The organism is Pseudomonas sp. 22082, from assembly GCF_052046055.1.
GTDB classification, from domain to species: Bacteria; Pseudomonadota; Gammaproteobacteria; order Pseudomonadales; family Pseudomonadaceae; genus Aquipseudomonas; species Aquipseudomonas pharyngis.
On sequence record NZ_JBQEQB010000018.1, the window covers coordinates 1 to 55677 of the forward strand.

Genomic DNA, 55677 nt, shown 5'->3' on the forward strand with positions numbered 1-55677 from the left:
GGGCGACAACCTGGAAAATCTGGTACTCACCGGCACGGCCAACCTCAACGGCACTGGCAATGGTCTGAACAACGTACTGACCGGCAATGCCGGCAACAACCTGCTCAATGGGGGGGCCGGCAACGACACACTTATCGGCGGGCTGGGCACTGACACCTTGACCGGTGGCAGCGGTGCAGACGTGTTCACGTTCAATGACTGGAACGAGAGTGGAGTGGGCAATCTGCGCGATGTCATCACTGACTTCAACAGCGCACAGGGGGACAAAATCGATCTGACGAAGTTTGATGCCAACCTGCTGACCGCCGGTTTCAACGGCTTCACCTTCATCGGTGCGGGCGACTTCACTGGCGCGGGCCAACTGCGGTTCATCGATCACGTGCTCTCAGGCAACGTGAGCGGTAACACCGGTGCGGACTTCGAAATCCAGCTGGTGGGTGTGAACAGCTTCAGTGCCAACGATCTGGTGGCCTGATACAACCCGACACCCGACCTGTTTTCACAGGTCGGGAGCCAAACAGAAACGCCCCGATGATTCGGGGCGTTTCTGTTTACGTCAATAACGCCGAATGTCTAGTTCAAAACCCCGAGTTCCTTGGCTCGCGCCACCGCCTGTGTCCGCCGCTCCACGCCCAGCTTGCTATTGATATGACTGGCATGGGTTTTCACGGTATGCAGCGAGATGAACAACTGCTCGCTGATTTCCTGATTCGAGCAGCCCTGGGCAATCAGCCGCAGGACTGCCAGCTCCCGGCTACTCAATTGTTCGGTGATAGAAGTGTCCTGTGCCATGCGCGACGCTGGAGTCGGAAAATGCTCGAGCAACTGCTGACCGACAGGATTCACAGTGGTCAGCGACAATTGCGCTCGCAACCAGTCAGCGTGATCCTTGATCAGCACATCGAATGGCTGCAACACCCCGCCACTGGCAGCATCGATGGCCTGGGCCAATGCTTTGCGGGCCTCGGCTTCTCGACCGCTCACCAGCAGCAACGCCACCTTCTGTGTCAACGCCATCACACTCAACAACTGCCGCCCGGTTTGCTGACCGTTCTCCAGCAATGCGTTCAATCGGCCTTCGGCGAGCATCGGTTGCCCCTGAATCATGTCAAGCAACGCCCGCTGCAATTCGACATGCAACGGCAACTGCGGATGAAACTCCGGTGGCGCCGCCGCGCGTTCACCGGTGTAGGTCTGGCCCAGTCGAGCCAGCCAGGCTTCAGCCAGATCGATGCGCCCTTGGGCCAGCCACAGCTCACATTTGACCAGAGTGATCATCGCCAGATAATAGATCGGCGGAACGTCCCAGATGTGCATCAGACGTTCGGCCTCGGCCAGCTCGGCGAAGGCCTTGGCGAAATCGCCGCTGCTGCCGTCGAGTCGTGCAATCACACAGTGGCCGATCAACACACTGATGTCACGGCAGGCCCGCGCTTCCGTCAGGCCTGCCTGCAATCGCGCCCTTGCCGCCTGCGGCTGCAACCGCATGGCCAGCAGAAACCCCTCATACAGCGTCAGGCGCGCACGCACGGCGTACAAACGCTGTGCGGACAATCCGCGCAAGCGCTCCAGCCCCTGGTGCACTTCATCGAGCGCGCGCAGGATTTCGCCGCGCGCCTGCAGGACCCGGGCACGATCGTAATGCGCCAACGCCTCGAACAAGGGATTGCCGACGCGCTGCGCCAGTTCAAGCGACTCGCGGTTCAGGCCCCGTGCACGCCATAGATCGCCGTCGGCAATCGCCAGATTGGATAAGGTTGAGAGGCACATAAGGCGCTGGCCGTAACGCTTGGCCGGCAGGCTTTCCAGTGCCTCGCTGCAATACTCGATGGTCTGCTCGCGATGGCCCCGTCCACGGGCGATGATGCCCTTGAGCGCCAGCCATTGGGCCAGCATGGATTTCTGCGCAGTGGCCGAGGGTGCCGGCAGAAACCGGCTCAGATGACTGGCGAGTTCTTCGGCAGCATCGAGCTGGCACGCCAATCCCAACGCCCAGCTGTACAAAACGATCAACCGTGGCGTGCTGATCAACAGGCTGTCGGGCAAGTCCATTTTCCAGCGCAGCAGCATGCCGACGTTCTGTTCGGCCAGCAACTGTTCCTCGGACAGGTTCTGTACCAGATTGGCTGCGACATCCAGATGTCCTGCGCGCAGGGCCTGCTCCACCGCTTCATCCAGCAGGCCCTGGGCATTGAACCAGCGGCAGGCGCGCAAGTGCAGCGTGGCGGCCGGGACTATCGCCCGGGTGATCGGCCGACTGCGCAACAGATCGGAAAACAGATGGTGATAGCGATACCAGTGACCGTGCTCGTCCAGCGGCACCAGGAACACCTGATGCGCCAGCAGGAAACGCAGGATTTCGGCACTGTCGTGGGCTTCGCGCACAGCATCGCAAAGCTCGCTGCAAAAGCGCTCCTGCGGTGCGGTGTCATAAAGGAACGCCTGCACCTCGGCGGGCAGGCAGTCGATGACTTCCTCCAGCAGGTATTCACGGATCAGCCCTTCCCCGCCGTTCAAAGCCTGCGGCAACGCCGATTCGGTACCTGCTTCAGAAATCGCCAGCAACCAGAATCGCAACCCCGCCACCCAGCCTTCACTGCGCTGGATCAGGCTTTCCAGCGCTTCACCGCGCAAAGAGCTGCTGTGGCGATCGAGTAACGTGAGGGCTTCGTCATGGGTCAGGCGCAGATCCTGCTCATGCAACTCCAGCAACTGCCGCGACAGACGCAAGCGCGCCAGATGCCAGTCCGGGCGCTGCCGACTAGTGACCATGACCAGCAGACCATCGGGCAAATGGTTGAGGAAAAATTGCAGGCAACGATCGAGCACCGGCCCTTGGGCGAGGTGGTAATCGTCGAGTACCAGCAGCAGCGGCGAGGTCGGTAGCAGGTGCAGTGCCAGCTCATCGAGCAAGCCGTCGAGCCATTCTTCGAAGGCGAACGGCTGATGACGCTGGCGCATTTTCAACAAACCGAGTGCGCGGCTGCCGAGTTCGGGAAAGTAGTCCTGCAGGCCCTCGAGCAAGCGCTCGAGGAAGCGTCCCGGATCACTGTCGCGAGCGCTAAGTCCCAGCCACAGGCTTTGCCAATGACCCGGCAGGCTTTGACAGAACTCCACGGCCAGCGAGCTTTTGCCAAACCCGGCCGGGGCGCTGACCAGCAACAGACGTCCACCGAGCCCGGCTTGCAGGCGCTCGCAAAGTCGTGGTCGCAATACGTACCCATCAGGCAGCGGAGGACGGAAAAAACGTCCGTCCAGTGCCGCGACGGCAACGCTTGCGAGACCCGGAAGTGGGGACAGATCAGTCATGGCCGGCTCTTGTTCGTATGGCTGTTGGCGGCGTAGCAGATGCCCGCAGACTAGCCTTAAACGGAGCGGTTATGAAGGTCGTTGCTACAAATGGCTACAAAAAGCCTACGGAAAAACTGCAAGCAAAAAAAACGCCCCGAACCTGTCGGGGCGTTTTCACGAGGATGCGGCCTCGATTTACAGGAGCTTAGCGAACACCATCCTGACGCAGGGCGGCCGGGGTGAAGTCGCTGGTGGTGGCAGTGAAGCCGAAGTCATACGCCGACTTCTCTTCGTTCTTCATGCCCAGTGCCAGGTAACGACCGGATTGCAGGTCGTAGAGGGTTTCCAGGGTGTACCAAGGCACCTGCACGTTGTAGTAGTCCTGGGAGTGGGCTTCCGCCACGCGCCACAGTTGATTGCGACCGTCGTAGTGATCGATCACCGCCGCTTGCCAGGTGTCTTCGTCGATGAAGAAGTCACGCTTGGCGTAGATGTGGCGCTGACCTTCCTTCAGGGTCGCGGTCACGTGCCATACACGACGCAGTTCATAGCGCGCCAGATCCTGGTTGATGTGCCCGGCCTTGATGATGTCGGCGTACTTGAGCTTCGGATCGTCGAGCTTGTAACTATCGGAGGCGATGTACATCTCTTGTTTGCCGACCAGTTTCCAGTCGTAACGGTCCGGTGCGCCGTTGAACATGTCCAGGTTATCGGAAGTACGCAGGCCATCCGCCGCTGTACCCGGTCCGTCGTAGGACACTTGCGGAGCGCGACGTACACGACGCTGACCGGCGTTGTAGACCCACGCCGAACGCGGCTCCTTCACCTGGTCGAGAGTTTCGTGTACCAGCAGCACGCCACCGGCCAGACGTGCCGGCGCGGTCACTTTCTGCTTGAAGTAGAACAGGATATTGCCAGGGTTCGCCGGATCGTAGTCCTTCATCTTGTCGCGGAACACGAACTGGTCCTGGAAGTACACCAGGCTGAACGAGCCGTTCGGTTGCGGCGTGGCCTGGGTCACCAGACGGGTCACGCTGCCGCCGCGATAGCGGGTGATATGGTTCCAGATCACTTCCACACCGGTTTTCGGAATCGGGAATGGCACGGCGGTATCGAAGTTTTCCAGGCCGTTGCCGCCCGACACCAGGGTCGTGGTGGTGGCGTTCTTCTTGATGGCTGCGAACACCGCATCCGGCACGGTGGCACCGCGATGGGACGGATAGACCGGCATCTTGAAGGTGTCAGGATAGCGCTGGAACATCGCGTACTGGCCCGGCGCGAGCTTGGCCTTGTACTGATCGACGTTCTGCTTGGTGATGGTGAACAGCGGTTTCTCACTGGCGTACGGATCGGACAGGAAACCTTTGCTGTCAACGGTGCCGGCATTTTTCGACATCGGTTTCCAGGCCGGGATCGAGCCGTCGGCGTTGCCGGCCATTTCGGCGCCCATCGGGGTCAGGCTCTTGCCCAGCTTGTCCGCTTCGGCGGCAGGCACCGCCGCCATGACACCGGTCGCCAGCAGCGACAGGCCCAGAACACCGGCGTGGAACAGACTCTTTGTTATTTTCATAAATTCGTTCGTCCTGAAATGCAGTGCTTAGAAGTTCACGCCGAGGCTGAGCGCCACAAAATCGCGGTCATCCACGGTGGTGTACTTGCCGTCGAAGAAGTTGGTGTAAGCCAGGCTCGCGGTGTAGGTGTTCTGGTACTCGGCATCGACGCCCAGGCTGACGGCCTTGCGACCTTCCTCGAAGTTGCCGCCAGGGCCCGGCGAGTAGCCGCTGACGTCGTGGGACCAGGCCACGTTCGGCTTGAGGTTCACGCCGGCGAAGACATCGTTGTATTCCCAGATTGCACGGCCGCGGTAGCCCCAGGACATCGACGTGGTGAAACCGTCGTTGTCGCAATTGCGGCTGCGGTTGTTCTGCGGCGAACCTGGTCCGGCGCCGTTGATGGTGCCGTTGTTGAGGATGTTGACGCAGGTGTTGGTGGTACCGGTGGCTGGCAGCTCGCCCGGGCCATAGACCGGATCGCGGCCATAGCGCTTGTCGGATCGGCTTTCCAGACCGCCCACGTAAGTCATGCCCACTTCACCCACCAGGGTCAGACGGCTGGCGCCCATGACCTGATCGAAGAAGTGCGTGAAGGTGGTTTGCAGTTGAGTGATTTCCTTGCGCTCGTAGCCATGCAGATCCTGACCCGGCACGCCATTGAGCAGCGATGCGTTGGCGTAAGGGCCACCCAGTGGACGCACACCGGCGAACAGGATGTCGGTGGAGTTCAGTTGCACCGGTGCATTCGGGCGATAGCTGATCTCACCGCTCCACGCCGTACCGGTAGGCAAGGTGGTGGAGAAGCTCAGACCGTAGAGGCGGATGTCTTCAGGGTATTCGACGAAGTACTTCGAATTGCCGGCAACCAACAGAGGCCCGAGTGCCTGAAACGGACCTGGCAATGCAGCTACGCCGTTGTAGACCGATTGCGGCGCGCCGGTGGCACTGAAGATCGGCGCACGACTGTGGTAATTCATGAAGTAGGCACCGAATTCGGTGTCCAGCGGTTCGAACATGTACTTGAGGGACGCGCCCCACTGGCCGCTGTCCCGCGCATCGCGATCGGCGCCGCGCGGCACCAGCACACCTTCTTCATTGACGTTGACGCCGTTGGCCGCCAATGGCCCCAGGGCAATGGCCGGGATCTGCGAGCGCTTGTTCAGTACGCGCAGGTTGTCGGTGCAACCGTCGGCAATGATGTCCGGCTGGGAGAAGAACGTGCCGCAGTTGTCGACGACGGTCTGGTCCCACTCCAGCTGATAGAAGGCTTCGGCCGACAGGTTGTCGGTCAGGCTCTGGGACACGTAGAACATGTTGACCGGGATCAGGCCTTCCTTGATCTCGGCGCCCGGACGACGGAAAGCGGAAACGTCGATCGGGTTGATCGAGTTGATGCCGCCGCCGATGAAGGTACTTTCACCCCAGCTCACCACCTGTTTGCCCAGACGCACGGAGCCCGGCTGATCGGCGATCGCGTAGTTGTGGTAGACGAAGGCGTCGAGGATCTGACCGCCGGCGGACTTGGCGCCTTCCTTGCGGTTGCTGTCGCTGATGTCCTTGAACTCGCGGCTCTCGTCTTTCAGTTCGAAGTCATACCAGTACTTGCCACGGACGAACACGCCGGTGTCGCCGTATTTCAGTTCGAGGTCATGAATGCCCTTGAAGATCTTCGAGAAGGTTTCGCCGCTCTTGAAGTTGGCATGGCCGTCGTCGGAAGTCTGGGACAGACCGTGACCGCCGTTGTTGACGCCGATGAGGTTCTTGTTCGGGCTCTGGGTGGACCAGCTGGCACCGATCGACAGGGAGGAGTCGAACTGGCCTTCGATTTCACCGACGTTGAAACTGACGCCGAATGCGGGCCCGGCGAGCGAAGAAGCAAGACTGACGGCCAGAGGCAGCTTTGCCCGGCGCCAGAACTGGTTTACTGAGGTCATCGACGCTACTCCATGTGCATTATTGTTATGGCAGTGAGTACTTTTAAAAACGCCTGAAGGACCGGGTGCCAGCGGCCTCCCGAAATCGCTTCAATGTTGCATCGCCCCGTTTGTGCGTGTGCCCCGTTCTTAAAAATCCTTGAGCGGACTATAGCCAGCAGGTGGTACTGCTTGATCCCTCTAAAGTGTGATTTGCAGCTGCCGGCCACTCTGGAACAGTCCTTTCGCCAGTCCGACACATGTCGGCACGGCAAGGATGGCTGAAAATTCGAATTTCACAAGCCAAGCGCTTGCTTGGTGGGTCTGGNCCAGCGGACGCTCAAAGCGTCGAGAGGAAGGTGCTGTTGTTGGCCTGCCATTCAGTGATGTCGAGGCGGATGCGCTTCTTGTCGAGTTTGCCGACACTGGTCTTGGGAATTTCAGTAACAAGCGCGATCTGGCTTGGTATCGCCCACTTGCTCAAGTGCCCCAGTTCAACGAACGGCTTGAGGTGCTCCTTGAGCTCGCGTGCCCCGATGGCATGCCCTTCGCGGACCACCAGCAAGGCAAACGGACGCTCGCCCCACTGCGGATCGGCGATCCCCACCACTGCTACTTCACGTACCGCGATGTGACGACTGATCAGGTCTTCGAGGTCCAGCGAGGAGATCCATTCGCCGCCGGTCTTGATCACGTCCTTGATCCGGTCGCGGATGTCGATCACACCCATGGCGTCGAGCGTCGCCACGTCGCCGGTGTGCAGCCAGCCGCCGGCCCACAGCTCGGCGCCCTTCTGCGGTTCGTTGAAATAGCCTTCGGTCAGCCACGGTGCGCGCAGCACCAGTTCGCCCTGGGTCTCGCCGTCGGCCGGGAGAAAATTGCCTTCGGTATCGACGATCGCCGCTTCGACCAATGGCCCCGGCACGCCGGCCTTGATTCGATAGGTGGTGCGCTCGTCTTCGGTGCCCGCCATCAACTCATCATTCAGATGCGCGCACGAAACCAGTGGCCCGGTTTCCGACATGCCGTAAGCAGCCGTCAGCTGAATGCCTTTGCTCTTGGCCGTTTCATACAGCGTGCGGTTCAGCGCACTGCCGCCGATGACGATTTTCCAGCCGCCGAAATCGGTGCCCTGCGCGCCCTTGGCATTGAGCACCATCTGCAGGATGGTCGGCACACAGTGGGAGAACGTGACCTTTTCCTTGCGCCACAACTCGACCAGGAATTCCGGGTCATAACGCCCCGGATAAACCTGCTTGAGCCCGAGCATGGTCGCCACATACGGCAGACCCCAGGCATGCACGTGGAACATCGGGGTGATCGGCATGTACACGTCGTTGGTGCCCAGCAACCGCACGCTGTCGATGGCGCCCATGATGGTCGACACACCCATGGTGTGCAGCACCAGTTGCCGATGGGTGAAATACACGCCCTTCGGATTGCCGGTGGTGCCCGTGGTGTAGAACGTGGTGGCGACCGAGTTTTCGTCAAAATCCTGGAAGTCGTACTGCGGACTCGCGGCCGCCAGCAGTTGCTCGTACTCGCCGACCAGATTCGGCAGATCGGCGGTTTTTTCCGGCAGATCGGTCAGCAGCAGGGTTTTCTCCACCGTGGTCAGGTGTGGCGCAATGGCCTGGTACAGCCCGACGAACTCGCTGTTGACCAGCACGAAGCGGTCCTCGGCGTGGTTCATGGTGTAGAGGATCTGTTCCGGCGACAGGCGCACGTTGATGGTGTGGATCACCGCGCCGATCATCGGAATCGCAAACATGCACTCCAGGTAGCGATGGCTGTCCCAGTCCATCACCGCCACGGTGTCACCAGCCTTGACCCCGGCCGCCGTCAGCACGTTGGCCAGCCGCGCGACCCGCTCGATCAGGGTCGGGTAGCTGTAGCGCAGCTGGTCACGGTAGATGATCTCGCGGGTTTTCTCGTAACGGGCACCGGACATCAGCAGCCGTTTAATCAGCAGTGGATACTGGTACGCCCCTTCGGCGGGCGGAATGACGCGAGTCTGCAACATAAGAATCCCTTTTCTGACTGCACGGTGTTGGCTTTGGAGTTTCGTACTCTAGAACCGTTATACGTCAGCCAAATCAGCCAAAGGAATGATTTGCAGAGCCGTACAAATGCTAGCTTTGCGCCAGCATTTGCCGAAACAGATGACAGCGCAGAAGGATCAATGCATCTCGGTGAACGCGAGTTTCACGCCGATGGCGATCAGCACCGCGCCCATGGTGCGGTCGAACCAGTGGCCCATGCGGGCGAAACCGGCGCGCACGCGTTGCTGGCTGAACAACATGGCCACCAGGCAGAACCAGGTGGCGGTCGCAACGGCGAGATAAATGCCGTAACCGGCCTGGACTGTCAGCGGGGTGTGCGGGTTGATCACCACGGTGAACAGCGACAGGAAGAACAGCGTGGCTTTCGGGTTCAGGCCGTTGGTCACGAAACCCGAAGTGAACGCGCCACGGGCGGTGCGCTCGCCGGCCTCTTTGTGCAGATCATCGCTCACGGTGTTCGCCGGTTGCGCGCGCAGGGCCTTGAAGCCGATGTACAGCAGGTACGCGGCGGCTGCCCATTTCAAGGCGTTGAACAGCACGATCGATTGAGAAACGATCAGACCGATCCCCAGCAGCGAATAACCCACGTGCAGGAAAATCGCCGTGCCCACGCCCAACGCGGTCCAGGTCCCGGCGCGTCGACCGTGGGTCACGCTTTCGCGCACCACCACGGCAAAATCAGGACCGGGGCTGGCGACGGCCAGCAGGTGAATCAGGGCAACGGTCAAGAATTCGGTCCAGTACATGGGGGCTCCTTTCGGCCAAGCGTAACGAGTTGTTTCATCTGGTAGGCTCGGCAGATTACGCCTTCCCTTCAAAGCACGACAGGTACAGTTGATGACGAACGCCCACCGCGCCGTATTCCTCGATCACCCTTCGCTGGATCTTGGCGATCTCGATCTGAGCCCTTTGCGTGACTGCTTCAGTGATCTGCAACTGTTCGCCCAGACGTTGCCTGCGCAGGTAGCCGAGCGCCTGCAAGGTGCAACCGTGGCGATCAGCAACAAAGTGCTGATCGATGCTGCCGCCATGGCCGCCAACCCACAACTGAAACTGATCCTGATCACCGCGACCGGCACCAACAACGTCGATCTGGCCGCCGCCCGCGCCCACGGCATCACCGTGTGCAACTGCCAGGGCTACGGCACCCCGTCGGTGGCGCAGCACACGATCATGCTGCTGCTCAACCTCGCCACGCGCCTGGCCGATTATCAAAAAGCCGTCGGTGACGGTCGCTGGCAGCAGGCGAAACAGTTCTGCCTGCTGGATTACCCGATCGTTGAGCTGGAAGGCAAAACCCTTGGCTTGCTCGGTCACGGCGAACTCGGCGGCGCGGTCGCGCGTCTGGCCGAAGCCTTCGGCATGCGCGTGTTGCTGGGGCAGATTCCGGGGCGACCGGCCCGTCCGGATCGTCTGCCGCTGGAAGAATTGCTGCCGCAGATCGACGCCCTCACCCTGCACTGCCCGCTCAACGAACACACTCGGCACTTCATCGGCGCCCGCGAACTCGCTTCGATGAAACCCGGCGCTTTCGTGGTCAACACCGCCCGTGGTGGACTGATCGACGAACAGGCCCTGGCCGATGCCCTGCGCAGCGGTCATCTGGGCGGCGCGGCCACCGATGTGCTGAGCGTCGAACCGCCGACCCAAGGCAATCCGCTGCTGGCCGCCGACATCCCGCGCCTGATCATTACCCCGCACAACGCCTGGGGCAGCCGCGAAGCGCGGCAGCGAATCGTCGGCCAACTGGTGGAAAACACCCAGGCGTTCTACAGCGGTAAGGCGCTGCGGGTCGTCAGTTGATAAACTGCGGCACTTTTTTTCACAGGAGCAGTTATGGATCCGCGCAGTGAAGTACTGCTTCGTCAGGCCGAGTTATTCCAGGGTTCAGTGTTGCTGGCCGGTTTGCCTGCCGATGATCTTTTGGGGCGCCTGCCCGAGGCGTTTGGCTGGTGCTGGCACGCCGGCGACCAGGCTGCACTCGATGCGCGTTTCGAAGGCCGCAGCCATTTTGGCGTGAACGTGCCGGAGCGCGAATTCACCAACGCCGTGGTGTTCCTGCCCAAGGCCAAGGACCTGACCGATTACATCCTCAATGCCGTGGCTTCACGCCTGGCCGGGCGCGAGGTGTATCTGGTCGGGGAAAAACGCAGCGGTATCGAAGGCGCCTCCAAACAGCTCAACCCGTTCGGCAAGCCGCGCAAGCTCGACAGCGCGCGCCATTGCCAGTTGTGGCAAGTGACGGTGGCCAACGCTCCCGAAGCCAAACCGCTGGAAAGCCTGGCGCAGACCTACGAACTGCCGCTGGCCGAAGGTCCGTTGAAAGTCATCAGCCTGCCAGGCGTATTCAGCCACGGCCGACTGGATCGCGGCAGCGCCCTGCTGCTGGAACATCTGGACAAACTGCCGAGCGGCCATCTGCTGGACTTTGGTTGCGGCGCCGGCGTGCTGGGTGCGGCGGTCAAGCGTCGTTACCCGCACAATCAGGTCACGTTGCTCGACGTTGATGCCTTCGCTGCCGCCAGCAGCCGTTTGACCCTGGCGGCCAACGGTCTGGAAGCCGAAGTGCTGACCGGTGACGGCATCGACGCCGCGCCGATGGGTTTGAACGCGATCCTGAGCAACCCGCCGTTCCATGTCGGTGTGCATACCGACTATTTCGCTACCGAAAACTTGCTACGAAAAGCGGCCAAACATCTGAAAAACGGTGGCGAACTTCGCTTGGTTGCCAACAGCTTCCTGAAATATCAACCGCTGATCGAAGAGCATCTCGGGGTCTGTGCGATCAAGGCCGAAGGCAATGGATTCCGGATTTACCGGGCCAAGCGCGGCTGAAAATTAGCACTTGCCGAATGGATTCTGCCTAGGCAGAATCCGCTCCGTCCTAGGGGAGTAGTCTCCCACGAGCGCCATGCTCGTCCGGCATACGTCAACATACTTGATCCTCAGATCATGGCGTATGCGACCCAAGCGTCCGCAGCAGACGGATCGCAGGGTTTGACAAGACCTATGACACGCACACCTTACCCGGGGCGGGAAGGCTGTACGTGTCATAGCCGTGTCGACCCGCCCCTTAGGAAATCCTGATGCTGGACTCGTTACTCGTTCCCACCGCAATCGTTGCCTTGGCCGAAATCGGCGACAAGACGCAACTGCTCGCGCTGATTCTGGCCGCTCGCTTTCGCAAACCCTGGCCGATCATCGCCGGTATCGTCGCTGCGACCCTGGCCAACCACGCGGCAGCCGGTGCGGTCGGCGCCTGGTTCGGCAGTTTCTTCTCCGATTCGGTCCTGCACTGGATTCTTGCCGCGAGCTTCGCCGCCACCGCCCTGTGGACGTTGGTGCCGGACAAGATGGATGACGATGAAGCCAGCACCGCCCGCAAGTTCGGGCCATTCCTGACCACGCTGATTGCGTTCTTTCTTGCGGAAATCGGCGACAAGACTCAGATCGCCACCGTGATGCTGGCCGCGCAATACCCGGAGCTGTGGCTGGTGATTATTGGCACCACGGCGGGCATGCTGATCGCGAACGTGCCGGTGGTACTGGCGGGTAATTTTGCGGCAGAGAAACTGCCGCTGACCCTGATCCGTCGACTGGCGGCCTCGGCGTTCCTGATCCTGGCGATTGTCGCGGTGTACAAGGCGATGCAGAGCAGCGGCTGGGTTTGATCCGGCAGATCGCTCCCGCATTGAGTGCGGGAGCGATCATGGCTTCAGGACTTGGGCGCCTTCTCGTAAAGCGGCATGACCTTCGGAATCGCCGCCTGCAACGCAGCCGTGCGGCTGCTGGAAGACGGGTGAGTGCTCATGAACTCCGGCGGCGCGCCTTCAGAGGCCTTGCTCATCTTGTCCCACAAAGTGATGGCGGCGTTCGGGTTGTACCCGGCACGCGCGGCGAGTTCCAGACCGATCAGGTCGGCTTCGTTCTCGTTGGCGCGGCTGTTGGGCAGGGTCATGCCGTAGTTGGCCACGGTATCGGCCAGCGCCAGGCTGTCCTGACCCAGGCCGAGCAACGCACCGGCGCCCTGCTTGGCCATTTCGATGCCATAGGCCTTGGACATCGCTTCACGACCATGCTCGCGCAAGGCGTGGGCGATTTCATGGCCCATGACTGCGGCGATTTCATCGTCGGTGAGTTTCAGGCTGTCGATCAGCCCGGTGTAGAAAATGATCTTGCCGCCAGGACCGCAGTTGGCGTTGAGCTCGTCGCTCTTGATCAGGTTGACTTCCCATTTCCACTGCGCAGCGTCCGGGCGGAAGTTCGGTGCCTGAGCGATCAGACGGTTTGCAATCGCCTGAACACGCTTGGCATCGTTGCTGGTCTTGTCCAGCACACCTTTGCTGGACGCTTCGCCCACGGTCTTCTGATAGGACTGGGCATACATCTGGTCGACCTCTTGCGAGGACAGCATGCTGAACATGTACTGCTTGCGTTCCACGCCCACGGCACCGCCGCTGGTGGTGTTGACCGACTGACAACCGGCCAGCAACAGCGCTGCGCTCAGTGCACTTACAACCAATGTCTTGTTCATTCAAAAGCTCCCTGAAAACCTGTCGCGTATCCTAGGCGGGTAATTGTATCGGCGCCAGATACAACGGACGTGTTGCACCTGTTTTCAGAACATGCCCGCCAGCCCTGCAGGAAAAAATTCACATCCACCGCCGAGCCCGCTGCAACTGCGTCGTGCACTGGTCCATTTGCGACATCCGGCTGTAATCACTTGCTCCGCACCTCATGGCGCAACAGTGGCTGCCGATACAACAGCGCAGACGTCCTCTCGCGTGCGGAGCTCCCATGAAGTTCAAGTCGATCCAGTTTTCCGTGGCCGCCCTGGCCGGCGCCATCGTACTCAGCGTGGTCGCCGCGCTGGTGCTGTATGCGCTGTTCTCCGGTGCCCGCACCCAGGAAATGGTCCAGCAACGGACCCAGGCCCAGTTCGAGCAAGTCATCGAACAGCGCCTGACGTCGCTGGCGCAGACACAGGTCAGCCAGATCCAGCGCGAACTGGAAGCGCCGCTGTTGATAGCCGGCGGACTGGTACGGGTCAACGCCCTGCTCGGCACGCCGGGCGCCGACGGCCAGCCGCGACTGACCGTCAGCCGCGAGCAACTGATCAGCCTGATCAAGGAAAACGTCGAGAAGAATCCGAAGATTCTCGGCACTTACATCGGCTGGGAAAAAAACGCACTGGACCATAATGACGCGGCCTACGTCGGCACCCAGGTTGTCGGGATCGACCCTGGCAACGGGCGCTTCCTGCCGTGGTGGTTCCGCAATGACGACGGCACCCTGGGCCTGGACAAACTGGTGGACGTCGACGACCAGAAAGTCCTGTCCACCGGCGTGCGCGCCAGCGAGTACTACCTGTGCTCGAAAGAAACCAAAAAGCCCTGCGTGATCGATCCGGCCCCGTACAAGGTCGGCGACAAGATCGTCATGCTCGCCTCCTTTATCGAACCGATCATGCTCAACGGCGCCTTCCAGGGCATCGTCGGCGCCGACCTGTCGGTGAACTTCATCCAGGAAATGCTCCTGAGCGCCAACCAGAAACTGTACAGCGGCGCCGGGCAAATGGCCCTGATCGGCGGCAACGGCCGGATCGTCGCCTACACCAAGGACCCGAGCAAATTCGGCGAGAAGGTCAGCGACATCCTCGACGCCCAGCAGATTGCCAACATGGCCAATCTCAAGCGCGGCGAAGTGACTTACACCGTCAATAAAGAGCAAGGCCGGATCGAGTTGTACCTGCCATTCGGCATCGGCCAGACCGACGCACGCTGGACGCTGATGCTGCAACTGCCGCTCGACGCGGTGATGGCCGATCTGCAAAAGCTCCAAGGCGACCTCGACGCCCAGCGCAAATCCGACACCTTCGGCATGGCCATGGTCGGCCTGATCATTGCCGGCCTCGGCCTGCTGGTGATCTGGCTGGTGGGCCACGGCATCGCCCGTCCGCTCAAACAAATGGTGACCATGCTCGATGACATCGCCCAAGGCGAAGGCGACCTGACCCGTCGCCTGACCAGTGATCGCAACGACGAACTCGGTTCAATCGCCAAAGGCTTCAATACCTTCCTCGCCAAATTGCAGGGGATGATCACGCAGGTGGTGTCGTCGGTACAGAGCGTCAGCGATTCCTCGGAGCACACGGCGGACATCGCGATCCGCACCAATATCGGCATTCAGAAACAGATGGCCGAAATCGATCAGGTCGCCACCGCCGTGCAGGAAATGACTGCCACCGCGCAAGACGTGGCGCGTAACGCGACCCAGGCAGCACAAGCGGCCAGCCACGCCGATCAGGCCGCCAGCCAGGGCATGCAGATCGTGCGCGACACCTCCAACTCGATTGGCGTACTGGCCGTGGAAATCGGCAAGGCTGTGGACGTGGTGCAGACCCTGGCCAAGGACAGCGAGAACATCAACGCGATCCTCATCGCCATTCGCGGGATCGCCGAGCAGACCAATCTGCTGGCCCTCAACGCGGCGATTGAAGCGGCTCGTGCGGGTGAACAAGGACGCGGTTTTGCGGTAGTGGCCGATGAGGTGCGCAACCTGGCGCAGAAGACCCAGAAGGCCACCGAAGAAATCCAGAGCATGATCCAGCAACTGCAACAGGGCACCCGCGATGTGGTGCGGGTCATGGAGGACAGCCAGAACCGCACCGACGAAAGCGTGCAGCACGCGGCCAAGGCCGCGGAGGCGCTGGAGACCATTACTCAGGCGGTGTCGGTGATCAACGACATGAACACCCAGATCGCCAGCGCCGCCGAAGAACAGAGCGCGGTGGCCGACGATATCAACCGCAATGTGATCAATATCGGTCAGGTGGCGAACGAAGTGGCGGGTGGTGCGGATGAGTCGAGTTCGGCGAGTGCCGATCTGACCAAACTGGCGGAGCAGCAGCGGCGGTTGATCAATCAGTTCAAGGTCTGACCGATCAGGCCGGAGTCAGGCACTCCGGCCCGTTGAGCTTCGGATCATTGACCAGGTTCGCCAGCACCCGCTCGCGCAAGGCGGAGGGTTCGCTGGCGAGCAGGCCTTGCAGGACATGCAGCGGCGTTTCCGGATCAAGCCACGCCGCCTGCCCCGCCTCATCGAGAATCAATGGCCGGCGCTGACTGGCCGCCGACTGGGTGATCACAGCCGTGCTCAGCCACACCTGTTCCTGCACCGGATACGCCTCCCAGATCGCCGCAAAAAACAACGAAGCCCCCTCCCCCGGCGTCAGCCAGTACGGCCGTTTGCGCACATTGCCGCGCCATTCGTAGAAACCGTTGGCCGGCAGCAGGCAGCGGCGCAGGCGCAGGGCCTCGCGAAACATCGGTTGCTCGGCGACGGTTTCGGCCCGGGCGTGGGCCGGGGTGCGCGACAGGTCGGTCAGCCACGGCGGTGTCAGCCCCCAACGGGCACGGGCCAGCGTGCGCTGGCCGTCGGGTTCGGCGCGCAGCATCAACACCGAATCGTTGGGGGAAATGTTCCACTGCGCCTGCTGATCGGCAGGAAAACCTGGCAGGCTCGCGAAATCGCGGTTCCAGCGAAACAGGGCATAACGTCCACACATGGGGCAGCACGACTCACAAATAAAACGAACGCCAGCCTAACAGACCAGCGTCCCGGGATAGCTGTCCGGTTCATCGCCGGGCAGCGGCAGCGCGGCATTGTACGCACTGATCAGCTCGCGGGCGTATTCGGCCTGGTCGTTATCGACCGACAGGCCCAACAGGCCAAAGATCGGCAACTCGCCCGTGCCGCCCAGCAGATCGCGCCCGACCAGATGCGCCTCGATGCCCTCGCTGGCGAGCATGCCCTTGAGCATCTCGCCTTCCATCAGGTTTTCCGGCTCGTAGATTCGCTGCATGGGCGCGCCTCACTCGTTTTCGCTGAAGACTTCCAGAAACCAGTCCTCTCCATGGACCTGCAACACAAAGGTGATCGGCCGACAACACACCTGACAGTCTTCAATATAGGTCTGGTCGCCAGCGGAGAGATCCACGGTCGTCTCGACCTCTTCACCACAATACGGACATTCATATACTGCGCTTTCCAGCATCGCGGTCTCCCGGGTGACTTGTGCGTATAATCGCCGGTCTATTTGCAGGGCTATTTTTGTCTGGCTACTTTTTCAGACCGTGCCCCGTTGGTTTTCGATCAAAACCTTTACTTACCCTAGCCGTTTCCAACAAGAGAGCATGATGGGCGAATTCGATGCCATCCGACCTTACGACGACAGCGAAGTACCTGCGGTACTGGCGCGACTGCTCGGCGACAAGGCGTTTCTAGATATCCTCACCCACTTCCGCTTCCCGCGTTTTGCCGGTGCCTTCGGCTGGATGCTCAAACCACTTATAGCCCATCGGCTGCGTCGTGAGTTTGCCGACGTAACCTCCGTGGCCACTTTGCAGGACAAGGTCGAGTTCTACGTCGACCACACCATCGAGCGCGCCACCGACGGCGTGACCTACACCGGTGTCGAGCAATTCAAGTCCGGCAGCGCTTATCTGTTCATCGCCAACCACCGCGACATCGTGATGGACCCGGCCTTCGTCAACTACGCCGTGTACCACGCAGGCCTGCCGACGCCGCGCATCGCGATTGGCGATAACCTGCTACAAAAGCCGTTCGTCAGCGACCTGATGCGCTTGAACAAGAGCTTCATCGTGCACCGTTCGATCACCGGGCGCCGCGAGAAAATGGCCGCCTATCAACTGCTGTCGGCGTACATCAACCACTCGATCCGCAACGACTGCGCCTCGATCTGGATCGCCCAGGCCGAGGGCCGGGCCAAGGACGGCGATGACCGTACCGAGTCGGCGATTCTCAAGATGTTCCACATGAGCCGCAAGGACGAGCCGTTCGGCGAAGTCATTCAGTCGCTGAACCTGACCCCGGTGTCGATCAGCTACGAATACGACCCGTGCGACCAGGCCAAGGCCCGCGAGCTGTACATCCGCGCCACCACCGGCACCTACAGCAAGGCGCCGGGCGAGGATGACGTGAGCATCGCCAAGGGCATCACCGGCTACAAGGGCCGGGTGCACGTGAACTTCGCCGCGCCGATCACCGAGCTGTACGAGGACACCAAGCAATTGGCGGTCGAGATGGACAAGCAGATTCTCGGCGGCTACCGGCTGTTCCCGGTGCATTACCTGGCGTATGCGCAATGGGCGGATGCCGATCCGCAGCTGAACGTACCGAAGGCTACCGACGTGTTCGGTGCCGAGGAACTGGCCAAGGCCCAGGAAGAATGGCAGAACCGTCTGGACGCCTGCCCTGAGGAGCATCGTCCGTATCTGGTGCTGCAATATGCGACGCCGGTGCGCAATCAGTACCGGGTCAAGGCTGGCCTGCCGCTGTAAGCGGTTTCGGCAAGAGACAAAAACGGCGCCTTCGGGCGCCGTTCTTCGTTCAGAAGCGGGTACTGATCCACGACACCAGCAGCGCCAGGCCCAGGCAGGCAAAACCGAAGCGGTAGAAGAAGCGGTTCATGCGCAGGGTCGCCCAATCGAGCACCGGTTCCTGATTCGGCTGACTCTGGCGCTGGGCCGCGATACTGGCCATCGCCCGTTGTTCACGGCGACGGGTCGCGTGCAGCAGCCAACTGCCGGGAAAGGCCAACAGCAGGGCGAGCAGATTGATCAGTTTGGCGGGATGGGCGGTAAACAGCGTCATCAAGTGCAGCGACATCACAGACCTCAATCTAAACCGGTATGGCGAGCGCCAGACCGACGACCGCGGCGCGGATTCTACCGGAACCCTCCCCGCCAACCCCAATCTTTACGACAAATAACCCCACAATCGACCGATGGCTGTCCTGTGTCACGGCATCGTCATTTGTTTCAGTCACCCTGCGCGCCTCGAAACCGACACGGAACGCGACATGCTTCACGCTGAAAACCAGGATCGCCTGTACCTCATCTCCCCGTCCGACGAACAGCAGACCCTCGTCGGCAGCCTGGCCTTCAATGTTCAGGACCGCCACTGGCTGGTGTATTGCGCCCTCGGCGGCCATCAGCATGCGGACTTGCCCGAGACTGATTTGCTGACCGGCGTCAGCGTTCTCGACTTCTATTCACAAGCCGCCTGAACGAAAAAGCCCGGAGCCATCACTGGCCCCGGGCTTTTTCACAGCAACCGAATACTTACTCGGCGAGGACCTGACCCACGGTCGGATCCTTGAACAGACGGGTCAGCGCATCGCTCAGCACGTCGCTGACCAGTTTGGTGTTGGTTTCCTGGTTCGGCGCCATGCCGAAACGCTGATCCAGCGAGGCACCGTAACGGCCGCTGTAGCGACGGTTGGCGTTCTGCACGTCGGAGCGGAAGGTGGCGCCGATGGTGGCTTCGGTCACGTACATGCCTTCTTTGGGCGACTGGTATTTCAGTTCGGCCAGGGTCACGGTCAGTTGCGGTGCATTGGGCGCGTTGTTGGTCGGGGTGAACCCGAGCAGACGCACGGCGGCTTCAGCCTGGGCCTGCAACTTCGGCAGGATCTGCTCGCGCTGCACGGTGATGGCGCTGGTTTCCGGGTACAGGCCGCCACGGGTGCCGAGGGTTGGCGACGGACGACCGTCGACCACGCGGACCACGACAGGCTGGCCATGGCCGACCGGTGCCAGCTGAGTGGTCAGCTTCGGTTCCGGGCTCAGTTGTTGCGGGCTGTGGGCGCAGCCAACCAGGGTCAAACTGGTCACAGTGATCAAACCGAACAACAGGCGTTGCAACATGCTCTTCTCTCCAGAATCAGGCACAGACAGGCCGGCAGTATAGCGGTGGGCCACTGTGGGTCACCAGCACTGAAATGTCAGACAAAACCCGCCGCCAGCGGTTCCTGTCACACATTCTTCACTCCCCATACACGTTCGCGTCACGGCCTTTTGACAATCTTGCTCACAGATCCCCAAAAGGAGCACTGCCATGCGCTATCTGATCTCGTTGTTCGCCCCACGCCCGCTGCACCGCAGCTTCGCCCTGCTCGACCGCAACGGCCATTGCCAGGCCTTCAAGCAATGCAGCCTGCAACCGATGGGTGACGGCTGGGTGGAAATCGAGGAAATCCGCCTCAACTGGCTGCACCAGCCACTGCCCGCCAGCGCCCGGGTCGAACAGCAGCGCCCACGCGCACGTGCTCAGGCGATGTTGAGCATCTGACCGGATGCCTAATAAAAGTCATTAAACTCGACCAACTCCCCGCATTTCTTCGATACAATCTCCCCCCGATTATAAGGACGTCTCCTGATCGGGCCCCGCAACAGCGTCAATGCGCTTGCATTGGCATCCAAATCGCCCACAGAGAGCCGCCCACACAGATCGAGTGAAGCTGGCGTGCTTGCTGTTTCCCTGGCAAATCCCGCTTTTCGCGAATCTGCAGAGCTGTCATGACGCTCGGCCACTGAGTTGTTTGCCCCCTCGGGCACGGTGCCAGCCCCGGACAGCCCTTTTTGAGGTTCACGTCTTCAAAAGAGCGTGAAAAAAACGGGTTTTCACAACTTCACAAGAGTGTGGCGAGCAAATGAATAGTTTTGCGTCTGAACATGCACCATTAGCGTCTGAAACAGCCCAACGACACAGGAACGGGAACGCCTCGAATACCGGAGCCTGAAGCCTGTCCGCTACGGATTTGGTTGCACAAACGGATGTCTCGACCATAAGTCGAATTGCCAGCCCCGTGCCGAAATGAGTTCATAGGACTCTTGAAGCCAGGCCGCACGCATCCGTCGAAGTTGCGAAAAATTGCGAAGATTCGGACATGGCACACCTGACCAAGGATACCCGGGGCCTCACTGACCTGCCCTGGACGCCTGGCAGCCATGCCGACAATTTGGTGCTGCAGATTTTGGAGACGCGTTAAATGGCGCATAACGAAGCAGTCGACGTAGTTCTGGTTGGGGCCGGCATCATGAGTGCCACCCTCGCAGTACTGCTCAAAGAGCTCGACCCGGCGATCAAGCTGGAAGTCGTCGAGCTGATGGATTCCGGTGCCGCGGAGAGTTCCAACCCCTGGAACAACGCCGGTACCGGCCACGCCGGCCTGTGCGAGCTGAACTACACGCCGCAGGCTGCCGACGGCACCGTCGACATCAAGAAGGCCGTGCACATCAATACCCAGTTCGAGGTGTCGAAGCAGTTCTGGTCGTACCTGACCAAGAAGGGCACGTTCGGCTCGTGCAAATCCTTTATCAGCCCGGTGCCGCACCTGAGTTACGTCGAGGGTGAGAAAGGCGTGTCGTTCCTCAAGGAACGTTTCAATACGCTGCGCAAGCACCACGCCTTCGCCGACATGGAATACACCGAAGACAAGGCGAAGATGACCGAGTGGATGCCGCTGATGATGCCGGGTCGTCCAAAAGACCAGGTACTCGCCGCCACCCGCGTGATCAACGGCACCGACGTCAACTTCGGCGCCCTGACCAATCAGTTGCTCAAGCACCTGACCAGCGCCCCCGATGCCCAGGTCAAGTACTGCAAGCGCGTGACCGGCCTCAAGCGTAACGGCAATGGCTGGACCGTCAGCATCAAGGACGTCAACAGCGGCAGCAGCCGTGAAGTCGACGCCAAGTTCGTGTTCCTCGGCGCCGGTGGCGCGGCCCTGCCGCTGCTGCAGGCTTCGGGCATCGAAGAAAGCAAAGGCTTCGGCGGCTTCCCGATCAGCGGCCAGTGGCTGCGTTGCGACAACCCGGAAGTGGTCAAGCATCACCAGGCCAAGGTTTACAGCCAGGCCGCCGTGGGTTCGCCTCCGATGTCGGTACCGCACCTGGACACCCGCGTGGTCGACGGCAAGAAATCCCTGCTGTTCGGGCCATACGCCGGCTTCACCACCAAGTTCCTCAAGCATGGCTCCTTCATGGACCTGCCGCTGTCGGTTCGCGCCGGCAACATTGGGCCGATGCTGGCCGTGGCGAAAAACAACATGGACCTGACCAAGTACCTGGTCAGCGAAGTGATGCAGTCGATGGAACAGCGCCTGGAATCCCTGCGCCGTTTCTACCCCGAGGCGAAAGCCGAAGACTGGCGCCTGGAAGTGGCCGGTCAACGGGTGCAGATCATCAAGAAAGACCCGAAAAAGGGCGGCATCCTGCAGTTCGGTACCGAACTGGTGGCCGCGAAGGACGGCTCCCTCGCCGCCCTGCTCGGTGCTTCGCCGGGTGCTTCGGTGACCGTTTCGATCATGCTGGAACTGATCGAGAAGTGCTTCCCGGCCAAGGCCAAGGGTGAATGGGCTGCCAAACTGGCGGAAATCTTCCCGGCCCGTGAAAAGGTCCTGGAAACCGACGCTGCGCTGTATCGCAAGATCAACACGCAGAACAACGTCGCGCTGGAACTGGTTGAAGCCAGCAACGAGACCGAAAGCTACGCCTGATTCGGCTCCATGAAAAACGCCCCGCACTCGATGAGTGCGGGGCGTTTTTTTATGCCTGTGGAAAACTTCGGGCGATCAGCCGCGTGCTTTCTCGATCAGCTCGATGTATTCCGCAGCGTTGCGTTGATCGCGGATCTGGTCGATGAAAGTCTTGCCGTGCTCGTCCTTGCCATCGAGGTCATAACCGGCTTCGACGAAGAACGTCAGGAAGCGTTCGAAATCGTCGATGCGCAGGCCACGGTAAGCCTTGACCAGTTTGTGCAGCGACGGCGAGGTGGCGTCGACCGGCTCAAAATCGAGGAACAGCTTGATCTGCTCATCGCCGATCTCGTCACCAATCACTTGCTTCTTATCTTTACGCATTGCCGACTCCAGCTCGCAGACATTTCACGGGGCGGGCAGTTTACCCCTGCGCAGGCACAAGGCTCAACGCGAGCGCGTACTGCCGGTGTGCAAATCGGCCCAGATGTGGCCGTTGGCGTAACTGAGAAATTGCACGTAGACCGTATCGTTGCGCAACAGATCGATCACCACCCGGTACTGGGCCAGCGGGTAGTAGAGCGTCAGGGTCTTGCTCTTGTCGTCATACACCGGTTTTTTCAGGCTTTTGCTTTCGCCATCGAAGTTGACCAGCACCTGATTGATCGTCGCCCCTTTGTTCAGGGACTTGCCTTTGAGGCGGATCATCAACGAAGAGGTGACCGGAATCGGCTGCTGATTGGACTGGCGCTGAGCGCCGACCACCACGGAATAATCGGTGACCTGCAACAGTTGCTGCTGCTCGGGATCGGCATCACGCAGGGTCAGGTCGTCCGGCGGCAGGAATTGACTGTGCATCGGGGCGGCGGCCAGGGGCAGGCTGAGGGTCAGCAACAGGGCGGCGCAGCTGCGGATCAAGAGGCTCATGACAGACTCCGGGAGGCGGGGCCGAGCACTTTAGCAGTCTTTAAAAGCAAAAGATCGCAGCCTGGGGCTGCGATCTTTCAGGGGTTCTTACATGCCTTTGACGGCGAAGATCCCGTTGGCGTTGCGCCAGTAGCCTTTGTAGTCCATGCCGTAGCCGAAGATGTAACGGTCGATGCACGGCAGACCGACGAAATCGGCTTTCAGGTCAGGACGGGCCTTGCGGTCGTGGTCCTTGTCGATCAGCACGGCGGTGTGCACTTTGCGCGCGCCGGCGTGACGGCAGAAGTCGATGATCGCGCCCAGGGTGTGACCTTCGTCGAGAATGTCGTCGATGATCAGCACATCACGGTCGATGAACGAGACTTCCGGCTTGGCTTTCCAGAACAGGTCGCCGCCGCTGGTTTCGTTGCGATAGCGGGTGGCGTGCAGGTAGGACGCTTCCAGCGGGAAATGCAGATGGGTCAGCAGTTTGCCGGAGAAGATCAGGCCGCCGTTCATCACGCAGAACACCACCGGGTTGCTGTCGGCCAGTTGTTCGTTGATTTGTGCACCGACGCGGGCAATGGCAGCCTCGACTTCAGCTTCGGTGTACAGGCAGTCAGCCTCTCGCATGATTTGACGGATATGCTCGAGATCAGCGGACATGGCGCTCTCCAAGGGGGGTCTGTTTCGGAAAAGCGAGCAAAGGTACGCATCCCGCACGGCCGAATCAAGCATTTGTGGACTAACGTACTGTATGTCCTATAGGACATCACCGTCGGATAGATTAATCTAGGCCGGTTTTTTTGCCCGCCGCCGGAGCCTTTCCCAATGTCCATCCAAGAGATCCGCCATCCGCTGATCCGTCACAAACTTGGCCTTATGCGCCGTGCAGACATCAGCACCAAGAATTTCCGCGAACTCGCGCAGGAAGTCGGTGCCCTGTTGACCTATGAAGCGACCAAAGACCTGCCGCTGGAAACCTACGATATCGAAGGTTGGTGCGGCACTGTGTCGGTCGAGAAAATCGCCGGCAAGAAGATTACCGTCGTGCCGATCCTGCGTGCCGGCATCGGCATGCTCGAAGGCGTGCTGAGCCTGATCCCGGGCGCAAAAGTCAGTGCCGTGGGCGTTGCCCGTAACGAAGAAACCCTGCAGGCCCACACCTATCTGGAAAAACTGGTTCCGGAAATCGACGAACGCCTGGCGATGATCATCGACCCGATGCTCGCCACCGGCAGCTCCATGGTCGCAACCATCGACCTGCTGAAGAAAGCCGGTTGCAAGGACATCCGCGCGATGGTGCTGGTTGCCGCGCCGGAAGGCATTGCCGCTGTCGAGAAAGCTCACCCGGACGTGATCATCTACACCGCGTCCATCGATCAGAAACTCAACGAGCACGGTTACATCATTCCTGGGCTTGGCGATGCCGGTGACAAGATCTTCGGCACCAAGCAGAAGGACGCGTAAGCATGCAGCAAGAGTTCAACGATCCGCTCTGGCGCACGGTGCTGTCCGGCGCACAGATGCTGTTCGTGGCTTTCGGCGCCCTGGTGCTGATGCCACTGATCACGGGCCTTGACCCGAACGTGGCACTGTTTACCGCAGGTCTGGGAACGATCCTGTTCCAGATCGTCACCGGACGTCAGGTGCCGGTATTCCTGGCGTCGAGCTTCGCCTTCATTACCCCGATCATTCTCGCCAAGGGCCAGTTCGGCCTCGCCGCGACCATGGGCGGCGTGATGGCGGCCGGTTTCGTCTACACCTTCCTCGGCCTGGCCGTGAAGATCAAAGGCACCGGGTTCATTGACCGTTTGCTGCCGCCGGTGGTGATCGGCCCTGTGATCATTTCCATCGGTCTGGCCATGGCGCCGATTGCCGCGAACATGGCGATGGGCAAGGCCGGCGACGGTTCGGAACTGATCCATTACCAGACCGCCATGATGATCTCGATGCCGGCGCTGCTGACCACGTTGATCGTGGCGGTGTTCGGCAAGGGCATTTTCCGTCTGGTGCCGATCATTTCCGGCGTGCTGGTGGGTTTTGCCCTGTCCTTCTACTTCGGCGTGGTCGACACGGCAAAAATTGCCGCGGCACCGTGGTTCGCCTTGCCGGCCTTCACCGCACCGGAGTTCAACTGGCAGGCAATCCTGTTCATCGTCCCGGTAGCTTTGGCCCCGGCCATCGAACACATCGGCGGCGTGATTGCCGTCGGCAGCGTGACGGGTCGCGACTACCTGAAGAAGCCGGGCCTGCATCGCACCCTGCTCGGTGACGGTATCGCCACCACGGCAGCCGGCCTGTTCGGCGGCCCGCCCAACACGACCTACGCGGAAGTCACCGGCGCAGTGATGTTGACCAAGAACTACAACCCGAAAATCATGACCTGGGCGGCGATCTTCGCCATCAGCCTGGCGTTCATCGGCAAGTTCGGCGCCCTGCTGCAAAGTATTCCAGTGCCGGTGATGGGCGGGATTCTGTGTCTGCTGTTCGGTTCGATCGCGGCAGTGGGGATGAACACCCTGATCCGTCACAAGATCGACCTGGGCGAAGCGCGCAATCTGGTGATCGTTTCGGTAACCCTGGTGTTCGGTATCGGCGGTGTGCTGGTCGGCACCGGCACAGGTCCGGACGACTTCGGCCTCAAAGGCATCGCGCTGTGCGCGGTGGTGGCGATTGCGCTGAACCTGCTGCTGCCGGGCAATGACGGCTGGAAGCAGAAAAAGGCGGATGAGCCGCTGATCTAAACTTTTAGATCTTCATCGCCTGACAGTCAGCCTTCGCGAGCAAGCCCGCTCCCACATTGAAATGCANGTGGGAGCGGGCTTGCTCGCGAAGCTTTTGGCTCTTGCTAGAGGGCCAGTGGCGCCCGTTCACAAAGTGTTGCCAACGCCTTCGCCCATTGCGGGTCGTCATTCAGGCACGGCACCAGCACCAACTCCTCGCCCCCTGCCTCACAAAACTGTTCCTTGCCGCGATCGCCGATCTCTTCCAGGGTCTCGATGCAATCGGCGACGAACGCCGGGCACATCACCAGAATCTTCTTCACGCCGCTTTTGGCCAGTTCATCCAGCCGCGCTTCGGTGTAGGGCTCGATCCATTTCGCCCGGCCCAGCCGCGACTGAAACGACACCGACCACTTGCCGTCCGGCAGCCCCATGCGCTCAGCGAACAACGCCGCAGTGCGCAGGCATTGGGCGCGATAACAAGTGGCCAATACGGCAGCCGAGGCGTTCTTGCAGCAATCTTCATTTTTGAAGCAATGATTGCCGGTCGGGTCGAGCTTGGTCAGGTGCCGCTCAGGCAAACCATGGAAGCTCAGCAACAGGTGATCGTAATCCTGCTGCAAATGCGGTCTGGCGCTGGCCACCAGGGCGTCGAGGTACTCCGGCTGATCGTAGAACGGCTGTAACACCGACAGTTGCACATCGAGTTTTTTCTCGCGCACCACCCGCTTGGCTTCTTCGATCACGGTGGTGGTGGTGCTGTCGGCAAACTGTGGATAAAGCGGCGCGAGGGTGATGCGTTTGTGTCCCGCCGCGACCAGTTTCAGCAGATTTGTCTCGATGGACGGCTCACCGTAACGCATGGCCAGCTCCACCGGGCCGTGGGTCCACTGCGCCTTCATCTGCTGTTGCAGGCGACGACTGAGTACCACCAGCGGCGACCCTTCGTCCCACCAGATCGAGGCGTAGGCATGGGCCGACTGCTCCGGGCGCTTGATCAGAATCAGCGACACCAGCAGACGCCGCACCGGCCACGGCAGGTCGATCACGTACGGGTCCATCAGGAATTGATTGAGATAGCGGCGCACGTCGGCCACCGAAGTGGAGGCCGGCGAACCCAGGTTGACCAGAAGCAAGGCGTGATCGGTCATGCAACGTCCTATTTCAGAGGCGGCTGGAAAGATCGTCCAGGGCCGCGCGTAAATCCGTGAACCGGAAAGTGAATCCCGCTTCCAGCAAGCGTTTGGGCGTGGCCCGTTGGCCACCCAGCAACAGCAATGACATCTCGCCGAGCCCGACCTTCAAGGCGAGGGCCGGCATCGGCATGAACGCCGGGCGGTGCAACACGCTGCCCAGGGTCTTGGCGAATTCGCGATTGCGCACAGGTTTCGGCGCGCACGCATTATAAGGACCGCTCGCCTGATCGCGGTGCAGAAGAAAATCAATCAGGGCGATTTGGTCATCGATATGAATCCACGGCATCCACTGCCGACCGTTGCCCAAAGGCCCGCCCAGCCCGAGCTTGAACGGCAGCAGCAGGCGCGACAAAAAGCCGCCCTCGGCCGACAGCACCAGCCCGGTGCGCACCAGCACCACGCGAATGTCCATCGCTTCGGCGCGTTGCGCGGTTTCCTCCCAGGCGATGCATAACTGGCTGGCGAAATCGTCAATCACCGGTGGCGAGTCCTCGGTCAACTCGCGCTCGCCGCCGTCACCGTACCAACCCACGGCCGAGCCCGAGATCAGCAGCGACGGTTTCTGCCCGCGATGTTCCAGCCACGCCAGCAACGCTTCGGTCAGCGTAATCCGACTGCTCCACAACAACGCCTTGCGCCGATGGGTCCACGGCCGGTCGGCAATCGGCGCGCCGGCCAGGTTGACGATCACGTCGACCGGTTCGTCGCCAAGGTCCTCCAGACGCGCAATGCCACGCACCTGGGCGCCACAGATTTTCGCGACTTTTTCCGGACGACGACTCCAGACTGTCAGGCGATGCCCCTGTGCGGACCAGTGCCGGCAAAGCTGACGTCCGATCAATCCAGTACCGCCGGTCAGCAATATGTGCATGACTTCTTCCTCGCGTGGCGTTTTACCCCGATCACTAGTCTATTTTTATAAACAGGGATCTTTTCTATCGGGCAGGCTCTATTGTTTAACCATAGGCCAAGCTGTCAGAACAAGAACGCTGGAAGTTATACCAAAAAACATAATTGTACAGGTTTCATCCACGGCGTAGTCTGTACAGAAAGGTAAACGAGGCCCCTATGACTGTACCTATCGCAATCATTGGCACCGGCATCGCCGGACTCTCCGCCGCCCAGGCGCTGACAGATGCCGGGCATACCGTTCAGTTGTTCGATAAAAGTCGCGGCAGCGGCGGGCGCATGTCGAGCAAGCGCAGCGATGCCGGTTCGCTGGACATGGGTGCGCAATACTTCACCGCCCGTGATCGGCGCTTCGTGACCGAAGTCCAGCGCTGGCAAAGCAAAGGCTGGGTCGCCGAATGGGCACCGCAGCTCTACACCTTTCATGGCGGGCAGTTGAACCTGTCGCCGGACGAACAGACCCGCTGGGTCGGCACGCCGCGCATGAGCGCCATCACCCGGGGCCTGCTCGATGGCCTGGAAGTGCATTTCGCCTGCAGGATCACCGAGGTCTATCGCGGCGAAGAACACTGGCACCTGCAAGATGCCGAAGGTTTCACCCACGGGCCGTTCAGCCACGTGGTGGTCGCCACACCGGCGCCTCAGGCTACAGCCCTGCTGGCCTCCGCACCGAAACTCGCCGGTGCCGCCGCCGGCGTGAAAATGGACCCGACCTGGGCCGTCGCCCTCGCCTTCGATACACCGCTGGATACGCCAATCGAAGGCTGCTTCGTCCAGGACAGCGCCCTCGACTGGCTGGCCCGCAACCGCAGCAAACCGGGACGCGACACCACGTGCGACACCTGGGTCCTGCACGCCACCAGTGCCTGGAGCCGGCAGCACATCGATCTGCCCAAGGAAGCGGTGATCGAACAATTGCACGGTGCCTTCGCCGAGTTGCTGCACAGCGCCATGCCGGCCCCGACCTTCAGCCTCGCCCACCGCTGGCTCTATGCCCGGCCGGCCAGCAGTCATGAATGGGGCACCCTGGCCGACGCCGATCTGGGCCTGTATGCCTGTGGCGACTGGTGCCTGTCGGGTCGGGTCGAAGGGGCATGGCTCAGTGGCCAGGAGGCGGCAAGACGCTTGCACGAACACCTGCAGTGAATCGCATCAACCCGCGCAAATTGCTGCTGTCGAAATGGACAGCAGCCCACCCGCAAAACCGCGAAAAGCATTTTCTGGTGACCGAACTGTTCCGCGACGAGGACGGCACGGTGCTGGAAATCGAACTGCAGGCGGTGCTGACCCGGCGTACCGAGCAATGCGACTGGCATGCCCTGCAGGATGATTCACGCTGGAAAATGGGCTGGCGCTAAAAACCTCAAAAAAACTTATACAAAAAGTTTGACTTGTACACCCATAAATCTATGCTGAAAGCATGGTGTACAAATCTATTTGTCTGTACAGGTTCAGATTCGAGGTTGCTGCATGTCCGACTCATCGACGTCCCTACCGAAAATCGCCATCAGCGCCTGCCTGATGGGCGCCGAAGTGCGCTACAACGGCGGGCACAAGGAATCGCGGCTGTGCAGCCGCACCCTGGCCGAGCATTTCGAATTCGTTCCCGTCTGTCCTGAAGTAGCGATTGGTCTGGGGATTCCCCGCGAGCCGATTCGTCTGGTGGGCGATCCGCAAAAGCCTGATGCAGTCGGCACCGTCAACCCGTCGATCAACGTTACCCAGCCATTGGCCGCCTACGGCGAGAAAATGGCCGGGGAGCTCAATGACATCTGCGGCTACATCTTCATGCAGCAATCGCCGTCCTGCGGACTTGAGCGAGTCAAGGTCTACCACGCCAACGGCGCACCGGTGAATGGTGGTGGGCGTGGCATTTACGCCGAGGCGTTCTGTGCACAGCACCCGGATCTGCCGGTGGAAGAAGCCGGGCGTCTCAACGATCCGGTGCTGCGGGAGAATTTCATCACCCGCGTGCTCGCCTACCGCGAATGGCAACAAGTGCTCAAGCAGGGCCTGAGCCGCCGCGTGCTCACCGAATTCCACTCGCGCTACAAATACCTGCTGATGGCGCACAACCCGGTGCAATACAAGGCGCTGGGCAATCTGCTGGGCAACATGGGCCAGACCGACCCGGCCGAGCTGGGCCCGCGCTATTTCAGCGAACTGATGGCGGCACTGAAAAAATGCGCCACCCGCCGTACCCACAGCAACGTCCTGCAGCACATCAGTGGCTACCTGAAACAGGCGATCAGCCCCGAAGACAAACAGGAAGTGCAGCACATCATCGGCCAGTACCGGCACGGCATCGTGCCGCTGGTGGTGCCGCTGACGCTGCTCAAGCATCACTTTCGCCTCCACCCGGATCCCTACATTGCGCAGCAGGTGTACCTGCAACCGCATCCGGAAAACCTCAGCCTGCGAAACGCCATTTGATGAACGACTCACCCGACACCAGCGCCCGGGAAGACCTCGGCGCCGACTTCAAGAAAGCCCTCGACGAGGGCTGGCTGCCGATCCGCGAAGTCGCCCGTCAGACCGGCGTGAACGCCGTCACCCTGCGCGCCTGGGAACGGCGCTATGGGCTGATCGTTCCGCAGCGCACGCCCAAGGGCCATCGCTTGTACAACGCTGAGCATGTGCAACGTATCCAGAACATCCTTACCTGGCTCAACCGTGGCGTAGCGGTCAGCCAGGTCAAACCGCTGCTCGACACCGCGCAGACGTTCAACGAACCGGCGCAGGACGAATGGCATCCACTGCGCCAGGCCGCCCTGCTGGCGGTCACCCACCTGAACGAGCGCAGCCTCGACGACGGCATCAACCAGGCGATGGCGCTGTATCCGCCACGCACTCTGTGCGAGCAATTGCTGCTGCCGCTGCTAAGCGATCTTGAACAGCGCTGGCAGGGCCAGTTCGGCGCGCAGATGGAGCGGGTGTTCTTTTATGCCTGGTTGCGCAGCAAATTCGGCGCACGCATCTACCATAACAATCGTCAGTTGCGCACCGCGCCGCTGCTGCTGATCAACCAGTCGGACCTGCCACTGGAGCCGCATCTGTGGCTCTGCGCCTGGCTGATCAGCAGCGCCGATTGCCCGGTGCAGGTATTCGATTGGCCGCTGCCGGCCGGCGAACTGGCGTTGGCAACCGATACCCTGCAAGCCCGTGGCGTACTGCTGTATTCCAGCAAAGCCCTGAACCTGGCGCAGCTACCGAAACTGTTCAACGGTGTCAGCTGCCCAAAACTGATTGTCGGACCAACGGTGTGTATCCACCACGCCGAGCTGTCCGCAAAGACTTCCGAACTCGCTGATATGTTCCTGGCCGAAGACCCCCTTTCGGCACATCGGGCACTCATTGAGCGTGGGTTGATTTAATGATTCCGACAGAGACCGACATGCAATTGATCTGGCTGCGCAGCGACTTGCGCCAACATGACAACACCGCCCTCGCGGCCGCCGCCGAACGCGGCCCGACCGTCGCCGTGTACCTGTTGAGCCCTGAGCAATGGCAGGAACATGACGACGCGCCGTGCAAGATCGATTTCTGGCTGCGCAATCTGCGTGAATTGAGCAAAAGCCTTGGCGACCTGAACATCCCGCTCCTGATCCGCACCGCGCCTCACTGGGATCAGGCACCCGACGTGCTGCTCGAACTGTGTCGGCAACTGAAGATCGAGGCGGTGCACGTCAACGAAGAATACGGCATCAACGAAAGCCGTCGCGACGAGGCAGTTGCCGAAGCGTTGCAAGCGGCAGGCATCACCTTCCACAGTTACCTCGACCAATTGCTGTTCAAGCCCGGCAGCGTGCTGACCCGGACCGGCACTTACTTTCAGGTGTTCAGCCAGTTCCGCAAGGTCTGCTACGAACGCTTGCACCGCTCGATGCCTTCGCTGAAACAGGCCCCGGGTAAACAATCGGTGTTGAACATCGACAGTGACCCCGTTCCAACAACCATCGAAGGGTTCCCGACACCCGGCGACTCCCTGCGCGCCTTGTGGCCCGCCGGTGAATCCGAAGCCCGGCGTCGCCTGGACACGTTCGCCGATGCACAGATCGACTACTACAAGAGCGAACGAGACTTCCCGGCCAAACCCGGCACCAGCCAGCTTTCGGCCTATCTGGCTGCCGGCGTGATCTCGCCGCGCCAATGCCTGCACGCCGCCCTGCAAAGCAATCAGGGCGAATTCGAAAGCGGCAAGGTCGGGGCTATCACCTGGATCAATGAATTGCTCTGGCGCGAGTTCTACAAGCACATCCTCGTCGGTTATCCACGGGTTTCACGGCATCGCGCATTCCGTCCGGAAACCGAAGCCCTGGCCTGGCGCGACGCACCAGAGGATCTGGCCGCCTGGCAAGAGGCGCGCACCGGCTTGCCGATCATCGATGCAGCCATGCGCCAACTGCTGGAAACCGGCTGGATGCACAACCGCCTGCGGATGGTGGTGGCGATGTTTCTGACCAAGAACCTGTTGATCGACTGGCGCGAAGGCGAGCGTTTCTTCATGCGCCACCTGATCGACGGCGACTTGGCCGCGAACAACGGCGGCTGGCAGTGGAGTTCCTCGACCGGCACCGACTCGGCGCCGTACTTCCGGATTTTCAACCCGGTCAGCCAGTCGGAAAAATTCGACAGCGAAGGCCTTTTCATCAAGCACTGGCTGCCGGAACTGGCCGGCCTGAACAAGAAAGAAGTCCACAACCCGGCCAGTGCCGGCGGGCTGTTCGGCGTGGCGGACTATCCGCCGCCGATTGTCAATCTGAGTGCATCACGGGAGCGGGCGCTGGCAGCGTTCAAAAACCTGCCGTCACGCGCGTCTCAAGGAGTGAGCGATGAGTGAATTCCTGCGCGGTTTCGCCCAGCGGTTCGCACAGTTGAACAAAGACAACTTGCGCACCCTGGACGGACTGTACAGCGAGGACATTCATTTCACCGATCCGCTGCACGAAGTGCAGGGGCTGACGAACCTGCGCGGTTACTTCAGCGAGTTGTACGCCAACGTCAACGAACTGCGCTTCGATTTCCACGGCTTCGACCAGATCGGCGAAGGCGAAGGTTATCTGCGCTGGGTCATGAGTTACCGCCACCCGCGCCTGAGCGGTGGGCAACTGATCCGCGTCGCCGGCTGCTCGCATCTGCTCTGGCGCGACAAGGTTTACCGCCATCGGGATTACTTCGATGCCGGAGCGCTGCTTTATGAACATTTACCTGTATTGGGCCGGGTGATCGCCTGGCTGAAAAGGAGATTGGGATGAGTCGTACAGCTCCACGTCGTTACTGGTTGACCGGTGCCAGCAGTGGCATCGGCGCAGCACTCGCGGAAGACATTCTCAAAAGCGGTGCACAGCTGGCGGTCAGTTCCCGCCAGGTCGCGCCGCTCAAGGTTCTGTCACAACGGTATCCGGGACAGGTTCTGGTGTTGCCCGGCGATCTGACCAACAGCCAGACCGTACGCGAAATTGGCGAACAGATAGCCGCGGACTGGGGCTCGCTGGATACCGTCATCCTCAATGCAGGGACCTGCGAATACGTCGACGCTCACCAGTTCGACGCCTCGATCATCGAGCACGTGGTGCGTACCAACCTGCTCGCCAGCAGCTATTGCATCGAAGCCGCCCTGCCCTTGCTGCGCAAAGGTACGGCACCGCATCTGGTGGGGATGGCCAGCTCGGTGACCTATGTGCCGCTGCCACGCGCCGAAGCCTATGGCGCATCGAAGGCCGGGCTGCGTTATCTGTTCGAATCCCTGCGCATCGACCTGGCGGACGAAGGTATTGAAGTCACGGTAATCAGCCCAGGATTCGTCGATACACCGCTGACCGCCAAAAATGATTTTCCGATGCCACTCAGCTGGCCTGCGGACAAAGCCGCGCGGCATATCTTCGCCAAGCTGAAGGATCGGCCGCTGGAGATCGCCTTCCCCGCACTGTTCATGGCAGCCCTGTGGCCCTTGTCGAAAATGCCCGCCCGCGTACAACTGGCGATTGGCAAACGCATGGTGCGCAGCAACCCGCCGCTCAGGGATGCAACATGAAAATCGCCATCGTCGGCAGCGGCATCGCCGGTTTGACCTGCGCGTACCTGCTCGCACGCCGACACGAAATCACCGTGTTCGAAGCAGACGCCCGGATCGGCGGCCATACGCACACGGTGCCGGTCACCGTGGACGGGCGTGAGTATTCGGTGGACACCGGCTTCATCGTGTTCAACGACTGGACGTATCCGAACTTCATTCGTTTGCTTGGCCAACTGGGTGTGACGTTCAAACCCACCGAGATGAGCTTTTCGGTCAACGATCCGGACTCTGGCCTGGAATACAACGGCAACAACCTGAACAGCCTGTTCGCCCAACGCAGCAATCTGCTGTCCCCCGGGTTCTGGGGCATGCTGCGCGACATCCTGCGGTTCAACAAAGAGGCTCGGCGCGACCTCGCCGAACAGCGAATCGCCGCCGACACCACCCTGGACGATTACCTCAAGGCCGGCGGGTACGGCGAGCGTTTCATCCTGCATTACATCGTGCCGATGGGCGCGGCGATCTGGTCGATGCCGATGGCCGAGATGCTTAATTTTCCGTTGCAGTTCTTCGTGCGTTTTTTCGAGAATCACGGGTTGCTGTCGATCAGCAACCGGCCGCAGTGGCAGGTGATCGAGGGTGGCTCAAGTGCTTACATCGCGCCGCTGACCGCGTCGTTCAAGGAACGCATCCGCCTGAACTGCCCGGTGGGTCGGATCGATCGCGACGCGCACGGCGTGGTTATCCACAGCCCGGCCGGCATCGAACGTTTCGACAAAGTGGTGCTGGCCTGTCACAGCGATCAGGCGTTGCGACTGCTGGGAAGTCCTGACGATAAAGAACGGGAAATCCTCGGCGCCCTGCCCTACGCCGACAACGAAGTGGTGCTGCATACCGACACCCGCCTGCTGCCCACACGCAAACGGGCCTGGGCCAGCTGGAATTATCGCCTCGGCGGAGCGGGTCATACCCGGGCAGCCGTGACCTACGACATGAACATTCTGCAAGGCCTCCAGAGCGACACCACGTTCTGCGTCAGCCTTAACCAGAGCGCTGGCATCACGCCGTCCAAAGTGCTCGCACGCTTCACCTACGCCCACCCGCAATTCAGCCTCGCGGCCGTGGCGGCGCAGCAACGCTGGGCGGAACTGGACGGCTTGCACCACACGCATTATTGCGGCGCCTATTGGGCCAACGGTTTTCATGAGGACGGCGTGGTCAGCGCCCTGCGCGTGGCCGCAGCCTTCGGAGAAAGCCTGTGAACAGCGCGCTCTACAGTGGCTGGATCGCCCATCGGCGATTTGCTCCGCGCCGTCATGAGTTTCGTTACCGGATCGGCATGCTGTATCTCGATCTGGCTGAGCAGGAGGCGGTGCTGGGTCTATCCCGGCTGGCCGGTGCCAGCCGCTTTGCGCCGTTTTCATTCCGCGAAACCGACTACCTGAAAACCTTCACCGGCCGGGGTATACGCCTGAGCGATGCGGTGCGCCAGTTGGTCGGCGAAGCCCTGGGCCATGCGCCGCAAGGTTCGATCTGCCTGCTGACCCAGCCGCGCAGCTGGGGCCTGTCGTTCAACCCGGTGAGTTTTTTCTATTGCCACGAGGCCGACGGCCAACTGGCGGCGATTCTCTGCGAAGTCCGCAACACTCCGTGGCGCGAGCGTTATCACTACGTGCTGCCGGCTCGAGCGCCGACTCAGCTTCAGGACTTTCACCAGCACTTTGCCGTGACCAAGGCCTTTCACGTGTCGCCATTCCTGCCGCCGGACCTGGAATACCGCATGAGCTTCAGCCCTGCCGCGCAGGTCCTGGGTGTGCACATGGCCGACTGGCAAGGCGAGCAAAAACTGTTCGACGCCACCCTCGATCTGCGACGCGTCCCCCTTGATCGGCGCCACTTGCACCGGCACCTGTGGCGCTTCCCCTGGATGACCGCCAAGACCGCGCTGGCGATTTATTGGCAGGCGCTGCGCCTGTTGCTCAAGCGCACCCCGGTGTATGACCACCAGCGTGCCGACGACCGCTTTCGAACCGCCACCGTACCGACCGAGGAACGCCACCATGAAATCCACTAGCGTCTCGGCCAAAGCCAGCCTGCTCAGCCCCCACGGCCTGAGCGGATCGCTGCTGCGCCGGGGAGTGCTGCGCAAGCTCGAGCAGCTCAAGCAGGGTCAACTGATCGTGATCGAGGACGGCGAACGCCACGTCTTTGGTACGCCGGGCAGCACGCTGGTGGGGGAAATTCAGGTGCTGGATCCCGCCGTCTGGGGTCTGGTCGCCGGCAATGGTTCGATCGGTGCCGGTGAGGCCTTTATTCATGGCTACTGGCGCTCGCCGGATCTGACGGCCGTAGTGCGTGTGTTCGTCAGCAACCTCGAAGTGCTCGACGCCATGGAAGGTGGCCTGGCCCGGCTCGGTCGCCCGCTGGTGCGCGGGCTGCACTGGCTCAACCGCAATACGCGCCAGGGCTCGCAGAAAAACATCGCCGCGCATTACGACCTCGGCAATGACCTGTTCGAGCAGTTCCTCGACCCGACCATGATGTATTCGGCTGCGCAGTTTCTCAGCCCCGACGACAGCCTGGAGCAGGCGCAACTGAACAAACTGGAGCGGATCTGCCAGAAACTCGCGCTCAAGCCCGGTGACCACCTTCTGGAAATCGGCACCGGCTGGGGCAGCATGGCGCTCTACGCGGCGCAGCACTACGGCTGCAAAGTCACCACCACGACGCTGTCGAAGGAGCAGTTCGCCTTCACCGCGGCCCGCATCGAACGCCTCGGTTTGCAGGATCAAGTGACGCTGCTGCTCAAGGACTACCGCGACCTCACCGGCCAGTACGACAAACTGGTGTCGATCGAAATGATCGAGGCGGTCGGCCACCGCTTCCTGCCGACCTACTTCAAACAGTGCGCGCACCTGCTCAAGAACAACGGCCTGATGCTGTTGCAAGCAATCACCATCCGCGAACAGCGCTACGAACAGGCGCGCCGTGGCGTGGACTTCATCCAGCGCTACATTTTCCCCGGCGGCGCCCTGCCCTGCGTGCAGAAAATGCTCGAAATCGTCGGCCGCGACACCGACATGAACCTTTTGCACATGGAAGATTTCGGCCTGCATTACGCCCGCACCCTGCGTCTGTGGCACGAGAACTTTCGCCATGCGCACGGCCGTCTGAGCGAACTGGGCTATGACGATTACTTCCTCAGGTTGTGGGAGTTCTACCTGTGTTACTGCGAGGGTGGATTCCTCGAGCGCACCATCGGCACCGCACAGCTGGTGCTGGCCAAACCGGCGGCGATGACCGCGCCTTTGCTGGGCCGATTCGATGCTTGAGCGGTTGGCCAACGCGGTGCTGTTCCAGATCGGCTGGCTGGCCTGCGTGCTCGGCGGTAACAGTTTGTGGTTGCTGCTGGCGCTGGCGGTGCTGGTGATTCATCTGCGCTGGATCAGCAATTGGGCGCATGAAGGCCGGTTGATTCTAAACGTGGTGATCATCGGCACGGCAGTGGACAGCGTGCTGCGCTGGCTTGGGGTTTTCGAGTTCAAGGATCTGTCGCCGCTGATTCCGCTGTGGCTGATGTTGCTGTGGGCGTTGTTCGCCACGACATTGCGTCATTGCCTGCAATGGAGCGCACGGCCGTGGTGGCTGGCCAGTCTGCTCGGCGCAGTCGGGGGCGCCCTGTCCTACGGTGCCGGCGGACGACTGGCCGGCGTGCAGTTTCCTCACGGTGAGCTTGCGACCCTGATCGGCGTGGCGCTGCTGTGGGCGATGCTGTTTCCGTTGCTGCATCAATTGTCCCGACGGCTGGCGCGCTAAACGCCTGTCAGGCCCTTCACACGGTCATCGGCCACTGCCGTACACTGGCGCCATGAAAACCATTCACCATCGGCAAATCGCCGAACCCGTTGTCACCTGCTCGACCTGTGCAGCCTGCTGCTGTCAGCTCGAAGTGATGCTGATCACCGATACCGGCGTGCCCGAGCGCTTTATCGATACCGACGATTGGGGTGGAGAGGTGATGCTGCGTCTGGATGACGGCTGGTGCGCGGCGCTGGATCGCGACACGATGATGTGCACGATTTACGAGAAGCGCCCGCTGATCTGCCGCGAATTCGAAATGGGCGCCCCGGAATGCATCGACGAACGCCAGGGAATTGCCACGGCGTATCGCTGAATAAAAAAAGGAGCGCTAGGCGCTCCTTTTTTACGGGGCTGACTTTCTGGGGGCTTATAGCGGCATCGTGTAATGCAGTGCGTAGCTTTCCACCCCGTCGTTGTCGCTGCTCAGACCGGCGTTGGAATAGTGCGTCGCACGGATCCCGACTTCATGCCCGCCATTGAAGCGCAGGCCGAAACCGATACGGTCTTCGAACTGGAAAGAACCGCCGAGCTTGTTGTCTTCGTATTCGGTGTTGGAGAACAGCGCCACGCCGATCCCCGCCTCGACATACGGTTTGACCGACTGACCGGCAAACTCGTAAACAAATACCGGCGAGAACGACAGGCTGTTGTTGCTCGACGTCTTGTCGCCTTCCCAATAAGTGTAAGCCCCGCTCCAGTAACCGGTCAGACGACCCACGTCACTTTGCAGCCAGCTTTTATCCCAATCGAAATTCATGCCCAGGCGATAAGTCATGGTCGAATCGCTGGTAGCACCCACTGCAAACTCGACGCCAGCAGCTTGTGCGGTAAAACTTTGCCCCATCAGTGCAGCCGCAATCGCGGCCAAGCAGAATAGTCGCTTCACGTTGAAACTTCCTTTTCCGGAACGATCGTTTGGTTTTTTAGGTCACTCTGCGCTATAGAAATCTGCGCTTGGTCAGAAGTTCAGCTGACTTTTTAGATATTTCACATTTTTTTTACAAAGTGAATCTTTCAACATCGCCAACGACTTGGTCCAGCAGGACCAGGGTCTTGCGTAAAGACGCGGGATCGGCGCTGGTCCAGAATCTGACCGGCCGGTTCGGACCTTCGGCGAGCAGATCACGCTCGGCCAGCAGCCGCTGCAGTTGCCGCGCTACCGCCGCGCCGGTATCGATCAGGCTGATGCTCTCGGGGATCATCGACTTGAGCATCGGCTTGAGAAACGGGTAATGGGTGCAGCCCAGAATGATCGTGTCGCAGCCGCTGGCCAGTAGCGGGTCAACGTAGTGCTTGAGCAATGCACGCAACTCGGCGCTGTGCAGATCGCCGCTTTCAATCCGCTCGACCAGTCCAGGACACGGCTGAGTGATGACCCGCACATCCGTGGCGAAGCGGTCGAGCAATGCGGCGAACTTGGCGCTCTGCAAGGTGCCGGTGGTGGCGAGTACGCCGACCACGCCGCTGCGGGTGGCCGCGGCGGCCGGTTTGACCGCCGGCTCCATCCCGACAATCGGCCAGTCGGGAAAGTCCCGGCGCAGATCGGCAACGCCGGCCACGGTCGCGGTATTGCACGCGATCACCAGCGCCTTGGCCCCCTGCTCGCGGAAAAAACCGGCCATCACGCTACAACGCTGGCGGATGAATTCCGGGGTTTTCTCGCCATAAGGGATGTGGCCGCAATCGCCGAGGTACAGCAGCGATTCATTCGGCAGCAGGTGCTGGATTTCCGCCAGCACCGACACGCCGCCGACACCGGAGTCGAATACGGCGATCGGCGCTTCACGCATGCTGCGAACCACAGACGCTGCAACCGGGGTCGCGCTTGACCCGCAGCTCACGGAAGCGCGAACCCAGCGCATCGATCAACAGCAGACGGCCCACCAGTGGTTCGCCAAAACCCGCCAGCAACTTCAAGGCTTCCAGCGCTTGCAGGCTGCCGACCAGACCGACCAGCGGCCCGACCACGCCGGCTTCGCTGCAAGTGAGTTCGGCTTCGCTGCCGTGACCGTACAGGCAGTGGTAGCACGGGCTCTCGGCGCGACGCGGGTCGAACACCGAGAGTTGCCCCTCGAGGCGGATCGCCGCGCCGCTGACCAAGGGCTTGCGTGCCGCCACGCACGCGGCGTTGACCGCTTCGCGGGTGGAGAAATTGTCCGAGCAGTCGAGCACCAGATCCACCGCCGCCACGGCTGCGGCGAGGGAATCCTCGTCCAGCACCTGACGATGAGGCACCAGTTTGATTTCAGGATTGATCGCGCTCAGGCGCTTGAGCGCCGAGTCGACCTTGGTCATGCCGACGCTGTCGGTGTCGTGGATGATCTGGCGTTGCAGGTTGGTCAGGTCGACCGTGTCGAAATCCGCCAGATGCAATTCACCGACACCCGCCGCCGCCAGGTACAACGCCACCGGCGCGCCGAGACCGCCGAGGCCGACGATCAATACCCGGCTGTCCTTGAGCTTCAACTGGCCATCGATGTCGATGTGTTGCAGCAGGATCTGCCGACTGTAGCGCAACAATTCCTGATCATTCAGCACGGCAGGCGCCCCAGGCTGATCCGTTGATGGCCGCCCAGATCGGTGCGGCTGTGGACTTCGTCAAAACCTTGCGTCAGCAGCAGATCGCGCACGGCTTCGGCTTGATCATAGCCGTGTTCGAGCATCAGCCAGCCACCGGCCTCGAGATGGGCCGGCGCCTGGGCGATGATCAGCCGCAGATCGTCGAGCCCGTCGATGCCGGCCACCAAGGCGCTTTCCGGCTCGAAACGCACATCACCTTCAACCAGATGCGGATCGGCGGCGCGGATGTACGGCGGGTTGCTGATGATCAGCTCGAAACGCTTGCCTTCAAGGGCGCTGAACCAGTGACTGCTCAGCACCGTTGCGTTATTCAGGTGCAGACGCTGGCGATTGCGTTCGGCCAGGGCCACGGCTTCCAGCACGCGATCCACGGCGGTGACCTTCCACGCCGGGCGCTCGCTGGCCAGAGCCAGGGCAATCGCCCCGCTGCCGGTGCCCAGATCGAGAACTTTGGCCGGGGTCGCCGGCAGCAACTCCAGCGCGGCTTCCACCAGCAGTTCGGTGTCCGGGCGCGGGATCAGCGTGTGCGGTGCGACTTCCAGATCCAGCTTCCAGAAACCCTGCTGGCCCAGAATGTAGGCCACCGGCTCGCCGCTGCGGCGGCGTTGCAGGTATTCGGCAAAGACCAGTGCGGCTTCGCTGGGCACGATGCGCTCGGGCCAGGTGTGGAGAAAACTGCGCGACTTGCCCAGCGCGGCGGCCAGAAGCAATTCGGCGTCCAGACGCGCGGTAGGCGAATCCGGCAGTTCGGCGGCGCGCAACAGGCTGGCGATGATGGTCATTTACTCACCTATCGCTGCGAGCTGGTCAGCCTGGTATTCGGCCAGCAACGGCTCGATCACCGCTTCGACGCCGCCGGCGAGGATTTCGTCGAGGGAATACAGGGTCAGGTTGACGCGATGGTCGGTGACCCGGCCCTGGGCAAAATTGTAGGTGCGGATACGCTCGGAGCGGTCACCGGAGCCCACCAGCAATTTACGTTCGCTGGCGATGGCGTTGGCCGCCGCAGCAGTCTGCTGGTCGTTGAGCTTGGCCGACAGCCAGGCCATCGCCCGGGCGCGGTTCTTGTGCTGGGAACGTTCTTCCTGGCACTCGACAACGGTGCCGGTCGGTATGTGGGTGATGCGGATCGCCGAATCGGTGGTGTTGACGTGCTGACCACCGGCCCCGGAGGAGCGGTAAGTGTCGACGCGCAAATCCGCCGGGTTGATCTCGATGGCTTCACGCTCGTCCGGCTCGGGCAACACCGCCACGGTGCAGGCCGAGGTGTGGATACGGCCCTGGGATTCGGTGGCGGGTACACGCTGTACGCGGTGCGCGCCGGATTCGAATTTCAGCTTGCCGTAAACGTTGTCGCCTTCGATGCGGGCGATGACTTCTTTATAGCCGCCGTGTTCGCCTTCGTTCTCCGAGAGGATCTCCACGCGCCAGCCACGGCGTTCGGCGTAACGCGAGTACATGCGGAACAGGTCACCGGAGAAGATCGCCGCCTCGTCACCACCGGTGCCGGCGCGGATTTCGAGAAACACGTTGCGCCCGTCGTTGGGATCCTTGGGCAGCAGCATGCGCTGCAGATCGGATTCCAGCGTGATCAGCAATTCCTTGGCTTCGCGGACTTCTTCCACGGCCATTTCACGCATGTCCGGGTCGCTGTCCTTGAGCAGCGCCTGCGCGCCTTCAAGATCGCTTTGTACGCCGAGCAACTTTTTATAGCCTTGTACCACCGGCTCAAGTTCGGCGTATTCCTTGGAATAGGCGCGGAATTTGGTCTGGTCGGAAATGACTTCGCCGTCGCCGAGCAGCGCGGTCAGTTCCTCGAAACGGTCCTGGAGAATGTCCAGCTTATTGAGCAGTGACGCTTTCATTGCGGTTTTTTATCCGAAAAGCTATCCGGTGAGCCCTCGAGGGCAAAGAGTTCCTGAGCCATGGCCAGCGCATCGAGGCGGCCTTCGGCAGAAAGCTTTTTCAACTGCACGCTCGGGGCGTGCAGGAGTTTGTTGGTCAGGCCACGGGCCAGTTGCCCGAGGACGTCTTCGGCGTTGCCGCCATTGGCCAGCAGGCGCAGGGCCTTTTGCAGTTCTTCGTCGCGCAGGCGTTCACTCTGTTGACGATAGGCCTTGAGCACATCGACCGCCGCCAGCTCGCGCAGGCGCACCATGAAATCGTCGGCGCCGACCGAAACCATCTCTTCGGCCGCCTGCGCTGCACCCTGACGGCTCTTGAGGTTTTCGGCGACTACTTCGTGCAGATCGTCGACGCTATAGAGGTAAACGTCGTCGAGTTCGCCGACTTCCGGCTCGATGTCACGGGGAACAGCGATGTCGACCATGAAGATCGGCTTGTGCTTGCGCAGCTTCAGCGCACTTTCCACCGCACCTTTACCAAGGATCGGCAACTGACTGGCGGTGGAGCTGATAACGATGTCGCTGCGCACCAGTTCAGCCGGGATGTCCGAGAGCAACACTGCGTGGGCACCGAACTGCTCGGCGAGCAGGCTGGCGCGCTCCAGCGTCCGGTTGGCGACCACGATGCGCTTGACACCCAGTTCATGCAGATGGCGGGCGACCAGGGTGATGGTCTCGCCGGCACCGATCAGCAGGGCCTGGCTGCGTTGCAGGTCGCTGAAAATCTGTTTGGCCAGGCTGACGGCGGCAAACGCCACGGACACCGGGTTTTCACCGATGGCAGTGTCGGTGCGCACCTGCTTGGCAGCATTGAAGGTCGCCTGGAACAGTCGCCCGAGCAGCGGCCCGATGGTGCCGGCCTCGCGGGCCACGGCGTAGGCCGATTTCATCTGGCCGAGAATCTGCGGTTCGCCCAGCACCAGCGAGTCGAGCCCGGAGGCGACGCGCATCATGTGACGAACGGCCGCATCGTCTTCATGCACATAAGCACTCGCGCGCAGCTCATCGAGGCTTAAATGGTGATAGTCGGCCAGCCAGCGCAGCACGATATCGGCCGACAGCTGATCCTGTTCTATATACAGCTCACTGCGATTGCAGGTGGAGAGGATCGCAGCTTCGCGGCTGTCGGTGAGTCGGCAGAGCTGCTGCAAGGCCTCCACCAGCTGCTCAGGGGTAAAGGCCACGCGCTCGCGGACGTCTACTGAAGCAGTCTTGTGGTTGATACCGAGTGCAAGGAAGGCCATTCAAGGTCGCTGATGGTGACGTGAAGCCGGCAATTGTCCTACTTCGTCAGATTCAGAACAACTACCGCTGACTATTGTCCCAATTGCCGGCCCCTATAATGGCCACAATCGAGACTCGGTTATGTTTGGCCGAAGGCTTGTGTCATGATGATCCGACCGCAGGTTAGTCGTCCTCTTCCTATATGAATAGATCTTCCGCGTTGCTCCTCGCTTTTGTCTTCCTCAGCGGCTGCCAGGCCTTGGCCCCCGTTCCGCAGGACGGTGCCTCACCGGTCGAAGACACCACGCCGGCCCCTGAAAAGCCGAAGGTTTACAGCTCGTTCAGCCAGGAAACGGTGTTCAGCCTGCTGAGCGCCGAGCTCGCCGGTCAGCGCAATCGTTTCGACATTGCCCTGGACAACTACGTGACCCAGGCCATCAACACCCAGGATCCGGGTGTTTCCGAGCGTGCGTTCCGCATCGCCGAGTACCTGGGCGCCGACCAGCCGGCCCTCGATACCGCGCTGATCTGGGCGAAAAACGCCCCGGACGACCTCGAAGCGCAACGCGCCGCCGCCGTTCAACTGGCGCGCGCCGGGCGTTATGACGACTCGATGGTCTATATGGAGAAAGTCCTGCAGGGCAAGGGCGACACCCATTTCGACTTCCTCGCGCTGTCGGCCGCCGATACCGATCAGGAAACCCGCAACGGCCTGATGAAAAGCTTCGACCGCCTGTTGCAGCGTCACCCGAACAACAATCAGCTGATTTTCGGCAAGGCCCTGCTGATGCAGCAGGATGGCGACACCAAAGGTGCGCTTGCCCTGCTGGAAGACCATCCGCCGGAAGACGGCGAGATCGCCCCGATCCTGCTGCGCGCGCGCCTGCTGCAAGGGCTGAATCGCGGCGACGAAGCGCTGCCGCTGCTACAAAAGAGCATCAAGAAGTATCCGGACGACAAGCGCCTGCGCCTGACCTACGCGCGGATGCTGGTGGAACAGGACAGGATGGACGACGCCAAGGTCGAGTTCTCCACCCTGGTTCAGCAATACCCGGAAGACGACGAACTGCGTTATTCCCTGGCGCTGGTCTGCCTTGAAGCCAAGGCCTGGGACGAGGCCAAGGGCTATCTGGAAGACCTGATCGCCCGGGAAAGCCATGTCGATTCGGCGCACCTGAACCTGGGCCGCATCGCCGAAGAACGCAACGACCCGCAAGGCGCGCTCATCGAGTATGCCCAGGTCGGCCCGGGCAACGACTATCTGCCGGCGCAACTGCGTCAGGCCGATATTCTGATGAACAACGGCAAGACCGCCGAAGCCCAGAGCAAACTGGCCGCCGAGCGTGACGAGCAGCCGGATTACGCGATCCAGCTGTACCTGATCGAAGCCGAAACCCTGTCCGCCAATAATCAGGGCGACAAGGCCTGGAAAGTCCTGCAACAAGCCTTGCAGCAGTACCCGGACGATCTGAATCTGCTTTACACCCGCGCGATGCAGGCGGAAAAACGCAATGACCTGGCGCAGATGGAAAAAGACCTGCGCCTGATCATCAAGCGTGATCCGGACAACGCCATGGCCCTCAACGCCCTCGGCTACACGCTGTCCGACCGCACAACCCGCTACGCTGAAGCCAAGGCGCTGATCGAGCAGGCGCACCAGATCAACCCGGAAGACCCGGCAGTGCTCGACAGCCTCGGCTGGGTGAACTTTCGCATGGGCAATCTGGAAGACGCCGAGAAATACCTGCGTCAGGCCCTCGAGCGTTTCCCCGATCATGAAGTCGCCGCGCATCTGGGCGAAGTGCTGTGGGCCAAGGGCAAACAGCGCGAAGCAAAACAAATCTGGGGCAAGTTCCTCAAAGACCAGCCTGACAGCACCATCCTGCGCAGCACCATCAAGCGCCTGACCGGATCCGAGACTCTTTAACTCATGTTTTTGCGCCACGTCATAGTTTTCAGCTTCATCGCCCTGCTCGCCGGTTGCGCGGGCTTCGGCGCCCGTGAATCGGTCGAAGGCCACGGCAATCCGGGCCAATGGCGCGAGCACAAACAACAACTGACCGGCCTCGACGGCTGGCAGATCGACGGCAAGATCGGCATCCGCGCCCCGAAAGATTCGGGCAGCGGCACGCTGTTCTGGCTGCAACGTCAGGATTACTACGACATCCGCCTGTCCGGCCCGCTGGGTCGTGGCGCGGCGCGACTGACCGGCCGTCCGGGCGCAGTGTCGCTGGAAGTGGCGAATCAGGGCCGTTATGAAGCGCCGACTCCGGAAGCGCTGGTCGAAGAGCAACTGGGCTGGAAACTGCCGGTCTCGCATCTGGCCTGGTGGGTTCGAGGCCTCCCGGCACCGGACAGCAAAAGCCGTCTGACCCTGGACGGCAACAGCCGTCTGGCCAATCTGGATCAGGATGGCTGGCAGGTCGAATACCTCAGCTATGCCGAACAGAACGGATACTGGCTGCCCGAGCGGATCAAGCTGCACGGTACCGATCTGGACGTGACGCTGGTCATCAAGACCTGGCAACCGCGCAAATTGGGGCAATAACGCATGACCGCTCCACGCCTCACTTTGCCTTCGCCGGCCAAACTCAATTTGATGCTGCACATTCTCGGTCGTCGTGAAGACGGTTATCACGAGTTGCAGACGCTTTTTCAGTTCCTCGACTACGGCGACGAAATCACCTTCGCCGTACGTGACGACGGCGTGATTCGCCTGCACACCGAATTCGAAGGCGTGCCCCACGACAGCAATCTGATCGTGCGCGCTGCGAAGAAACTCCAGGAACAATCCGGCTGCTCGCTCGGCATCGATATCTGGATCGACAAGATCCTGCCGATGGGCGGCGGCATTGGTGGCGGCAGCTCGAATGCGGCCACCACCCTGCTCGGCCTCAATCACTTGTGGCAACTGGGTTGGGATGAAGATCGCCTGGCAGCACTGGGCCTGACGCTGGGCGCGGACGTGCCGGTGTTCGTGCGTGGCCACGCAGCTTTCGCCGAAGGTGTCGGCGAGAAACTGACCCCGGTCGAGCCCGCCGAACCGTGGTACGTCGTGCTCGTTCCGCAAGTCTCTGTTAGTACGGCAGAAATTTTTTCAGATCCTTTGTTGACACGTAACACGCCGCCCATTAAAGTGCGCCCCGTTCCCGAGGGAAACAGTCGAAATGACTGCTTGCCGGTGGTCTCAAGGCGTTATCCAGAAGTACGTAACGCATTGAATTTGTTAGGTAATTTTACCGAAGCAAAACTCACCGGAACTGGAAGTTGTGTGTTTGGGGGCTTCCCAAGCAAAGCTGAAGCTGATAAAGTCTCGGCCCTTCTGACAGAGACCCTTACAGGGTTTGTAGCAAAAGGAAGCAACGTTTCGATGTTGCATCGCAAGCTGCAAAGTCTGCTCTAAAGGAATCAAGTGCCCGGCACTTGCAAGCAACAGATACAGGGGCGTCGCCAAGCGGTAAGGCAGCAGGTTTTGATCCTGCCATGCGTTGGTTCGAATCCAGCCGCCCCTGCCATTTTCCTATACTCATCCAGGTATACCCTCAGCCTTCAGGTACTGCGCGTGTCCAAGATGATGGTCTTTACGGGGAACGCTAACCCCGATCTGGCTCGGCGTGTCGTACGTCAGCTGCATATCCCTCTCGGTGACATCTCTGTCGGTAAATTCTCCGACGGCGAAATTACAGCCGAGATCAATGAAAACGTTCGCGGTAAAGACGTCTTCATTATTCAGCCGACTTGCGCTCCGACCAACGATAACCTGATGGAACTGGTAGTGATGGCTGATGCCTTCCGCCGCTCCTCGGCTACTCGTATCACTGCTGTTATTCCTTATTTTGGTTATGCCCGTCAGGATCGCCGTCCGCGTTCCGCACGTGTGGCTATCAGCGCGAAAGTCGTTGCTGACATGCTCACCGTAGTCGGCATCGACCGTGTTCTCACGGTTGATCTGCATGCTGACCAGATTCAGGGCTTCTTCGATATTCCGGTAGATAACATCTACGGCTCCCCGGTTCTGGTGGATGACATCGAAGATCAGCGCTTCGAGAACCTGATGATCGTGTCCCCGGACATTGGTGGCGTCGTGCGTGCACGTGCCGTTGCCAAATCCCTGGGCGTGGATCTCGGGATCATCGACAAACGCCGTGAAAAAGCCAATCACTCTGAAGTGATGCATATCATCGGTGATGTCGAAGGGCGTACCTGCATCCTGGTCGATGACATGGTCGATACCGCCGGCACTCTGTGCCACGCGGCCAAGGCCCTGAAAGAGCATGGCGCAGCCAAGGTCTTTGCCTACTGCACACACCCTGTGCTGTCGGGTCGGGCCATCGAGAATATCGAAAATTCCGTGTTGGACGAGCTGGTGGTCACTAACACCATCCCGCTGTCCGCTGCAGCACAAGCCTGTGCACGTATCCGTCAACTGGATATCGCACCGGTTGTTGCCGAAGCGGTTCGCCGCATCAGCAATGAAGAATCGATCAGCGCGATGTTCCGTTAAGGGCCCTGCCCTTCTCGAAATGTCTCGTTGACGAAAAGCGCCCCGCCCCGNATTTCTGCCGGGGCGGGGCTTTTTTGCCCATACCGTGTTCGGCGCTGGTCGCAAACGCCACTCGGTGATGGCTATTTTGGAGATACAAAATGAACGATTTTACTTTGAATGCTGAACTGCGTTCCGACCTGGGGAAAGGTGCGAGCCGCCGCCTGCGTCGTCTCGCTGCCCTGGTTCCAGCTGTTGTTTACGGTGGCGACAAAGCCCCTGAATCCATCAGCATGCTGGCTAAAGAAGTTGCCAAACTGCTCGAAAACGAAGCTGCCTACAGCCACGTTATCGAACTGAACGTTGGTGGCACCAAGCAGAACGTGATCATCAAGGCTCTGCAACGTCACCCGGCCAAAGGCCACGTGATGCACGCTGACTTCGTACGCGTTGTAGCTGGCCAGAAACTGACCGCTATCGTTCCTGTGCACTTCATCAACGAAGCTGCTCCAGTGAAGAAAGGCGGCGAAATCTCGCACGTTGTTGCCGAGATCGAAGTTTCCTGCCTGCCGAAAGATCTGCCTGAGTTCATCGAAGTCGACCTGGCTAACGCTGAAATCGGCACCATCGTTCACCTGTCGGACATCAAGGCTCCTAAAGGCGTTGAGTTCGTTGCTCTGGCACACGGCGATGACAAGGCTGTTGCCAACGTCCACGCTCCACGTGTTGCTCCAGAAGCTACCGAAGAAGGCGCAGCAGAGTAATTCACTCTGTCATGCCTGAGTGAGCAGGTAACATCGCGGACTGGAACGTAGCGAGAAAGCGGGCGGGAACGCGGAGTTTACATCCATGGTAAATGAGCATTTTTCGTCCACTTTCGCCGCCTTCCCTGATCGCGGCGATGTTATCCACCACTCAAAGGAAGGGCCCCTATCGTGACTGCCATCAAACTGATCGTTGGCCTGGGAAATCCAGGCGCTGAATACGAGCAGACCCGGCATAACGCAGGGGCCCTTTTTGTTGAGCGCATCGCCCACGCACAGAATGTGAATCTCGTGGCCGATCGCAAGTATTTCGGCCTGACCGGGCGTTTTTCGCATCAGGGTCAGGATGTTCGTCTGCTGATTCCCACCACCTACATGAACCGCAGCGGCCAGGCCGTGGCGGCACTCGCCGGTTTCTTCCGCATCAAGCCTGAAGAGATCCTGGTGGCACACGACGAACTCGATCTGCCTCCGGGCGTCGCCAAACTCAAAGTCGGCGGCGGCCATGGCGGTCACAACGGGTTGCGCGACATCATTGCGCAATTGGGCAATCAGAATACGTTCCACCGCCTGCGGCTTGGCATCGGCCACCCGGGCGTCGCCAGTATGGTTTCAAATTTCGTCCTGGGTCGTGCGCCACGCGCCGAACAGGAAAAACTCGATGCCAGCATCGACTTTGCCCTCGGCGTGCTGCCGGATATCCTCGCCGGTGAATGGAACCGCGCGATGAAAAACCTGCACAGCCAGAAGGCCTGACTCTAATCCGAGGGGAAACACCATGGGATTCAATTGCGGCATCGTCGGCCTGCCTAACGTCGGCAAGTCCACCCTGTTCAACGCCCTGACCAAATCCGGGATCGCGGCCGAGAACTTCCCCTTCTGCACCATCGAGCCGAACAGCGGCATTGTGCCGATGCCGGATCCGCGTCTGGACGCTCTGGCGGCCATCGTCAATCCGAAGCGCATCCTGCCGACCACCATGGAATTCGTCGACATCGCGGGCCTGGTTGCCGGCGCGTCGAAAGGTGAAGGTCTGGGCAACAAGTTCCTGGCCAACATCCGCGAAACCGACGCGATCGCCCACGTCGTGCGCTGCTTCGAAGACGATAACGTGATCCACGTTTCCAACAGCGTCGACCCGAAGCGCGACATCGAAATCATCGACCTGGAACTGATCTTCGCCGACCTCGACAGCTGCGAGAAGCAACTGCAGAAAGTCGCGCGCAACGCCAAGGGCGGTGACAAGGATGCAGTGGCCCAGAAGGCTCTGCTGGAACAACTGATCCCGCACTTCAGCGAAGGCAAGCCTGCGCGCAGCCTGATGAAGAACATGAGCGCCGACGAAAAGGCGATCATCAAGGGCTTCCACCTGCTGACCACCAAGCCGGTCATGTACATCGCCAACGTCGCTGAAGACGGTTTCGAGAACAACCCGCATCTGGACGTGGTCAAGGCCATCGCCGAAGAAGAAGGCGCGATGGTTGTTCCGGTCTGCAACAAGATCGAAGCGGAAATCGCCGAGCTGGATGACGGCGAAGAGAAAGACATGTTCCTCGAGGCCCTGGGCCTGGAAGAGCCTGGCCTGAACCGCGTGATCCGTGCCGGCTACGAAATGCTGCACCTGCAGACCTACTTCACCGCCGGTGTCGAAGAAGTCCGCGCCTGGACCGTCCGCGTCGGTGCCACCGCACCGCAAGCCGCCGGCGTGATCCACACCGACTTCGAGAAAGGCTTCATCCGCGCCGAAGTGATCGCCTACAACGACTTCATCCAGTACAAGGGCGAAGCAGGCACCAAGGAAGCCGGTAAATGGCGCCTGGAAGGCAAGGACTACATCGTCAAGGACGGCGACGTAATGCACTTCCGCTTTAACGTCTAGTACGACCCCATTGACATCCACCCTTTGTGTGCCAGCCTATGGACATGCATTGAGGTTGTGATTTGCTCACGCAGGGCTAGGGCTGCAATTGCCTTTGCTCAACCGCGAGATGGGGGTGTCAATGGCATATCTAGAGCACGTGGACTTCAAGCCTTGGCGCGAAGCCCACGTAGGTGATGAGTTTGAGTGGGAGCACGATAGGCTCGCGCGAAGCATCCCGCGTCTACCGCAAATCTTTTGGGAGAGCGGACCAAGCTGGGCCGAAGTGAACCTTTGGGCGCTAGAGACGCTTACCAATCACAACCGCGACATTGAGACCGTGAAAAGCTTGATGAAGCACTTGCGGTCATATGCGTGCTTCCTTGAGAAAAACGAGCTTGATTGGCGGCACTTTCCCCTTCGCAGGTCTGAACGCGCTGTTGTTCGCTTCCGTGGCCATTTAATTCACCAAATTGAAACAGGGACCCTAGCGTCAAGCACTGCGCGAGCACGCATGAATGCGGTCGTACAGTTTTATCGATTCGCGGCTGAACACGATTTTATCAGTACGAACACGCCGATGTGGCGTGAACGCCCCATCTTAATTCGTTACCACGACACACACGGTTTCAGACGTGCGCTCACCCGCATGTCGACGGATCTCGCTATCCCAAATCGCCGAGCGCCAGGGGACCGCCTAGAAGATGGTCTGCTCCCCCTAAGCGATACGCATATGACGGAGCTCCTTGAGTTCACAGCAAATGAGGAGACCGAAGAACTCCATCTGATGCTTACCATCGGCTGCTTTACCGGCGCACGTCTTCGTACTATCTCCACGCTGCGAATTGAAAATTTGGAGCAGGCCCAGCCCGACCCTTTCATTGATGGCCTTTTCTTGATCAAGGTTGGGCCCGGGACACAAGTTTCTACCAAGTTCAATGTAGAGGGTTATCTTACTTTCCCAAAGATCCTTCTCGATGAACTGAAGCGCTACGCATATTCAACAGCGCGGCTTAAGAGAGAAGCGAAAGCCTCTAGTCCTTACCGGTCGGTGCTCTTCCTAACTTCACGGGGAAAACCGTATAGCAATAGTACAATAGGCACATTAATGACGGGCTTGCGAAATAAGGCCCGGCGCGCAAATTTGCAGTTTATAGCTCGCTTCAAGTTCCATCAGACCCGAGCCACCTACGGAACATGGCTGATGAAATTGGCCCTCAGTGTTACAACGACTGCGGCTGCAATTGAGTTTGTTAAGAGCGCGATGCTTCACAAACACGAATCGACGACGTTCAAATATGTAAAGTTTCTTGAAAGTACAAAGGGCAAAGAAGAGGTAGCACAAGCTTTTCACGAAGCGTTTACTGGTCTCCGGAGCCGAAGCTGGGACGACTTCAATGCATGAAACTATTCAATTACCAAATTTGTCGTTTCCGGACGTCATTATAGGCACTCGCGAAACCCCATGGGACCTCACTTATCTGCTGTACTACGGCGGGGCAAAAGCCACGACCTGGCAAGTAACCCGCATGATAGCAAATGGAGCACTTGGGCAGCCTCTACGCGAACGGTTTGATCTCGTAGAAAAGATACACGAGGCAATCAATGCCAAACTGATAGCCGGTGGAAGTGCATATACTGCGCAGAACGAAATTCGTTATATTAGGAATATGTTCATTTGGGCTGAGGACAAAGGACACTCACTCGTAACTGAGTCGATTCAGCAAATCTATTTAGATTGGACAGACTCACTGGTACATAGGCACCAGATAATCAAGGATATGAGTCAAGTCTCCGCCTACACAATAGGCGTAGGTGCGGGCAATGTACTTGACGCTGTCTTAGATCGAAAGATACCGCTATTTTCAATGAGCCGCTTACGCCTGCCAAAACAGCGAAAAACAGCATTGGGTGTCAATGCCGAAAAGCAGAACCTCGAAGATACCTTTGCGTTTGGGCAGTTTCTGCAGGACATCTGCGATTCGCTATCGGCTGAAGTAGTTTTGAAATCTCCTCTTCCCATTCGCATACCCCTCCGCTACGGAAACGAGTTGGTTGAATGGTCGGGCTTTAACAACCCAGCATTTGCTGAACGGCATTTGGAGGCTTACAATTATGGCCCACCCACTCCCGACCGAGAAATTGCTCTTAAGTATTTTCGGGCCTGGGAAGCGGATGGTACTCTTCGTACTCGCTACCCAATAGCCAATCGAAGAATTGAAGCAGAGCTGCTGATGTTCATTGCGCAGACCGGCATAAACTTCACCCAGGCGCACAAATTAAAGCTACGCCAATTCACTTACTCTAGCCATCTCGATGGCTATCAAGTAAGAGACAGAAAGGCACGACGACATGGCGAAGTACTTTTCGAAGTCTTTAAAGAGTACAAGCCTCATTTTGAAAGGTACCTCGATTGGCGTCGGCTGCTATTTCCTGGCTCAGATTCCATTTTTCCCTTCATTCGAAGTGGTGGCCGAGCCCTCCAAAAGCACCCGCAATTTTATCTCAGAGCCGCCTGCAAAAAAATAGGGCTCAACTTCGTCCCGCCTCAGAGTTTACGAAATACTCGCGTAAATTGGCTTCTTCGCCGCTCTGGTGATGCAGACCTGACAGCATCAATGGCGCAACACCATAAAAAAACTCTACTTACCACCTACGAACGCCCTAGTCAGCAACGAGCAATGGGCGAAATCATTCGGTTTTGGTCTGAGCACGATCCAACAGTTATTTGCACAACGCCTGCTGGCCCCGGTCTATGCGACGGTATATCAGTTCAGTTGGAGTCCGCGCCCAAAGATGCTCCAACACCAGATTGCATCAGACCGTCAGGTTGCATGTGGTGTGAACATCACCGCGACATCGATACGATCGACTATCTTTGGTCATTAGCCTCTTTTCGACATCTGAAAATCATAGAGGTCTCAAAATGGACACCTCCGCGGCACGAAAAAGAAGTTCATCCTGCACAACTTGTTATTGACCGAATATCGGAAAAGCTTTGCTGGCTCGGCGAATCCAACAAAAAGCGCAAGGCTTGGCTAGAAGAAGTATTAGCTCGCGTCGAAGAAGGATTTTATCATCCAGAGTGGACAAGAAGAATTATGGTTGTGGAGGACACCTTTTGAAAGTCTCGCTCGAAATTTTCGGATCCAGCTGCGACTGGCTGACTCCGAATAATCGGTCTTTTCGCCCTCCTAGCTGGCCACCACCACGGGAGTGGGTTGTCAGCGAAGATCGCGACGGGAAAATTCTTTCACGTTGGGGTGATTCCGTTTGGGATATATCTCCGTGGGCTGGGAAATCGATGATTCTAGATTTTGGCGACGACCTCAAAAATCGTAGAGCCAAGAAATTAGACGTAGCTAACGCAGACTTGCTTCGTGTGATAACCACGTGGCGCATGTGGGGAGTGAAGTCCTGCCGCTCAGCAAACGGACTGAAGGGAGTGTTCCTGGCAATACGTCGCTTAATCTCGCTATGTAGTGACAATCGCATTGTAGCGACTGAGTTAATGCGCTTTCCTAAGGTGTTCGAGCAGTTTCCTGGTATCATTCCACCAAGCGAGCATAAATCAACCATACTAGAACTTCATCGGCTGTGGGACGCTCGGGAACACCTGGGTTTTTACCTCGTAGACCCAGAAGGGATTAAGCGGCTCGCGGCTACAAGTCCAAAATTCGAAACCGAGCAAACAGCGTACATTCCGCCCCGCATTTGGACTTATCAGGTTGAACGGCTGAAAGCATGCCTAGACGATTATCTTGCTCATCAGAGAGAAATCGAAGATTGTTTTCACTTCTGTGTTGACGCCTATGCTAAAAATTCGGGCTCTCTGGAAGCCGCTTTTACGGAGCGCAGAAGCAATACTTTGCCGTTTTGGTCACCAGAGCGCCCTGGGAGAGGCTCTAAGGCAGGATACGTGTATCATGGCCGCTTTTCTTTAACTGCCGAGCGATTCGGAATTGCAGAGCTAATTGAGAAATGGGTTTCCATCCCCTCCACTGGCATGGAAATTAGAAACTTATCCGCCTATATGTCTCTGGTCCAGAATGCTGGACTTGCCTACATTACAAATTTCACCCTTCAGCGCACTACCGAAGCGTCATCTTTACGTGCAGACTGCTTGATTTGGGAGCTGGACGAGAAACTTGGTCGAATACCAATAATTTGCGGCGAAACTACTAAAACAGACGCGGACAGCGATGCTAGGTGGCCTACAACCCCAAGCGTTGAAGTAGCAGTGAAAGCAATGAGCTCCATCGCCCACCTTCGAATGAGATGTACAGCGGCTGATCCATACTCACGCCCAACAGACGCGGACATTAAGAACCCCTATCTCTTTGGCAAAGCAACCGAACCGTGGAGTACGTCTAGCAGCAATAGCAGATCCAAACCATACTCTGTACGAATACACGTCCTTTCATTTAGTGCACTTCAAAAGCGTTTCGAGCGGCTGTTCGACGAGAACATACTTCGAATAACTGAAGCAGACTTACGAATCGCCAAGACGCTGACACCAAACCTAAGCGAGATTTTTTCTGTAGGACGCGCCTGGCCTTTAGCTTGGCACCAGTTACGACGTACTGGTGCGGTGAATATGTTCGCCAGTGGCTTGCTCTCTGATTCGAGCCTGCAGTTTCAGATGAAGCACGCATCAAGACTGATGCCATTGTATTACGGTCGCGGCTACACAAAGCTACTGCTCAACGAAGAGGTTGAGGCCATGATCGTTGGAGCTATGTATGATGCTATGGCAAATAAAATACTAGCTGCTGTTGGAGATCGGTTTGTGTCTCCAATTGGAAATGAGCGAAAGCAGACGGTCTTGGTCAATTTGGTCAGCGACAAAGATGCCAGTGCGCTAGCCGCTGCTGGGCGTCGTGGTCAAATTTTTTTCCGAGAAATGCGCGTCGGTGCTTGCACCCACCGAGGCACTTGCCCTTATGGGGGAATCGAATCGATTTCACGTTGCACTGGCGGCGACGGAAACGCACCGTGTGCTGACGTACTTTACGACCGCGACAAGGCTCAAAACATCGAAGCGGAGCTGCGGTTAATCGATCAAGAACTGGCAATTGCTGCCGTCAA

Annotated in this window: 55 protein-coding genes, 1 tRNA gene, 1 pseudogene and 1 riboswitch (1 of these 58 only partly in view); of the genes and pseudogenes, 35 read left to right on the top strand and 22 right to left on the bottom strand. The window is 59.7% G+C overall.

What is annotated here, in order from left to right:
- Nucleotides 1-475, top strand: a 475-nt coding sequence (locus tag ACTJK9_RS20055) for a type I secretion C-terminal target domain-containing protein (RefSeq protein WP_440815677.1), incomplete at its 5' end; no start/stop codon positions are given.
- A 98-nt stretch (nucleotides 476-573) separates the two neighbouring features.
- Here the strand turns inward: ACTJK9_RS20055 and ACTJK9_RS20060 are convergent.
- From ACTJK9_RS20060 to ACTJK9_RS20080, 5 genes are all read right to left on the bottom strand, one after another.
- Nucleotides 574-3309 (bottom strand): LuxR C-terminal-related transcriptional regulator, encoded by a 2736-nt coding sequence (locus ACTJK9_RS20060; protein ID WP_221398078.1) that lies wholly within the window; start codon nucleotides 3307-3309, stop codon nucleotides 574-576.
- A 187-nt stretch (nucleotides 3310-3496) separates the two neighbouring features.
- Nucleotides 3497-4861: a DUF1329 domain-containing protein gene (locus ACTJK9_RS20065; RefSeq protein WP_440815680.1), complete on the bottom strand. Its 1365-nt coding sequence runs from the start codon at nucleotides 4859-4861 to the stop codon at nucleotides 3497-3499.
- A gap of 27 nt (nucleotides 4862-4888) precedes the next feature.
- Nucleotides 4889-6778, bottom strand: a complete 1890-nt coding sequence (locus tag ACTJK9_RS20070) for a DUF1302 domain-containing protein (RefSeq protein ID WP_064383978.1) — start codon at nucleotides 6776-6778, stop codon at nucleotides 4889-4891.
- A 319-nt stretch (nucleotides 6779-7097) separates the two neighbouring features.
- On the bottom strand, nucleotides 7098-8780 hold the full coding sequence (locus ACTJK9_RS20075) for a fatty acid--CoA ligase (RefSeq protein WP_085613377.1): 1683 nt from the start codon (nucleotides 8778-8780) through the stop codon (nucleotides 7098-7100).
- 156 nt (nucleotides 8781-8936) lie between these two features.
- The gene (locus ACTJK9_RS20080) at nucleotides 8937-9566 is read right to left on the bottom strand and encodes a LysE family translocator (protein ID WP_440815682.1); all 630 of its coding nucleotides are present in this window, start codon (nucleotides 9564-9566) and stop codon (nucleotides 8937-8939) included.
- 91 nt (nucleotides 9567-9657) lie between these two features.
- On the opposite strand from ACTJK9_RS20080, the gene ACTJK9_RS20085 reads away from it, so the two are divergent.
- From ACTJK9_RS20085 to ACTJK9_RS20095, 3 genes are all read left to right on the top strand, one after another.
- The gene (locus ACTJK9_RS20085; protein ID WP_440815685.1) at nucleotides 9658-10623 is read left to right on the top strand and encodes a 2-hydroxyacid dehydrogenase; all 966 of its coding nucleotides are present in this window, start codon (nucleotides 9658-9660) and stop codon (nucleotides 10621-10623) included.
- Nucleotides 10624-10656: 33 nt separating this feature from the next.
- Nucleotides 10657-11655, top strand: a complete 999-nt coding sequence (locus tag ACTJK9_RS20090; protein WP_085613380.1) for a class I SAM-dependent methyltransferase — start codon at nucleotides 10657-10659, stop codon at nucleotides 11653-11655.
- 39 nt (nucleotides 11656-11694) lie between these two features.
- Nucleotides 11695-11819, top strand: a riboswitch (yybP-ykoY riboswitch).
- Nucleotides 11820-11906: 87 nt separating this feature from the next.
- Nucleotides 11907-12491 carry a TMEM165/GDT1 family protein gene (locus ACTJK9_RS20095; protein WP_007956837.1) on the top strand — a complete coding sequence of 195 codons (585 nt, stop codon included), beginning with the start codon at nucleotides 11907-11909 and terminating at the stop codon, nucleotides 12489-12491.
- A 44-nt stretch (nucleotides 12492-12535) separates the two neighbouring features.
- Here ACTJK9_RS20095 and ACTJK9_RS20100 read toward each other — a convergent pair whose 3' ends face one another.
- Nucleotides 12536-13354: a M48 family metallopeptidase gene (locus tag ACTJK9_RS20100; protein ID WP_039766290.1), complete on the bottom strand. Its 819-nt coding sequence runs from the start codon at nucleotides 13352-13354 to the stop codon at nucleotides 12536-12538.
- Nucleotides 13355-14706: 1352 nt separating this feature from the next.
- Between ACTJK9_RS20100 and ACTJK9_RS20105 the strand changes: the two are divergent.
- Both ACTJK9_RS20105 and ACTJK9_RS20110 read left to right on the top strand, forming a co-directional pair.
- A pseudogene (locus ACTJK9_RS20105) lies at nucleotides 14707-14901 on the top strand (HAMP domain-containing protein); the annotation flags it as partial.
- A 114-nt stretch (nucleotides 14902-15015) separates the two neighbouring features.
- The gene (locus ACTJK9_RS20110) at nucleotides 15016-15759 is read left to right on the top strand and encodes a methyl-accepting chemotaxis protein (RefSeq protein WP_371857322.1); all 744 of its coding nucleotides are present in this window, start codon (nucleotides 15016-15018) and stop codon (nucleotides 15757-15759) included.
- Nucleotides 15760-15763: 4 nt separating this feature from the next.
- Here the strand turns inward: ACTJK9_RS20110 and ACTJK9_RS20115 are convergent, their stop codons facing one another.
- The 3 genes from ACTJK9_RS20115 to ACTJK9_RS20125 are packed head-to-tail and all read right to left on the bottom strand — an operon-like array spanning nucleotide 15764 to nucleotide 16876.
- Nucleotides 15764-16387, bottom strand: coding sequence for an SOS response-associated peptidase (locus tag ACTJK9_RS20115; protein ID WP_440815689.1), 624 nt, complete (start codon nucleotides 16385-16387; stop codon nucleotides 15764-15766).
- 36 nt (nucleotides 16388-16423) lie between these two features.
- Nucleotides 16424-16684, bottom strand: a complete 261-nt coding sequence (locus ACTJK9_RS20120) for a putative signal transducing protein (protein WP_011335895.1) — start codon at nucleotides 16682-16684, stop codon at nucleotides 16424-16426.
- Between the two features lie 9 nt (nucleotides 16685-16693).
- Nucleotides 16694-16876 carry a CPXCG motif-containing cysteine-rich protein gene (locus tag ACTJK9_RS20125; RefSeq protein ID WP_011335896.1) on the bottom strand — a complete coding sequence of 61 codons (183 nt, stop codon included), beginning with the start codon at nucleotides 16874-16876 and terminating at the stop codon, nucleotides 16694-16696.
- A 142-nt stretch (nucleotides 16877-17018) separates the two neighbouring features.
- Here ACTJK9_RS20125 and ACTJK9_RS20130 point away from each other — a divergent pair, with 142 nt between their 5' ends.
- On the top strand, nucleotides 17019-18182 hold the full coding sequence (locus tag ACTJK9_RS20130; protein ID WP_221398081.1) for a 1-acyl-sn-glycerol-3-phosphate acyltransferase: 1164 nt from the start codon (nucleotides 17019-17021) through the stop codon (nucleotides 18180-18182).
- A gap of 49 nt (nucleotides 18183-18231) precedes the next feature.
- Here ACTJK9_RS20130 and ACTJK9_RS20135 read toward each other — a convergent pair whose 3' ends face one another.
- Nucleotides 18232-18510 (bottom strand): hypothetical protein, encoded by a 279-nt coding sequence (locus ACTJK9_RS20135; protein ID WP_007951673.1) that lies wholly within the window; start codon nucleotides 18508-18510, stop codon nucleotides 18232-18234.
- 193 nt (nucleotides 18511-18703) lie between these two features.
- Between ACTJK9_RS20135 and ACTJK9_RS20140 the strand changes: the two genes are divergently transcribed.
- Nucleotides 18704-18910: a hypothetical protein gene (locus ACTJK9_RS20140; RefSeq protein WP_039766399.1), complete on the top strand. Its 207-nt coding sequence runs from the start codon at nucleotides 18704-18706 to the stop codon at nucleotides 18908-18910.
- Between the two features lie 55 nt (nucleotides 18911-18965).
- Here the strand turns inward: ACTJK9_RS20140 and ACTJK9_RS20145 are convergent, their stop codons facing one another.
- On the bottom strand, nucleotides 18966-19550 hold the full coding sequence (locus ACTJK9_RS20145; RefSeq protein WP_007951676.1) for a YajG family lipoprotein: 585 nt from the start codon (nucleotides 19548-19550) through the stop codon (nucleotides 18966-18968).
- A 190-nt stretch (nucleotides 19551-19740) separates the two neighbouring features.
- Between ACTJK9_RS20145 and ACTJK9_RS20150 the strand changes: the two genes are divergently transcribed.
- Together ACTJK9_RS20150 and mqo are read left to right on the top strand one after the other, a co-directional pair.
- Entirely contained in the window at nucleotides 19741-19974 is a 234-nt protein-coding gene (locus ACTJK9_RS20150; RefSeq protein WP_039766297.1) for a hypothetical protein, read from the top strand.
- Nucleotides 19975-20674: 700 nt separating this feature from the next.
- The gene (mqo, locus tag ACTJK9_RS20155) at nucleotides 20675-22183 is read left to right on the top strand and encodes a malate dehydrogenase (quinone) (protein WP_102687540.1); all 1509 of its coding nucleotides are present in this window, start codon (nucleotides 20675-20677) and stop codon (nucleotides 22181-22183) included.
- A gap of 75 nt (nucleotides 22184-22258) precedes the next feature.
- Here the strand turns inward: mqo and ACTJK9_RS20160 are convergent, their stop codons facing one another.
- The 3 genes from ACTJK9_RS20160 to ACTJK9_RS20170 form a co-directional block, all read right to left on the bottom strand.
- On the bottom strand, nucleotides 22259-22546 hold the full coding sequence (locus tag ACTJK9_RS20160) for a PA4642 family protein (protein ID WP_440815694.1): 288 nt from the start codon (nucleotides 22544-22546) through the stop codon (nucleotides 22259-22261).
- A gap of 63 nt (nucleotides 22547-22609) precedes the next feature.
- The gene (locus tag ACTJK9_RS20165) at nucleotides 22610-23089 is read right to left on the bottom strand and encodes a hypothetical protein (RefSeq protein ID WP_085613387.1); all 480 of its coding nucleotides are present in this window, start codon (nucleotides 23087-23089) and stop codon (nucleotides 22610-22612) included.
- A gap of 87 nt (nucleotides 23090-23176) precedes the next feature.
- A complete protein-coding gene (locus tag ACTJK9_RS20170) occupies nucleotides 23177-23734 on the bottom strand; it encodes a hypoxanthine-guanine phosphoribosyltransferase (protein ID WP_440815699.1) in 558 nt (185 codons plus the stop codon).
- Between the two features lie 165 nt (nucleotides 23735-23899).
- Here ACTJK9_RS20170 and upp point away from each other — a divergent pair, with 165 nt between their 5' ends.
- Together upp and ACTJK9_RS20180 are read left to right on the top strand one after the other, a co-directional pair.
- Nucleotides 23900-24538, top strand: a complete 639-nt coding sequence (gene upp / locus ACTJK9_RS20175) for a uracil phosphoribosyltransferase (protein WP_007951682.1) — start codon at nucleotides 23900-23902, stop codon at nucleotides 24536-24538.
- A 2-nt stretch (nucleotides 24539-24540) separates the two neighbouring features.
- A complete protein-coding gene (locus tag ACTJK9_RS20180; protein WP_039766305.1) occupies nucleotides 24541-25815 on the top strand; it encodes a uracil-xanthine permease family protein in 1275 nt (424 codons plus the stop codon).
- 104 nt (nucleotides 25816-25919) lie between these two features.
- On the opposite strand, the gene hemH is transcribed toward ACTJK9_RS20180, so the two are convergent.
- Together hemH and ACTJK9_RS20190 are read right to left on the bottom strand one after the other, a co-directional pair.
- Nucleotides 25920-26945: a ferrochelatase gene (gene hemH / locus ACTJK9_RS20185; protein ID WP_440815702.1), complete on the bottom strand. Its 1026-nt coding sequence runs from the start codon at nucleotides 26943-26945 to the stop codon at nucleotides 25920-25922.
- A 13-nt stretch (nucleotides 26946-26958) separates the two neighbouring features.
- Entirely contained in the window at nucleotides 26959-27861 is a 903-nt protein-coding gene (locus ACTJK9_RS20190; protein ID WP_039766308.1) for a TIGR01777 family oxidoreductase, read from the bottom strand.
- Nucleotides 27862-28058: 197 nt separating this feature from the next.
- Between ACTJK9_RS20190 and ACTJK9_RS20195 the strand changes: the two genes are divergently transcribed.
- The 12 genes from ACTJK9_RS20195 to ACTJK9_RS20250 all read left to right on the top strand — a co-directional run bounded on the left by ACTJK9_RS20195 (nucleotide 28059) and on the right by ACTJK9_RS20250 (nucleotide 38089).
- Nucleotides 28059-29045, top strand: a complete 987-nt coding sequence (locus ACTJK9_RS20195) for an NAD(P)/FAD-dependent oxidoreductase (RefSeq protein ID WP_039766309.1) — start codon at nucleotides 28059-28061, stop codon at nucleotides 29043-29045.
- Nucleotides 29042-29257, top strand: a complete 216-nt coding sequence (locus ACTJK9_RS20200; protein WP_039766311.1) for a TIGR02450 family Trp-rich protein — start codon at nucleotides 29042-29044, stop codon at nucleotides 29255-29257. Before ACTJK9_RS20195 ends, ACTJK9_RS20200 begins: the two co-directional genes overlap by 4 nt.
- A gap of 112 nt (nucleotides 29258-29369) precedes the next feature.
- Complete coding sequence (locus ACTJK9_RS20205; protein ID WP_039766312.1) at nucleotides 29370-30332, top strand: YbgA family protein; 963 nt, start codon at nucleotides 29370-29372, stop codon at nucleotides 30330-30332.
- Nucleotides 30332-31273 (top strand): MerR family transcriptional regulator, encoded by a 942-nt coding sequence (locus ACTJK9_RS20210; protein WP_440815707.1) that lies wholly within the window; start codon nucleotides 30332-30334, stop codon nucleotides 31271-31273. The genes ACTJK9_RS20205 and ACTJK9_RS20210 overlap by 1 nt, the downstream gene beginning before the upstream one ends.
- Nucleotides 31274-31293: 20 nt before the next feature.
- The gene (gene phrB / locus ACTJK9_RS20215) at nucleotides 31294-32739 is read left to right on the top strand and encodes a deoxyribodipyrimidine photo-lyase (protein ID WP_440815713.1); all 1446 of its coding nucleotides are present in this window, start codon (nucleotides 31294-31296) and stop codon (nucleotides 32737-32739) included.
- Nucleotides 32732-33154, top strand: a complete 423-nt coding sequence (locus ACTJK9_RS20220; protein ID WP_085649216.1) for a nuclear transport factor 2 family protein — start codon at nucleotides 32732-32734, stop codon at nucleotides 33152-33154. Before phrB ends, ACTJK9_RS20220 begins: the two co-directional genes overlap by 8 nt.
- Nucleotides 33151-33933, top strand: a complete 783-nt coding sequence (locus ACTJK9_RS20225; RefSeq protein ID WP_085613393.1) for an SDR family NAD(P)-dependent oxidoreductase — start codon at nucleotides 33151-33153, stop codon at nucleotides 33931-33933. The genes ACTJK9_RS20220 and ACTJK9_RS20225 overlap by 4 nt, the downstream gene beginning before the upstream one ends.
- The gene (locus ACTJK9_RS20230) at nucleotides 33930-35177 is read left to right on the top strand and encodes an NAD(P)/FAD-dependent oxidoreductase (RefSeq protein WP_440815717.1); all 1248 of its coding nucleotides are present in this window, start codon (nucleotides 33930-33932) and stop codon (nucleotides 35175-35177) included. The genes ACTJK9_RS20225 and ACTJK9_RS20230 overlap by 4 nt, the downstream gene beginning before the upstream one ends.
- Nucleotides 35174-35989 carry a DUF1365 domain-containing protein gene (locus ACTJK9_RS20235; protein WP_440815720.1) on the top strand — a complete coding sequence of 272 codons (816 nt, stop codon included), beginning with the start codon at nucleotides 35174-35176 and terminating at the stop codon, nucleotides 35987-35989. Before ACTJK9_RS20230 ends, ACTJK9_RS20235 begins: the two co-directional genes overlap by 4 nt.
- A complete protein-coding gene (locus ACTJK9_RS20240; RefSeq protein ID WP_085613396.1) occupies nucleotides 35976-37247 on the top strand; it encodes an SAM-dependent methyltransferase in 1272 nt (423 codons plus the stop codon). Before ACTJK9_RS20235 ends, ACTJK9_RS20240 begins: the two co-directional genes overlap by 14 nt.
- Nucleotides 37240-37731, top strand: a complete 492-nt coding sequence (locus ACTJK9_RS20245) for a DUF2878 domain-containing protein (protein WP_440815723.1) — start codon at nucleotides 37240-37242, stop codon at nucleotides 37729-37731. Before ACTJK9_RS20240 ends, ACTJK9_RS20245 begins: the two co-directional genes overlap by 8 nt.
- Before the next feature lie 52 nt (nucleotides 37732-37783).
- Nucleotides 37784-38089, top strand: coding sequence for a YkgJ family cysteine cluster protein (locus tag ACTJK9_RS20250; RefSeq protein WP_440815726.1), 306 nt, complete (start codon nucleotides 37784-37786; stop codon nucleotides 38087-38089).
- A gap of 54 nt (nucleotides 38090-38143) precedes the next feature.
- On the opposite strand, the gene ACTJK9_RS20255 is transcribed toward ACTJK9_RS20250, so the two are convergent.
- The 6 genes from ACTJK9_RS20255 to hemA all read right to left on the bottom strand — a co-directional run bounded on the left by ACTJK9_RS20255 (nucleotide 38144) and on the right by hemA (nucleotide 43504).
- A complete protein-coding gene (locus ACTJK9_RS20255; RefSeq protein WP_039766327.1) occupies nucleotides 38144-38662 on the bottom strand; it encodes an acyloxyacyl hydrolase in 519 nt (172 codons plus the stop codon).
- 112 nt (nucleotides 38663-38774) lie between these two features.
- The gene (gene murI / locus ACTJK9_RS20260; protein ID WP_085613398.1) at nucleotides 38775-39566 is read right to left on the bottom strand and encodes a glutamate racemase; all 792 of its coding nucleotides are present in this window, start codon (nucleotides 39564-39566) and stop codon (nucleotides 38775-38777) included.
- The gene (locus ACTJK9_RS20265) at nucleotides 39559-40314 is read right to left on the bottom strand and encodes a molybdopterin-synthase adenylyltransferase MoeB (protein WP_440815729.1); all 756 of its coding nucleotides are present in this window, start codon (nucleotides 40312-40314) and stop codon (nucleotides 39559-39561) included. Before ACTJK9_RS20265 ends, murI begins: the two co-directional genes overlap by 8 nt.
- Nucleotides 40308-41138 carry a peptide chain release factor N(5)-glutamine methyltransferase gene (gene prmC, locus ACTJK9_RS20270; RefSeq protein ID WP_085745391.1) on the bottom strand — a complete coding sequence of 277 codons (831 nt, stop codon included), beginning with the start codon at nucleotides 41136-41138 and terminating at the stop codon, nucleotides 40308-40310. Before prmC ends, ACTJK9_RS20265 begins: the two co-directional genes overlap by 7 nt.
- The gene (gene prfA / locus ACTJK9_RS20275; RefSeq protein WP_221616186.1) at nucleotides 41139-42221 is read right to left on the bottom strand and encodes a peptide chain release factor 1; all 1083 of its coding nucleotides are present in this window, start codon (nucleotides 42219-42221) and stop codon (nucleotides 41139-41141) included. It abuts the gene before it with no gap.
- Nucleotides 42218-43504 carry a glutamyl-tRNA reductase gene (gene hemA, locus ACTJK9_RS20280; RefSeq protein WP_007951716.1) on the bottom strand — a complete coding sequence of 429 codons (1287 nt, stop codon included), beginning with the start codon at nucleotides 43502-43504 and terminating at the stop codon, nucleotides 42218-42220. The genes prfA and hemA overlap by 4 nt, the downstream gene beginning before the upstream one ends.
- A 182-nt stretch (nucleotides 43505-43686) precedes the next feature.
- Here hemA and ACTJK9_RS20285 point away from each other — a divergent pair, with 182 nt between their 5' ends.
- From ACTJK9_RS20285 to ACTJK9_RS20335, 11 genes are all read left to right on the top strand, one after another.
- Complete coding sequence (locus ACTJK9_RS20285) at nucleotides 43687-45411, top strand: tetratricopeptide repeat protein (protein ID WP_039766343.1); 1725 nt, start codon at nucleotides 43687-43689, stop codon at nucleotides 45409-45411.
- Nucleotides 45412-45414: 3 nt separating this feature from the next.
- Nucleotides 45415-46032 (top strand): lipoprotein insertase outer membrane protein LolB, encoded by a 618-nt coding sequence (lolB, locus tag ACTJK9_RS20290; protein ID WP_039766346.1) that lies wholly within the window; start codon nucleotides 45415-45417, stop codon nucleotides 46030-46032.
- Between the two features lie 3 nt (nucleotides 46033-46035).
- Complete coding sequence (gene ispE / locus ACTJK9_RS20295) at nucleotides 46036-46887, top strand: 4-(cytidine 5'-diphospho)-2-C-methyl-D-erythritol kinase (protein WP_440815733.1); 852 nt, start codon at nucleotides 46036-46038, stop codon at nucleotides 46885-46887.
- Between the two features lie 37 nt (nucleotides 46888-46924).
- Nucleotides 46925-46999 (top strand) — tRNA-Gln (locus tag ACTJK9_RS20300).
- A gap of 47 nt (nucleotides 47000-47046) precedes the next feature.
- Nucleotides 47047-47988, top strand: a complete 942-nt coding sequence (locus tag ACTJK9_RS20305) for a ribose-phosphate pyrophosphokinase (RefSeq protein ID WP_003171603.1) — start codon at nucleotides 47047-47049, stop codon at nucleotides 47986-47988.
- 140 nt (nucleotides 47989-48128) lie between these two features.
- A complete protein-coding gene (locus ACTJK9_RS20310) occupies nucleotides 48129-48731 on the top strand; it encodes a 50S ribosomal protein L25/general stress protein Ctc (protein ID WP_011335926.1) in 603 nt (200 codons plus the stop codon).
- 171 nt (nucleotides 48732-48902) lie between these two features.
- The gene (pth, locus tag ACTJK9_RS20315) at nucleotides 48903-49487 is read left to right on the top strand and encodes an aminoacyl-tRNA hydrolase (protein WP_007951726.1); all 585 of its coding nucleotides are present in this window, start codon (nucleotides 48903-48905) and stop codon (nucleotides 49485-49487) included.
- 22 nt (nucleotides 49488-49509) lie between these two features.
- Complete coding sequence (gene ychF, locus ACTJK9_RS20320; protein ID WP_064599392.1) at nucleotides 49510-50610, top strand: redox-regulated ATPase YchF; 1101 nt, start codon at nucleotides 49510-49512, stop codon at nucleotides 50608-50610.
- A gap of 493 nt (nucleotides 50611-51103) precedes the next feature.
- Nucleotides 51104-51994 carry a tyrosine-type recombinase/integrase gene (locus ACTJK9_RS20325; RefSeq protein WP_440815735.1) on the top strand — a complete coding sequence of 297 codons (891 nt, stop codon included), beginning with the start codon at nucleotides 51104-51106 and terminating at the stop codon, nucleotides 51992-51994.
- Nucleotides 51987-53714 (top strand): site-specific integrase, encoded by a 1728-nt coding sequence (locus ACTJK9_RS20330; RefSeq protein WP_440815738.1) that lies wholly within the window; start codon nucleotides 51987-51989, stop codon nucleotides 53712-53714. Before ACTJK9_RS20325 ends, ACTJK9_RS20330 begins: the two co-directional genes overlap by 8 nt.
- Nucleotides 53711-55677, top strand: partial view of a hypothetical protein gene (locus ACTJK9_RS20335; RefSeq protein WP_440815740.1) — the 5' portion only. Its footprint extends 73 nt past the window's final position; the window shows 1967 of its 2040 coding nt (coding positions 1-1967); it begins with the start codon at nucleotides 53711-53713; the stop codon falls past the right edge of the window. The genes ACTJK9_RS20330 and ACTJK9_RS20335 overlap by 4 nt, the downstream gene beginning before the upstream one ends.

Excerpts from the sequence above, each read along its gene's own strand:
- ACTJK9_RS20060 (WP_221398078.1), bottom strand. The coding sequence starts at position 3,309 with ATGACTGATCTGTCCCCACTTCCGGGTCTCGCAAGCGTTGCCGTCGCG.
- ACTJK9_RS20065 (WP_440815680.1), bottom strand. The coding sequence starts at position 4,861 with ATGAAAATAACAAAGAGTCTGTTCCACGCCGGTGTTCTGGGCCTGTCG.
- ACTJK9_RS20070 (WP_064383978.1), bottom strand. The coding sequence starts at position 6,778 with ATGACCTCAGTAAACCAGTTCTGGCGCCGGGCAAAGCTGCCTCTGGCC.
- ACTJK9_RS20075 (WP_085613377.1), bottom strand. The coding sequence starts at position 8,780 with ATGTTGCAGACTCGCGTCATTCCGCCCGCCGAAGGGGCGTACCAGTAT.
- ACTJK9_RS20080 (WP_440815682.1), bottom strand. The coding sequence starts at position 9,566 with ATGTACTGGACCGAATTCTTGACCGTTGCCCTGATTCACCTGCTGGCC.
- ACTJK9_RS20085 (WP_440815685.1), top strand. The coding sequence starts at position 9,658 with ATGACGAACGCCCACCGCGCCGTATTCCTCGATCACCCTTCGCTGGAT.
- ACTJK9_RS20090 (WP_085613380.1), top strand. The coding sequence starts at position 10,657 with ATGGATCCGCGCAGTGAAGTACTGCTTCGTCAGGCCGAGTTATTCCAG.
- ACTJK9_RS20095 (WP_007956837.1), top strand. The coding sequence starts at position 11,907 with ATGCTGGACTCGTTACTCGTTCCCACCGCAATCGTTGCCTTGGCCGAA.
- ACTJK9_RS20100 (WP_039766290.1), bottom strand. The coding sequence starts at position 13,354 with ATGAACAAGACATTGGTTGTAAGTGCACTGAGCGCAGCGCTGTTGCTG.
- ACTJK9_RS20110 (WP_371857322.1), top strand. The coding sequence starts at position 15,016 with ATGGCCGAAATCGATCAGGTCGCCACCGCCGTGCAGGAAATGACTGCC.
- ACTJK9_RS20115 (WP_440815689.1), bottom strand. The coding sequence starts at position 16,387 with ATGTGTGGACGTTATGCCCTGTTTCGCTGGAACCGCGATTTCGCGAGC.
- ACTJK9_RS20120 (WP_011335895.1), bottom strand. The coding sequence starts at position 16,684 with ATGCAGCGAATCTACGAGCCGGAAAACCTGATGGAAGGCGAGATGCTC.
- ACTJK9_RS20125 (WP_011335896.1), bottom strand. The coding sequence starts at position 16,876 with ATGCTGGAAAGCGCAGTATATGAATGTCCGTATTGTGGTGAAGAGGTC.
- ACTJK9_RS20130 (WP_221398081.1), top strand. The coding sequence starts at position 17,019 with ATGGGCGAATTCGATGCCATCCGACCTTACGACGACAGCGAAGTACCT.
- ACTJK9_RS20135 (WP_007951673.1), bottom strand. The coding sequence starts at position 18,510 with ATGTCGCTGCACTTGATGACGCTGTTTACCGCCCATCCCGCCAAACTG.
- ACTJK9_RS20140 (WP_039766399.1), top strand. The coding sequence starts at position 18,704 with ATGCTTCACGCTGAAAACCAGGATCGCCTGTACCTCATCTCCCCGTCC.
- ACTJK9_RS20145 (WP_007951676.1), bottom strand. The coding sequence starts at position 19,550 with ATGTTGCAACGCCTGTTGTTCGGTTTGATCACTGTGACCAGTTTGACC.
- ACTJK9_RS20150 (WP_039766297.1), top strand. The coding sequence starts at position 19,741 with ATGCGCTATCTGATCTCGTTGTTCGCCCCACGCCCGCTGCACCGCAGC.
- mqo (WP_102687540.1), top strand. The coding sequence starts at position 20,675 with ATGGCGCATAACGAAGCAGTCGACGTAGTTCTGGTTGGGGCCGGCATC.
- ACTJK9_RS20160 (WP_440815694.1), bottom strand. The coding sequence starts at position 22,546 with ATGCGTAAAGATAAGAAGCAAGTGATTGGTGACGAGATCGGCGATGAG.
- ACTJK9_RS20165 (WP_085613387.1), bottom strand. The coding sequence starts at position 23,089 with ATGAGCCTCTTGATCCGCAGCTGCGCCGCCCTGTTGCTGACCCTCAGC.
- ACTJK9_RS20170 (WP_440815699.1), bottom strand. The coding sequence starts at position 23,734 with ATGTCCGCTGATCTCGAGCATATCCGTCAAATCATGCGAGAGGCTGAC.
- upp (WP_007951682.1), top strand. The coding sequence starts at position 23,900 with ATGTCCATCCAAGAGATCCGCCATCCGCTGATCCGTCACAAACTTGGC.
- ACTJK9_RS20180 (WP_039766305.1), top strand. The coding sequence starts at position 24,541 with ATGCAGCAAGAGTTCAACGATCCGCTCTGGCGCACGGTGCTGTCCGGC.
- hemH (WP_440815702.1), bottom strand. The coding sequence starts at position 26,945 with ATGACCGATCACGCCTTGCTTCTGGTCAACCTGGGTTCGCCGGCCTCC.
- ACTJK9_RS20190 (WP_039766308.1), bottom strand. The coding sequence starts at position 27,861 with ATGCACATATTGCTGACCGGCGGTACTGGATTGATCGGACGTCAGCTT.
- ACTJK9_RS20195 (WP_039766309.1), top strand. The coding sequence starts at position 28,059 with ATGACTGTACCTATCGCAATCATTGGCACCGGCATCGCCGGACTCTCC.
- ACTJK9_RS20205 (WP_039766312.1), top strand. The coding sequence starts at position 29,370 with ATGTCCGACTCATCGACGTCCCTACCGAAAATCGCCATCAGCGCCTGC.
- ACTJK9_RS20210 (WP_440815707.1), top strand. The coding sequence starts at position 30,332 with ATGAACGACTCACCCGACACCAGCGCCCGGGAAGACCTCGGCGCCGAC.
- phrB (WP_440815713.1), top strand. The coding sequence starts at position 31,294 with ATGCAATTGATCTGGCTGCGCAGCGACTTGCGCCAACATGACAACACC.
- ACTJK9_RS20220 (WP_085649216.1), top strand. The coding sequence starts at position 32,732 with ATGAGTGAATTCCTGCGCGGTTTCGCCCAGCGGTTCGCACAGTTGAAC.
- ACTJK9_RS20225 (WP_085613393.1), top strand. The coding sequence starts at position 33,151 with ATGAGTCGTACAGCTCCACGTCGTTACTGGTTGACCGGTGCCAGCAGT.
- ACTJK9_RS20230 (WP_440815717.1), top strand. The coding sequence starts at position 33,930 with ATGAAAATCGCCATCGTCGGCAGCGGCATCGCCGGTTTGACCTGCGCG.
- ACTJK9_RS20240 (WP_085613396.1), top strand. The coding sequence starts at position 35,976 with ATGAAATCCACTAGCGTCTCGGCCAAAGCCAGCCTGCTCAGCCCCCAC.
- ACTJK9_RS20245 (WP_440815723.1), top strand. The coding sequence starts at position 37,240 with ATGCTTGAGCGGTTGGCCAACGCGGTGCTGTTCCAGATCGGCTGGCTG.
- ACTJK9_RS20250 (WP_440815726.1), top strand. The coding sequence starts at position 37,784 with ATGAAAACCATTCACCATCGGCAAATCGCCGAACCCGTTGTCACCTGC.
- murI (WP_085613398.1), bottom strand. The coding sequence starts at position 39,566 with ATGCGTGAAGCGCCGATCGCCGTATTCGACTCCGGTGTCGGCGGCGTG.
- prmC (WP_085745391.1), bottom strand. The coding sequence starts at position 41,138 with ATGACCATCATCGCCAGCCTGTTGCGCGCCGCCGAACTGCCGGATTCG.
- prfA (WP_221616186.1), bottom strand. The coding sequence starts at position 42,221 with ATGAAAGCGTCACTGCTCAATAAGCTGGACATTCTCCAGGACCGTTTC.
- hemA (WP_007951716.1), bottom strand. The coding sequence starts at position 43,504 with ATGGCCTTCCTTGCACTCGGTATCAACCACAAGACTGCTTCAGTAGAC.
- ACTJK9_RS20285 (WP_039766343.1), top strand. The coding sequence starts at position 43,687 with ATGAATAGATCTTCCGCGTTGCTCCTCGCTTTTGTCTTCCTCAGCGGC.
- lolB (WP_039766346.1), top strand. The coding sequence starts at position 45,415 with ATGTTTTTGCGCCACGTCATAGTTTTCAGCTTCATCGCCCTGCTCGCC.
- ispE (WP_440815733.1), top strand. The coding sequence starts at position 46,036 with ATGACCGCTCCACGCCTCACTTTGCCTTCGCCGGCCAAACTCAATTTG.
- ACTJK9_RS20310 (WP_011335926.1), top strand. The coding sequence starts at position 48,129 with ATGAACGATTTTACTTTGAATGCTGAACTGCGTTCCGACCTGGGGAAA.
- ychF (WP_064599392.1), top strand. The coding sequence starts at position 49,510 with ATGGGATTCAATTGCGGCATCGTCGGCCTGCCTAACGTCGGCAAGTCC.
- ACTJK9_RS20325 (WP_440815735.1), top strand. The coding sequence starts at position 51,104 with ATGAATGCGGTCGTACAGTTTTATCGATTCGCGGCTGAACACGATTTT.
- ACTJK9_RS20330 (WP_440815738.1), top strand. The coding sequence starts at position 51,987 with ATGCATGAAACTATTCAATTACCAAATTTGTCGTTTCCGGACGTCATT.